We start from the raw sequence: 42281 nt of genomic DNA, 5'->3' as shown, positions 1-42281 counted from the left end.
ACGGCCCGGACCACACGGTCCGGGCCTTCGTGATTTCACGACCCGACCGAGGCATAGGCCGCCGACACCGCGGTGCGGGGCCAGGCCCAGGCGTACCGCACGATGAGGGCGAGCAGGATCAGCTCCAGGACGACGCCGAGGCCGTAGTAGTACACGTAGAACCCACCCGCCACGTTGAACACCGTGACGGGGACGTAGAGCGAGGCCACGACGAGGTTCGCGGTGCGGCTCGCCCGGGCGGGCAGCGTCGTCGACAGCACGACCATGAAGATGGGGACGGCCATCAGGGTCAGGGCCGTGATCGAGAAGGTCTGGGAGAGGTCGAACTCGAAGACCCTGCCGTCGAGGATGTCTTCGACGATCCCGGGCGTGTAGAAGCCGAGAATGTCGACGTAGGCGTACAGGAACATGAAGCTCGTCCAGGCAGCGGCGAGCTTGACGCGTACCGGGATCGGCTGGTCTTCCAGCGTGGCGGCTTGAGGTGTTCTCATCATGGACTCCGTTGTGGTGAGGATCGGTACGTCCACGATCGCCGAGCCCGGCGGCGGGCGGATCCGCCCGGAGGCCGGCGTTCGCCCGGCCGATGGAACGGCTTCGCTCTCGTACTTTCGGCCGGTACGCCGAGGCGCGCCGATCCCTAGGCTGGAGCCGTGATCACCGTCCGGCGCTCCCTCTGGCATGAGCCGCGGCCTGCTGACGCCCCGCCCGTCGGCCGTCTGGACTGGCTGCTGGTGGGTGTGTTCGCCGTCGCCGCCCTGGCCGAGGGCGTCGTTCGGCCGGACCTGGCCTGGCGCCCCGTCGTGACGGTGCTCGCCCTGGCGCTGATCCCTGCCCTGCTCTGGCGGCGGGACCGCCCCCTGGTCGCCGCGCTGATCGGGTGGGGCGTCGCCGGGGTGCTCTCGCTCCTCCAGCTGACTGCGCACGCCGGCGACCTCGGCCTCTACGCCATGTTGGCCGACCTGATCCTGCTCTACGCCCTGGTGCGGTGGGGCTCGGGGCGGGAGATGGTCCTGGGGGCGGCGTTCGTGACGGTCGTCGTCGCGCTGGGGATGTACGTCACTTCCGCGGGCTGGGCCGACGTCTTCGGCGGGAGCGTCCTGCTGCTGCTGGTCGTCGCGCTCGCTGTCGTGTTCCGCTACCGCGCGGACCTCTGGAATCGCCAGCAGCGCGAGATCCGCAACCAGGAGCGGGTGGCGCTGGCGCGCGAGCTGCACGACACCGTGGCCCACCACGTCTCGGCCATCGCGGTGCAGGCGCAGGCCGGTGGCGTGGTCGCGAGCACCCAGCCCGAGAAGGCTGCCGAGGTCCTGGCCGCGATCGAGTCCGAAGCGACGCAGACCCTGGCGGAGATGAGATCCATGGTGCGGGTGCTGCGGGAGGAGGAGGCCGTTGCCTACGCACCGCAGCCGGGTGTCGCCGACCTGTCTGCTCTGGCCCGCGCCGGCGCGACGCCCACCGTCATGATCTCGCTGCAGGGCTCGCTGGCCCGGCTGGCAGGACCCGTGGACGCCGCGCTCTACCGGCTCGCGCAGGAGTCGCTGACCAATGCCGTACGGCACGGCCGGGGCGCGACCCGCGTCGGGATCGACGTACGCCGGGAGGGCGACGTCGTCAGGCTCCGGGTCAGCGATGACGGACAGACCGAGCCGGGGTCGGCTCCGGAGCCCGGGTTCGGCCTGCTGGGCATGGCCGAGCGTGCCCAGCTCCTCGGCGGATCGCTCACCGCGGGGCCGGGCCCCGAGGGCGGCTGGGTGGTCGAGGCGGTCCTACCGGTGGAGCCACCGGCATGAGCGTCCGCGTCGTGGTGGCCGACGACCAGGACCTGGTCCGGACCGGGCTGGTGATGATCCTCGGCGCGCAGCCCGACCTCGAGGTCGTGGGGGAGGCGGCCGACGGGCTCGCAGCGCTCGACCTGGCGACCCGGCTGCGCCCCGACGTCCTCCTCGTCGACATCCGGATGCCGGGGCTCGACGGCGTCGAGGTGACCCGGCGCCTGGCCGGGCCGGAGGTGGCGGACCCGATGGCGGTCGTCGTGATCACCACGTTCGACCTCGACGAGTACGTCCTCGGCGCCCTGCGCGCCGGCGCCCGCGGCTTCCTGCTCAAGGACGCCGGGCCGGAGCTTCTCGTGCAGGCCATCCATGCCGCGGCCGACGGGGACGCGCTGATCGCCCCCAACGTCACCCGCCGGCTGCTGGCGACCTTCGCCGACCAGGCACCGTCAGTGCCGGTCCAGCCCCTCGACCCGCTCACCGAGCGCGAGGAGGAGGTGCTCGCGCTGGTGGCGCGGGGCCGGACCAACGCCGAGATCTCCACCGAGCTCTTCATCGGCCTGAGCACGGTCAAGACCCACGTCGCCTCGTTGATGACCAAGCTCGGTGCCCGCAACCGCGTCGAGATCGCGATGTGGGCCTACGACACCCGACGCGTGTGACCCCACGCGGATCCGTCCACGCCGGGTCACCGCTTGAGGGCCAACCTCTGGTCCACGAGCTCGCGCCACTTCCTGGCGAACTCTGCGGCGGACTCGTCCTGCGTACCCTGAGCCCGGAGCCCGGAGGCGGCCGACGCCGCAGGCTTCTCCGGGGTGAACAGCCAGACCTCGAAGAGCTCGTCCAGCTGCTGACCGGAGATCTCCTCCGAGAGCGCGATGAGCTCGTCGGTCGTTGCGTTGCCGCCGGACTGCTGCGCGGCCCACTGCCTCAGGATGGCGAAGAACGCCGCGTCGCCGACCTCGTTCCGCAGCGCCTGCAGCGTCATCGCACCGCGGACATAGACCGCTTCCGAGAACAGGTCGTCGCCGCCGGGGTCGCCGATGACCACGTCCCAGAACGGGTCGTCGGCGGGAATGTCGGCGTAGGTCTGCTCGAAGATCTGCTGTGGCGTCGCGAACCCCTCGTGCTCGGTCCACAGCCACTCGGCATAGCTGGCGAATCCCTCGTTGAGCCAGATGTGCTGCCAGTCGGCCAGCGCGACGTCGTCGCCGTACCACTGGTGCGCGAGCTCGTGCACCACGACGATGTCTCCGAACTCGGGCCAGAAGTACTTCGAGTAGACGGGGCGGGTCTGCGTCTCGAGCGCGAAGAACAGATCGTCCTGGTCGTCGACGATCGCTCCGAGCGTCGAGAACGGGTAGGGCCCGAAGCTATCGCTCAAGAGGTCGAGGATCTCGCCCTGACGTGCGAGCGAGGAATCGATCGCCGGACCCAGCTCCGGATCGGCGACGAGGTCGGGGTCGACGGCGTCGTACACGGGGAATCCGCTGTCCGTCGTCCACCGGCGGATGTCCCACTCGCCGACGTCGATGGTGGACAGGTAGGACGCCATCGGCTCCTCGGCGACCCAGACGAACCTCGTCCACCCGCCGTCGGTCGACTGGCGGCGCAGCACGCCGTTGGCGACAACCCCCACGTCGTCCGGAACCGTGACGTCGAAGGTGTACGCGGCCTTGTCGAGCGGGTGGTCGTTGACCGGATACCACGAGGCCGCCACCTCGGGCTGCCCCGCGACGGTGACGCCGTCGTCGGTTGCCATGAATCCGCTGGGGATGTCGAAGCCCGGAATCAGGAACACCACCGGTACGCCGCCGTACCGAACGACCACCTCGATCGGGTGACCCTGCTTCAGCTTGCGCTGCGGCGTGACGACGAGCTCATGATCGGTGCGGGTCCACCGCGCACGCTTGTCGTTGACCACGATGCTCTCGATCTCCATCCCCACGAAGTCGAGGTTGAACCGGTAGAGGTCCTCCGTGGCGGTCGCGTCGATCGTGGCGACCCCGTCCAGCCGGTCGGTGCTGGGGTCGTAGCGCAGGTCGAGCCCGTAGTGGCGTACGTCGTATCCACCGTTGCCGTACAGCGGGTAGTACTTGTCGCCGACTCCCGGCGCACCGGCGACATATCGACCGTTGGGGTCGCCCGGCGGCGCAGACCACGACGCCCCGGCCCCACTGACGACCATGACACCGCAGGCGATGAGGCCTGCCACGAGCTTGACCGGACGTGATGACAGGACGGGCATGACGATCCTCCAGGGACGCGAGACACACCGGCAAGGACGTTACAAACGCTAGGAAGCGCACCATCTCCTGGCCATACCCACTCTTTTGGATTCGTGCGAGATGCGTTCGGCCCGCTCACCCGTGCCGGTGAGCGGGCCGAAGCGTCGTACGACCTGCCGGTCAGTCCTTCAGCCAGGCGTCCACCTTGTCGGGGTTGTCGTCGACCCACTTCTTGGCGGCGTCGTCGGGGTCCATCTGGTCCTCGGCGATGTACTTCGCGACGAGGTTCTGGTCCTCGTTGGTCCAGGTGAAGTTCTTGACCAGGCCGACCGCGGGGCTCTCGGAGTCGGCGAAGTCCTTCGACACGACCTTGTTGAGGTCGTAGACCGGGTAGTCGCAGGCGACCTTGGCGGCGTCGGCGTCGCAGCCGTCGGTGTACTCGGGCAGGTCGACCTTGACCAGCTCGACCTCGCTGAGGAACCACTGCGGCTCGTAGAAGTAGCCGAGCATCGGCTTCTTGTTCTTCTCCGCGTCGCGGAACGCCTCGATCAGCGCGGTCTCGCTGCCGGCGTAGACGACCTTGTAGTCGAGCTTCAGGTTGCTCACCAGCGCCTCGTCGTTGGTGACGAAGCCCGGGTCGCCGTCGTAGAGCGTGCCCTTGTCGCCGGACTCGGTGGTCTTGAACAGGGAGGCGTACTTGTTGAGGTTCTTCCAGTCCGTGATGTCGGGGTACTTCTCCGCCATCCACGGCGGGACGTACCAGCCGATGACGCCCTCGTTGCCGGTCGACCCGAAGTCGACGGCCGAGCCGTCGCCGCCCTGGTCGGCCATGTACTTCTTCTGCAGCTCCGGGTGGCCCCAGTTCTCCACGACGACGTCGACCTCGCCGCTGCCGAAGCCCTTCCAGGAGACCTGCTCGTCGAGGTCCTTGTAGTTGACCGTGCAGCCCAGCCGGGTCTCCGCGACGTGGCCGAGCACGTGGGCATCGGCCTCGTAGCCGACCCATGGGTTGATCGCGACGTCGAAGTCGTCGCACTTGGTGTCGCCCTCGGCGGTGGCGTTCTGGATCGACCCGCCGCCACACCCGCTCAGGGTGACGGCCAGGCCGAGTCCGGCCAGGGCAGCCGCGACGGTGCGCGGGCGCTTGGGTTCCATGCTGTTGCCTCTCGGGAAAGGGATGTGGAACATCGCCGGGTCTCAGGCCCGCGAATCTGGGGATGCGGCGGACGCGCGCTGGGCGCCGTACGTCGTGATGCGGTCGAGCATGATGCCGATCAGCACGATGGTGATCCCGGCGGCCAGGCCGCGACCGACCGCACTGGACTGGCGGAAGCCGGTCACCACGTCGAAGCCCAGCGCGCCGGCGCCCGCCATGCCGCCGATGACGACCATCGACAGCACGTAGAGCAGGCCCTGGTTGGTGGCCAGCAGCACCGAGCTGCGCGCCATCGGCAGCTGGACCTTGGTGATCATCTGCCAGGCCGAGGAGCCGGCCATCTCGGCGGCCTCGATCGTGTTCGGGGAGACCGCGCGTACACCGTCGGCGACCAGCTTGATCGCGACCGGAGCGGCGTAGACGACACCGGCGAGCATCGCGGTGAAGCGGTTGGGGCCGAACAGGATCAGGATCGGGACGAGGTAGACGAACGGCGGCAGGGTCTGGCCCATGTCGAGCAGCGGGCGCAGGCCCACGTCGACGCGCTGGCTGCGGCCCATGGCCACGCCGAGGACCACCGCGAGCAGCACCACGACGACGGTCGCCACCAGGCAGGCGGTGAGGGTCTCCATGGCGTGGTTCCACAGCCCGAGGCCGAGGATCATGCCCAGGCAGAGCGCGGTCGCGACAGCGGCGCGCCGGCCACCGACCACGGCGGCGATCGCCAGGATGGCCGCCGCCGTCACGTACCACGGGGAGTCCGCGAAGAGGCTCTGGATCGGGTTGAGCGCGTAGTCGGTGAACCCCCTCTGGATGCCGTCGGTCAGGTGCGACAGGTCGCTGCGCATCCACTCGCCGAAGCGGTCGACCGCGTTGCGCAGCGGTGTGCCGAGGTCGGGCCGTGAGGGGAACTCGTTGGCCCAGATGTAGTTGTGGGACAGGTAGAGCGCGACCAGCGTGCCGAGGGCGGCCACGGCCAGCCCGATCCGGCGGAACGGGCCGCCACGCTCGCCGGCCCGGGCCGCGAGCTCGGCCCGGAAGCCGGCCGCGGTCATCGACCGGTCGAGCATGACCGCCATGATCACGATCGCGATGCCGGCGACGAACGAGGTGCCGAGCTGACCGCGCTTGAGGCCGTCGAGGACCGGCTGGCCCAGGCCGGGACTGTCGATGTACGCCGCGATGGTCGCCATCGAGAGCGCCGCCATCATGGTCTGGTTGATGCCGGCGATGATCGTGCGCTTGGCCATCGGCAGCTCGACGTTCCAGAGCCGCTGGAAGCCGGTCTGCCCGAGCGAGTCGGTCGCCTCGAGCACCGGACCGGAGACCGACCGGATGCCGTGCGCGGTGATCCGGATGACCGGCGGGGCGGCGTAGATCAGCGTCATCATCACCGCGGCCGCCGGGCCGATCCCGAACAGGATGCTCATCGGCAGCAGGTAGACGAACGGCGGCATCGTCTGCATGACGTCGAGGACCGGCGTGACCAGGGCGGACACGCGCCGGCTGTGCGCCATCAGGACACCGATCGCGATGCCGAGGAGGCACGAGACCACGACCGCGAAGAAGGTCACGATCAGGAGGTCGATGGCGTCGTTCCAGTAGCCGAGCACGCCAAAGGCGAGGAAGCACGGCACCACCAGCGCGACCGTGCGCCAGCCCGCCGCGGCGTACGCCACCAGGGCGGCCAGCGCGATGGTGCCGAGCCAGCCGATCTGCGGAAGCGGGCGGGGGAACCGGGCCACGGTGAAGATGCCCTGGAGCCACCCGAACACGCTGTCGACGAGGTCGGCGACCGCGCCCGCGAGGTTGATGAACACGTTGCTGCCGCTCGAGGCGGCCTGCTCGACCCACGCGCTGCGGTCGCCGAGCCAGTCGAAGACCGGCGTGCGGGCGGAGCCCCCGATCACCAGCGTGTGCTGGTCCTTGAGGAGCGCCCAGGCCAGCACCCACACCAGGAGTACGCCGAGCAGCGATGCCGCGCGCCAGTGGCGGCGCAGCGTCGCGAGCGCCGGTGACCCGGCCGGCTCCTGGTCGCCACGGGCGCCGTCCGTGGGGGGACGTTCGAGTGTCGAGGTGGACATGCCACTCACTCCCCAGTCTCCGGGCCGGGCTCTTCCTCGGCGACCACGACGCGCAGGATCGCCTCGTCGTCGACGATGCCGATCAGCTCGCCGTTCTCGACGACGCGGACGGGATGGTCGGAGGCCAGGGCCGCGCGGGCCGCCTTCCACACGACCGTGTCGGGATCCATGGCGGGTCCCTCGAGGGAGTCGCCGGGGCGTACCGGCTGCATGACGTACCGCAGGGTCAGCACGTGCCCCTTGGGGACCTCGCTGACGAAGTCGCGGACGTAGTCGTCGGCCGGGTGGGCAACGATCTCGGCGGCGGTGCCGAGCTGCACCATCTCGCCGTCGCGCATGATGAGGATCCGGTCACCGAGCTTGATGGCCTCCTGGAGGTCATGGGTGATGAAGACCATGGTCTTGCCGACCTCGTGGTGCAGCCGCACGATCTCGTCCTGCATGTCGCGCCGGATCAGCGGGTCGAGGGCGGAGAACGGCTCGTCGAAGAAGAGCACCTGGGGGTCGACCGCGAGCGCCCGGGCCAGGCCGACGCGCTGCTGCATGCCGCCGGAGAGCTGGTCGGGGAAGGAGTTCTCATAGCCCGAGAGGCCGACCAGGTCGACCATCTCCTGGGCCCTGCGTCGCCGCGCGGCCTTCCCCTCGCCGCGGACCTCGAGGCCGTAGGCCACGTTGTCGATCACCTTGCGGTGGGGGAGCAGGCCGAAGTGCTGGAAGACCATCGACATGTGCCGGCGCCGCATGTCGCGCAGCTTGCCGGAGGGGAGGGAGGTGATCTCCTCGCCGTTGACGACCACGCTGCCGGCGGTGGGCTCGATGAGCCGGTTCAGCAGCCGGACCAGCGTCGACTTCCCCGACCCGGACAGGCCCATGATCACGAAGACCTCCCCGGGCAGGACCTCGAAGGAGACGTCCTTGACCGCGGCGACGCAGCCGGTCTTGGCCTGCAGGTCCGTGCGGGACAGCTCCGCGTCGCCGGAGCCGATGATCTTGTCCGCCTTGGCGCCGAAGATCTTCCACAGGCCCTCGACCTCGAGGGCCGGACGGCTGTCGGCAGAGCTCTCGGGAGCTCCGGGTGCGTCGGTGCTCTCTCTGTCAGTGGTCGGTACGGTCATGCCCGCTCACCTGTCCTGACCGCCGGCTCGGGGTGGAGCGGGCTGCCCGCGCGGTAGTTGTAGAAGGGAACCTCGGACGGGGGCAGCGGCGTCTTTCCGAGGATCAGGTCGGCGGTCTTCTCGGCCACCATCATCACCGGGGCGTAGATGTTGCCGTTGGTGACGTAGGGGAAGACGCTGGCATCGCAGACCCGCAGGCCGTCGGTGCCGTGCACCTTCATCGTGAGCGGGTCGGTCACGGCCATCTCGCCGGTGCCCATCGCCGCCGTGCAGGAGGGGTGCAGCGCGGTCTCGGCGTCCTCGCGGACCCACTCGAGGATCTCCTCGTCGGTCTCCACGGACGGTCCGGGCGAGATCTCGCCGTCGTTGTACTTCGCGAACGCGGGCTGGTTGAGGATGTCGCGCGCCACCCGGATCGCCTCGACCCACTCCTTGCGGTCGGTCGGCGTCGAGAGGTAGTTGAACCGCATCGAGGGGTGCACGCGTGGGTCCTTGGACCTGATCCGCACCCAGCCGCGGGTGTCGGCGTACATCGGCCCGATGTGGACCTGATAGCCGTGGCCCTCGGTCGGGCTGGTGCCGTCGTAGCGGATCGCGATCGGCAGGAAGTGGAACATCAGGTTTGGATAGTCGACGTCCTCGTTGGAGCGACAGAAGCCGCCGCCCTCGAAGTGGTTGGTCGCACCCAGCCCCTTGCGCTGGAACAGCCACTGGAAGGCGATCTTGGGCCGCTGGTGCCAGGCGAGACCGGGTGCGATCGAGACCGGCTCCTTCGAGGCGTACTGGATGTAGACCTCGAGGTGGTCCTGGAGGTTGGCCCCGACGCCGGGCAGGTGGTGGACCAGCGGGATGTCGTGCTCGGCGAGGAGCTCACGGTCGCCGATGCCGCTGAGCTGGAGCAGCTGCGGGGTGTTGATCGCGCCGCCGCAGAGGATGACCTCACCGGCATGGACGGTGTGGCGGCGGGCGGCGCGGCCGACGCCGCGGGTGTATTCGACACCGGTCGCCCGGGGCGTGTCGCCGCTCGTGTCGAAGAGGATCCGCTCGACGAAGGCGAACGTCTGGACGGTGAGGTTGGGACGCTTGCGGGCCGGGTGGAGGTACGCCCGGGCCGCCGACCAGCGGCGCCCCCGCCTGACGTTGCGGTCGAAGGGCGCGAAGCCTTCCTGGCGGTAGCCGTTGACGTCGTCGGTCAGCGGGTAGCCGGCCTCCTGGACCGCGTCGAAGAACGCTCCGAAGAGCGGGTTCTCGCACTTTCCGCGCTCGAGGTGGAGCGGGCCGTCGCCGCCGCGCCAGTCATCGGCGCCCGAGCTGCCGTCGGCGAGGTGGCGGCTCTCCATGCGCTTGAAGTAGGGCAGGCAGTGGGCGTAGTCCCAGGTCTCCATGCCCGGGTCGCTCGCCCAGCGCTCGTAGTCCAGCGGGTTGCCGCGCTGGAAGATCATGCCGTTGATGCTGCTGGAGCCGCCGAGGACCTTGCCGCGGGCGTGGTAGACCTTGCGGCCGCCCATGTGCGGCTCCGGGTCGGTCTCGTACTTCCAGTCGTAGAACCGGCTGCCGATCGGGAACGGGAGCGCCGCCGGCATGTGCACGAACGGGTCGATCTTGTAGTCGCTGTGTCCGGCCTCGAGCACCAGGACGCGGTGAGCGGGGTCCTCGCTGAGGCGCGCGGCCAGGGCGCTGCCCGCCGAACCTCCGCCGACGATCACGTAGTCGTACTGCTTGTCCATCGAAGTAGCTCCTGCTCTCACGCGCCGAACCAGCGGCTGGGCTCTGGGGTGGTGTTGTGCCAGATGTGCTTCGCCTCGCGGTACTCGTCCAGGCCCGCCATGCCGAGCTCGCGGCCGACCCCGGACTGCTTGAACCCGCCCCACTCGGCCTGCGGCACGTACGGGTGGAAGTCGTTGATCCAGACCGTGCCGGCGCGCAGGCCCGCGGCGATCCGGCGCGCTCGCTCGGGGTCGGAGGTCCACACCCCGCCGGCCAGACCGAAGATCGTGTCGTTGGCCAGGGCCAGCACCTCCTCCTCGGTGCGGAAGGTCTCCACGGTCAGCACCGGCCCGAAGGACTCCTCACGCAGGACGGACATCCCGGCGCGACAACCGTCGAGCACCGTGGGCGGGAAGAAGTAGCCGGCGGCGTACTCGGGATCGGTGAGGCGGGCCCCGCCGCAGCGCAGCACGGCGCCCTCGGCGATGCCGGCCTCGACGTACGCCGTCACCTTCTCCAGGTGCGCCAGCGAGATGAGCGGACCGGTCTCCGCCTTGTCGTCGAAGGGGCCGCCGAGCCGGATGGCGGAGGCCCGCTCGACGAGGGCGTCGACGAACTCGTCGTGGATCGACTCCTCGACCAGGAGGCGGGCGCCCGCGGAGCAGACCTGTCCGGAGTGGAGGAAGACCGCGGTCAGCGCGTTGTCGAGGGCCGTCTCCCGATCGGCGTCGGCGAAGACGATGTTGGGGTTCTTGCCGCCGAGCTCGAGGGCGACCTTCTTGACCGTGGCGGCGGCCGTGGCCATCAGGTGCTTGCCGGTCTCGAGGCCGCCGGTGAAGGAGAGCAGGTCGACCCGGGGGTCCTCCGCGAGCGGGGCTCCCGCCACCGGGCCGGCGCCGAGGACGAGGTTGCCCACGCCCGCCGGGAGCCCGGCCTCGGCGAGCAGCCGCATCAGGTGGATGGCGGTGTGCGGCGTCAGCTCGCTGGGCTTGAGGACGAAGGTGTTGCCCGCCGCGAGAGCCGGCGCGACCTTCCAGGCCGTCTGGAGGAGCGGGTAGTTCCACGGCGTGATGAGCGCGCAGACGCCGACGGGCTCGTGGACGATCACGGACTCGACCTCGGGCCGGTCGGTGACGACCGGGCGAGTGTGGTCCTCGACGGCGAGGCGTGCGTAGTGGTCGAAGACGGCGACGATGTCATCGACGTCGAGCTCGCTCTCGACCAGGCGCTTGCCCGTGTCGAGCGACTCGGCCCGGGCCACCAGCTGCTTGTCGCGCTCGAGCAGACGGGCGACCCGCTCGAGCAGGGCACCCCGCTCGGCGGCCGGGGTCCGGGGCCAGGGACCCTCGTCGAAGGCGCGGCGTGCTGCGGCGATCGCGGAGCGGGTGTCCTCGGCTCCGGCCTCCGCAACGGTGCCGACGACCGCGCCGTCGGCGGGACAGCGGATCTCCCGCTGGTCGCCCGACTGCGCAGGCGACCAGCGCCCGTCGATGTAGATCTCGCTCATGCAACCTCCGGCGTCTGGTTGCTCACAGGCAACCGCGGGTGAATTGCAGAAGATCCTGCGCGGCTACGAAGGCCCAGGTCAAGGGCTGGAGGGACAAAATTGTTGCAGGCGGTACAAAATTGTTGCAACTGATACAAATGGCTCCGTCAGTTGTTACAGTCGCCGCATGACGAGCGTGAGCACCGCCCCGGCGAAGGACCCGCAGCGCCGTGCTGCCTGGGCCGAGCTGGCGACCGACTACGTCCACGAGCGCGGTCTGATCGGTCTGAGCCTGCGCCCGCTGGCGGCCGAGCTGGGCACCAGCAACCGGGTCCTGCTCTACCACTTCGGCACCAAGGACCAGCTGGTCGCCGACGTGCTCCGCACCTCCAACGAGCGCTCCGTCACCGAGGTCGCCGCGCTCGAGCCCTCCGAGGACCTGCACAGCGCCGTCCATGACCTCTGGTCGGTGATGGAGGGCGACCGGTGCAGCCGGATCTATGTGGAGGCGGCGGCCCTCGGCCTCTTCGGCAGAGAGCCGTACGTCTCCGCCGTCCGTGAGGCCAACGCGCTGTGGATCACCGCCCTCATCGCGCATCTGGACAAGTCCGGAGTGGCTCCCGCCGTCGCCGAACGGGCGGCCAACGTGATCGACGCCGCCTTCATGGGGTTCCAGCTCAGCGTGGGTGCCGACGGCAGCCTGCCCGAGCGTGCCCGGTCCGTCGAGGATCTCGCCGACGCCGTCGCCGCGCTGGCCTGAGCCGCCGAGAACCAGCGCCGGCTCGCGGCGGCTGGTGAGATCCTGACTGTCACGAGACCGTGACCGATGCGTCGGTCTGACACCGAGAGAGGTGCGTCATGGGAGTTCCGGCTGCCGAGCAGACGCTGGCCATCCTGCGCCACCTCGCGAGCCAGGCGAGCCCGCTCCAGGCCTCCGCGATCGCGCGGGCGCTGGAGCTGCCGCGGTCCACGACGTACCACCTCTTGAACACGCTCATCGAGTACGGCTTCGTCGTCCACTACCCCGAGCAGCGCGTCTACGGGCTGGGCGTCATGGCCCACGAGCTCGGCAGCGGCTACGCACGTCAGGAGCCGTTGCAGCGGCTGGCTCGGCGACCCATCGCCGCGCTCGCCGACCGGTGCCGCAACAGCGCCCATTTCTCGGTGCTCCTCGGCCGCGACGTCGTGTACGTGATCGAGGAGCGGGCCGCGGGCCGGCCGCTCCTGATCACCGAGGTCGGGGTGCGGCTGCCCGCGGCGACCACGGCCTCCGGCCGAGCGTTGCTCGCTTCCTTACCGCACCCCCAGGTCAGGGCGCTGTACGCCGATCGGGAGGCGTTCTCCCTCGACCTGCCCGGTGCGCCCACCTCGCTGTCCAAGCTACGGCGCATGCTCGTCGACGTGCGCGCCCAGGGGTTCGCCACCGAGGAGGGCGAGGTGACCGAAGGCCTCGCCTCGATCGCCATGCCGGTGCTCGACGGCACGGGGTATCCGGTCGCCGCGGTGGCGGTGACCTTCCCCCAGGAGGAGCAGACGCCCGAGCTCGTCGAGCGGCTGGTCGCCGAGGTGGGCGCGACGACGCGGATGCTGTCGCGCCGCCTGGGCGGCTGACCGGGCCTCAGCCGGCCGTCAGCAGCTGCGGCCGACCAGCTCGCGCACCTGCTGCGTCGCCACCACGAGCATCGACAGCTCGACGCTCGGCCTCGACCGGAGCTCTTCGCGAAGCACCGCGAGGCGGTCGAGCGCGACGGCGTTCTGCTCGGCCCACCGGGCCGTGAGCTCCCGGGGACCGAGCGGGGACAGCTCGTCGCAGCGGTGGTCCTGGTGGTCGCAGACCGCGCTCGCCGGGGTGCGCTGCCCGGCCGGTCGCCGGCCGAGGATCTCTGCGGCCAGGTCGCCCTGCAGGCTCATCAGGTCGTCGGTGAGCGCGGACCAGGCGCGCTCGCTCCAGTGGTCGCCGGGTTGGGCCGGTGCGGCGTACGAGCGCAGCCAGTCGAGGTCCAGGAGCCGTCCCGCCTCGAAGAACCCCACGGCGGCGTCGGCCGGAGGCTCCTGCGCCTGGGCGGCCGCGCGGAGGATGTCCAGCGCCGCGAGGAGCGGTCCGCACCGGGCGACCCTGAGCGCGGTGCCGGCAGGCAGCCCGCCCGCCACGAGCCCGGCCGTCGTCGCCGCGAGCGCGTCGGCATGCTCTGCGGTGAGGGCCTCGGTGAGGGCTTCGCGCACCTCGGCGACCTGAGCCGTCAGGGTGGCGATCTCGCGCGCCAGCCCGTGACGTCCGCGTCCGCGCCGGAGCAGCCAGTTCGCGGCCTGGTCCTGGAGAGCCTGGATCTGCTCGAGGGCGCCGAAGACGACCGCGACCTCCGCGGTGCCGAGGTGCTCGCACACCTCGCGCCACAGGTCGCGCAGCCCGAGCGCCTCACGCGCCACGAAGAACGCCGCGGCGGCCTCGGGCAACCGGGCGCCGTTGCGCTCCTCGAGCCGGCAGAAGAAGCCGGGGCCGGCCTGGTTGACCAGGTCGTTGGCCAGCACGGTCCCGGCGATCTCGCGGGCCAGCGGATGGCGGACGATCAGGTCGCGGTCACGCACCGGCGTCGGGAAGTAGGTCTCGACCAGCGCCTGCACGGCGGGCTCGTCGGGCAGGTCGGAGTCGAGCAGGGCTGCCCGGACGCTCGTCTTCGACCAGGCCAGGAGCGTGGCGACCTCGGGCCGGCTGAGGGCGTCGCCACGGGCACGGCGGCGGGCGAGCTCGTCGTCCTGAGGGAGGTGCTCGAGCTGCCGGACGAGACCGGCATCCCGCTCGAGCAGGGCGATCAGCCGCGCGTGGCGATCCAGTCCGGCCGCGCCGTGGTGGACGGCGAGGCTGATCGCGAGCGACTGGTCCTGGTTGTCCTGGAGCACCGCGGCGGCAACCGCCTCCTGCATGGAGGCGAGCAGGTCGCCGCGCTCGGGTGCCGTGAACCGTCCGGTCGCGATGCCGGAGTCGATCAGGACCTTGAGGTTGACCTCGTGGTCGGAGGTGTCGACGCCCGCGGAGTTGTCGACGAAGTCGGCGTTGATCCGTCCGCCGCGGCGGGCGTACTCGATGCGAGCGCGCTGGGTGAGGCCCAGGTTGCCGCCCTCACCGACGATCCGGCACCGAAGCTGCGTCGCGTCGATCCGCACGGGGTCGTTGGCCTTGTCGTCCGCATCGGCATGCGTCTCGTCACCGGCCTTCACGTACGTCCCGATGCCGCCGTTCCACAGCAGCGAGACGGGGGCGCTCAGGATCGCCGTGACCAGCTCGTCGGGCGTCATGGATGCCCGGTCGGGGTCTATGCCGAGCCGTTCCCTGACCCGCGCCGAGAGCGCGATCCGCTTGGCGCGGCGGGAGTGCACTCCACCGCCGGAGGAGATCAGCGCGGCGTCGTAGGACGACCAGTCGGAGGTGGGCAGGTCGAACACCCGGCGCCGTTCCGCGAACGATGTCTGCGGGTCGGGGTCCGGGTCGAGGAAGATGTGGCGGTGGTCGAACGCGGCGACCAGCCGGATCCGGTCCGAGAGCAGCATGCCGTTGCCGAAGACGTCCCCGGAGAGGTCGCCGATGCCGACGACGGTGAGCTCGTCGCGCGCCGGGTCGAGCCCGATCTCGCGCAGGTGCGCCTCGACCGAGACCCACGCGCCGCGTGCGGTGATCCCCATGCCCTTGTGGTCGTAGCCGGCCGAGCCTCCGGACGCGAACGCGTCGCCGAGCCAGAACCCGTACTCGGCAGCGACGGAGTTCGCGAGGTCGGAGAAGGTCGCCGTGCCCTTGTCGGCGGCGACCACCAGGTAGGCGTCGGTGTCGTCGTGGCGGCGTACGTGAGCGGGCGGGACCACGGTGCCGCCGACCAGGTTGTCGGTGACGTCGAGCAGGCCACGGACGAAGGTCGCATAGGCATGGCGTACGACGGCGCGTGCGGTGTCCGCCGACAGGCCGTCGAGCGGCCGTCGGACCACGAACGCACCCTTCGCGCCGGCGGGGACGATGACCGAGTTCTTCACGGCCTGGGCCTTCATCAGGCCCAGCACCTCGGTGCGGAAGTCCTCGGGCCGCTCCGACCAGCGCAGTCCGCCGCGGGCGACCCGGGCCGTCCGCAGGTGGAGGCCCTCGACCTCGGGGGAGTAGACCCAGGTCTCGACCAAGGGGCGTGGGGGACCGACGAAGGAGAGACGGCCGGTCTCGATCTTCATGGTGATCCGGTCCAGCGGCGCACCGGCCTCGTCCCGGCAGTGATAGCTCGTGCGCATGGTCGCCCGCACGACCTCGGCCAGGCTCCGCATGACCCGGTCCTCGTCGAGCGTGGCCACCGCGTCGAGCGCGGAGACCAGGTCGGCGTCGGCTCGCTTCTCGGCCTCGGTGGCGGCCTCGGTGGCGGCATCGCCGGCGTCGCCGGAGCCCGGGTCGAAGCGCGCCTCGAAGAGGGCGACCAGGGCCTGCACGGCTGCGGTGTTGCGCAGCAGCGTCTGCTCGACGTACTCCAGGCCGAGGGCGGTGCCGGCCTGCCGAAGGTAGCGGCACAGCGCCCGGATCACGCTCACCTGGCGCCAGTCGATCCCGGCGTGCAGCACGAGGCGATTGAGGCCGTCGCGCTCGGCGAGCCCGAGGTGGACGGCGCGGAACGCGTCGGTGAGCCGGGCGGACGCCTCGGGTGCATCGCCCACCCACCCAAGCAGGTCGAAGCAGTCACCCTCGGTGGTGTTCGCGTGGCGGGCGACACGGAGGCCGAGGCTGTGGAAGAGGGTGACCGTGTCCGCGACGAGCGGCGGCTCCCCGGGCCAGGCGACGACACATCGGACGTGGTCGGGCGCGAGGCCGCCGCGGTCGGTGAAGCGGACCTCCGGAGCGAGGTCCGTGGTGCGCTCGCCGGGGGCATCGACGGTCGGGGCGGATACTGGCTGCTGTTCGTGCGTCGTGGTCACCCCTTCATTCAGCGCGCTGCGGGGCGCTCCGTCGACAGGAGAGAGGTGGTCGGTGTCCCGGATCCCAGACGGTGCGTCCGGCGCCGCTCGTCGTCTGGTATCCCAGACCGCGATCCGGATAACTCCCTTCCTCTCGCGCCGGGCCGGGGGTGCAATGGCATTGGGCCGAGAGCCCTCGCCGATCGACGTGAAGAACCAATGAGGAGAAGCCCATGGAAGGCGCCCGCCCCGTCCGCTCACCCCGCGGCACCGAGCTGACCGCACGCAGCTGGTCGACCGAGGCCCCGCTGCGGATGCTCATGAACAACCTGGATCCGGAGAACGCCGAACGTCCCGACGACCTGGTCGTCTATGGCGGAACCGGTAAGGCAGCCCGCAGCTGGGAGGCGTACGACGCGCTCGTCCGCACCCTGAAGACCTTGGGTGACGACGAGACCATGCTGGTGCAGTCCGGCAAGCCGGTCGGCGTCATGCGCACTCACGAATGGGCACCGCGGGTGCTGATCGCCAACTCCAACCTGGTGGGCGACTGGGCCAACTGGGAGGAGTTCCGCCGGCTCGAGGACCTCGGGCTCACGATGTACGGCCAGATGACCGCCGGCTCGTGGATCTACATCGGCACCCAGGGCATCCTGCAGGGCACGTTCGAGACGTTCGCCGCCGTTGCCGACAAACGCTTCGACGGCACGCTCGCGGGCACCATCACCCTGACCGCCGGCCTCGGCGGCATGGGCGGCGCCCAGCCGCTCGCCGTCACCATGAACGACGGTGTCGCGATCTGTGTCGACGTGGACCAGAGCCGCATCACCCGCCGCATCGAGCACCGCTACCTCGACGTCCAGGCCGACGGCCTCGAGCACGCCCTCGAGCTGGCCGTCCGGGCCCGCGACGAGAAGCGCGGCCTCTCCATCGGCCTGCTCGGCAACGCCGCCGAGGTCTTCCCGCGGCTGCTCGAGATGAAGGCACCGATCGACATCGTCACCGACCAGACCTCCGCCCACGACCCGCTGTCCTACCTGCCGGTGGGCGTCGACTTCGAGGACTGGCAGGCCGCGGCCGAGCGCGACCCGGCGGGCTTCACCAAGGACGCTCAGTCCTCGATGGCCGCGCACGTGCGGGCGATGGTGGAGTTCCAGGACGCCGGCGCCGAGGTCTTCGACTACGGCAACTCGATCCGCGACGAGGCGCGCAAGGGCGGCTACGAGCGGGCCTTCGAGTTCCCGGGTTTCGTGCCGGCGTACATCCGTCCGCTCTTCTGCGAGGGCAAGGGCCCCTTCCGGTGGGCCGCGCTGTCCGGTGACCCCGAGGACATCCGCAAGACCGACGAGGCGATCCTGAAGCTCTTCCCCGAGAACGAGCGCCTGCACAAGTGGATCACCATGGCGCAGGAGCGGGTGCACTTCCAGGGTCTTCCGGCGCGCATCTGCTGGCTGGGCTACGGCGAGCGCCACCTGGCCGGCCTGAAGTTCAACGAGATGGTGGCCAGCGGCGAGCTGTCCGCGCCGATCGTGATCGGCCGCGACCATCTCGACTGTGGCTCCGTCGCCTCGCCGTATCGCGAGACCGAGGCGATGAAGGACGGCTCCGACGCGATCGCCGACTGGGCCCTGCTCAACGCCCTGATCAACACCGCCTCGGGCGCCTCCTGGGTCTCGATCCACCATGGCGGCGGCGTCGGGATGGGCCGTTCGATCCACGCCGGTCAGGTCTGCGTGGCCGACGGCACGGACCTGGCGGCGCAGAAGCTCGAGCGGGTCCTGACCAACGACCCGGGCATGGGGGTCATCCGCCACGTCGACGCCGGCTACGACGAGGCCGTCTCCGTCGCCGACGAGCGCGGGGTGCGCATCCCGATGCGGGAGCAGGCGTGACGGCGTACCTCGCCGAGCACGCCTGGCTCGGTGGGGACGAGGTCGACGTCGACGTCCTCATCGAGATGGACGGCGACCGCATCCGTGCGGTCACCCCGGGCGTACCCGGCTCGGCTTCCCCCGCAGGCGCGACGCGCCTGCGGGGGCTCACCCTTCCCGGCCTCGCGAATGCGCACTCGCACGCGTTCCACCGAGCGCTGCGCGGCCGCACCCACCGGGGCGGCGGCACCTTCTGGACCTGGCGCGAGGACATGTACGCCGTCGCCGGACGCCTCACCCCGGACTCGTACTTCGCGCTCGCCCGGGCGACGTACGCCGAGATGGCGTTGGCCGGGATCACCGCGGTGGGGGAGTTCCACTACCTCCACCACGACCCCGACGGCCGCCCGTACGCCGAGGCGAATGCCATGGGCGAGGCCATGATCGCGGCGGCCGCCGACGCCGGCATCCGGATCACGCTGCTCGACGCCTGCTACCTGACCGGTGCTCCGGGCCAGCCCCTCGAGGGCACTCAGCTGCGATTCGGGGACGGCGATGCGGCGGCCTGGGCCGACCGTGTCTCGGCGCTGTCCGGCTCGGGTCACGCCCGGATCGGTGCGGCCATCCACTCCGTCCGCGCCGTGCCCGCCGACCAGCTCGCCACGGTGGCCGGCTGGGCCGCCGAGCAGGGTGCGCCGCTCCACTTCCACCTCTCCGAGCAGCGTGCCGAGAACCAGGCCTGCCAGGAGCGTCACGGCTGTACGCCCACCGAGCTGCTCGCCCGCCACGGAGCGCTCGGCCGGCTGTCGTCGGCGGTGCACGCGACGCACCTGACCGACGGGGACATCGCCGCGCTCGGTGGCTCCGCCACGACGATCTGCATGACCCCGACCACCGAGCGCGACCTCGCGGACGGCATCGGACCCGCCCGTGACCTCGCCGACGCCGGCTCGCCGGTCTCGCTCGGCAGCGACAGCAACGCGGTCATCGACCTGCTGGAGGAGGCTCGGGCGCTCGAGCTTGACGAGCGGCTGCGTACCGAACGACGCGGCCACTGGTCCGCGGCCGGGCTCTTGCGTGCGGCGACCGCCGACGGGCACGCCAGCCTCGGCTGGGCGGACTCCGGCCGGATCGCGCCGGGGGGCCTGGCCGACCTGACCACGATCTCCCTCGACTCCGTGCGCCTTGCGGGGTGGGAGACCGGGACGCTCCTCGAGTCGACGGTCTTCGCCGGTTCGGCGCAGGACGTCACCGACGTCATCGTGGGTGGCAAGGAGGTCGTCCGCGATCGCCGGCACCTCGCTGTCGGTGATGTGGCCGGAGCGCTCCACCGCGCGATCACCGGGATCTGAGGATGGCGTTCGACCTTCGCCGCGCGGAGGAGCACGTCCGACGCCCGTGGCGCAACGGCGGGGGGATGACCGCCGAGGTCGCGGCGTGGCCCCCGGGCGCGGAGGCAGGCTCCGACTTCGCCTGGCGGGTCAGCTTCGCCGATGTCGCCGCGTCGGGTGACTTCTCGACGTTCCCCGGCGTGGACCGGGTGATCACGCTGATCGACGGCCCACCGATGACGCTCGAGCTGCCGGGGGAGACGACGGTGCTGCGGCCATTCGTGCCGTACGCCTTCGACGGAGGGGTGCCGGTGCGGTGCTCGGTGACGGCGCCCACCCGTGACCTCAACGTGATGACCCGGCGCGGGCGGGCGAGGGCCACGGTCGAGATCCTGGACCTGGTCGGAGGCGACGCGTCTCTGCGCCCGGAGCCGTCGTCCCCGTTGCTCGTGGTGGGCCTGACGGGTGTGGTGAGCGCCCGGTCGGCCGACGGCTCGGCCACGCTCGGGCCCGGTGACGTGCTCGTCACCGACGAGTCCGTGACCGTCGAGGGTGGTGGGCTGGTCGTGATCGTCCGCATCGAGCCGATGCCACCGTCTGAGATCCGAGACTGAATCGGCCGGACGACGAGTGCGCCGCGGGATGCCCGAAGCGTTGAATTGAGCCCACGAAACCCCAAGGAGCTCACCATGTCGCGCGGCAATTCTCACGTACTCATCGACGGCACCTCACTCGGCCGTGACGAGATCCTTCGGGTCGCTCGCGGCGGCGCGTCGGTCCAGCTCGATCCCGCCGCTCGAGAACGGGCGCAGAGGTCATGGGAGACAGCGGAGGCCGTCGCCCGCAGGCGCCAGGTCTACGGGCGCACCACGGGCGTGGGGGCCAACCGGCAGGAGGAGGTCGGCGGCGACGCGGCGCTGGGGCACGGGCTCCGGTTGCTCCGCAGCCATGCGGGCGGGGTCGGCTTCGAGCTCGCCCCCGACGTGGTCCGCGCGACCATGGTGATCCGGCTCAACCAGCTGGCCGCCGGCGGGTCCGGGGTTCATGTGCGCGTCCTGGACGCTCTCGAGCAGGCTCTCGACCGCGACGCTCTGCCGAGGGTGCACCGGCTCGGCGCGATCGGCACCGGCGACCTGACCGTGCTCGCGGAGATCGCGCTCACCCTGGCCGGCGAGCGTCCGTGGGCGGTCGGCGAGGCGCCGCCGGTACCGCTCGACACCGGGGACGCGCTCGCGTTCATGAGCAGCAACGCCGCGACGCTGGCCGAGGCGGTCATCGCCTGCGCCGACCTGCAGACCCTCCTGCGCGCCAGCCACACCGTCGCCGCGCTCTCCTTCCTGGCACTGGGCGGCTCGGCCGAGGCCTATGCCGCGGTCGTGCACGAGGCTCGACCGCACCCTGGCCAGGAGCGCTGTGCCGCCGAGATGCGTCGGTTGCTCGGGGTGGCCGGGCATCCGGTGCCGGGCCGCCGGATCCAGGACCCGTTCGGCCTGCGGGCGTTCCCGCAGGTGCAGGGACCCGCGCTGGACAGCCTTGCCCAGCTCGAGCAGGTCCTCTCCGTCGAGGTCAACGCGCGAGCCGAGAACCCCCTCATCTCGGTGGAGGCCGACGACGTGTTCCACCACGCGCACTTCCACACGGCGTACGTCGCGGTGGCACTGGACCAGGCGCGCGCGTCCGTCCACCAGGTGGCGGAGCTGTCCGCCGCCCGTCTCGGCGACCTGGTCGAGCCGACCATGACCGGTCTGACCCCGTTCCTCGCCGCCGGGCCGGCAGGCAGCTCGGGGGTGATGATCCTCGAGTACGTCGCCCACGACGCCCTCGCCCAGATGCGGCACGCGGCGCTGCCGGTGACGATGGGCACCGCGGTCGTCTCCCGCGGGCTCGAGGATCACGCGAGCTTCTCGACGCAGGCGGCACGACAGGCGATCGTGGTGGTCGAGGCGTACCGCCATGTGCTCGCCTGCGAGCTCGTGGCCGCGGTGCGAGCGCTTCGCGTCCAGCAGCCGGAGCTGGGCGACATCCCCGCGCGGGCCGCGCTGGAGCGGGCCGCCCAGGTCCTGGACCCGAGCCTCGAGGACCGATCGCTCGGCGGCGACCTCGATCGCGCCGCCGATCTGCTCGACGAGCTGGCCGCGCTCTGAGCCGGTTGGTCAAGTCTCGGATCCCAGACAGTACCCCGCCGCGGCCCGTATCCGTGGCCCACGCCCGAGAGGTGCACTGGGACCCGCATCACATTCGATGACCCAGCAGTGGAGGTGAGTGCCGGATGATCCGGTTCGACTCAGTGAGCAAGGAATACCCCGACGGGACCGTCGCGGTGGGTGGCCTCGAGATGACCGCGCCGACCGGAAAGATCACGGTGCTCGTCGGGCCCTCGGGCTGCGGCAAGACGACGTCGCTGCGGATGATCAACCGGATGATCGAGCCGACGAGCGGGCGGATCTGGATCGACGACCGCGACACCACCACGATGGACGCGGCCGAGCTGCGGCGGGGGATCGGCTACGTGATCCAGCAGGCGGGCCTGTTCCCGCACCGCACGGTCGCCGCGAACATCGCGACGGTCCCGATGCTGCTCGGCTGGGACCGGAAGAAGGCGCGTGGTCGCGCGCTGGAGCTGTTGGAACGCGTCGGCCTGCCGGCCTCGTTCGCCGACCGCTACCCGAACCAGCTCTCCGGCGGTCAGCAGCAGCGCGTCGGGGTCGCCCGAGCGCTGGCCGCCGACCCGCCCGTCATGTTGATGGACGAGCCGTTCAGTGCGGTCGACCCCGTCGTACGCGACCAGCTGCAGGACGAGTTCCTCCGGCTCCAGGGCGACCTGGGGAAGACCATCGTGTTCGTCACCCACGACATCGACGAGGCGGTCAAGCTGGGTGACCAGGTCGCCGTGCTCCGGGTCGGCGGCAAGCTCGCCCAGATCGCGGAGCCCGCGCGGCTCCTGGCGCACCCCGTCGACGACTTCGTCGCCGACTTCGTGGGGCGCGACCGCGGCTACCGCGGACTCGGCTTCCAGAAGACCCCCGAGCTGCCGCTCACCTCGGAGACGACGGCGAGCCTCGGTGACAGCGCCGAGCAGGTGCGAGCCGCCGCGGGCGGCGAGCCGTGGACCCTGGTCGTCGACGACGGCAGGTGCCCCCTGGGCTGGGTCAACGCCGAACAGATCGCCGGCACGGTCTCCGTCGAGGTGCTGCACCGCGGAGGCACCCTGGCCGCCACGAACGGGACGCTGCGCAACCTGCTCGACGCGGCCCTGTCCTCGCCGTCGCGACGCGGCGTGGTCGTCGACGAGCAGGGAGCGTTCCTCGGCACCGTCCTCGCCCACCAGGTGCTCGACGTCATCGAGAGCACCGAGCGTGCCGCGGCGGTCGACACCGAGCCTGCCGGGAGTGCGACCCGATGAGCTGGTTCATCGACCACCTGCCTGCGGTGCTCGCCCTCACCTGGAGGCACGTCTACCTGGCCGGCGTCCCGCTCCTGCTCGGGCTGCTCGTCGCGGTCCCCCTGGGGTGGCTGGCGCGGCGATTCCGGGTCCTGTACCCGCTGCTGATCGCCGGGACCGGTCTCCTCTACACGATTCCGTCGCTCGCCCTGTTCATCCTGATGCCGCTGTTCATCGGCACCAAGATCCTCGACCCGGTCAACGTGGTCATCGCGATGACGATCTACACCGTGGCCCTGCTCGTGCGTACGGTGGCCGACGGTCTGGGCGCCGTGCCCGACTCGGTCAACCAGGCAGCGACGGCGATGGGCTTCGGGCGGGTTCGACGGCTGTTCCTGGTCGAGCTCCCGCTGGCGGTCCCCGTCATCTCGGCCGGCCTCCGGGTCGCCGCGGTGAGCAACGTCAGCATCGTCAGCGTCGCGGCGATCATCGGCGTACCCCAGCTGGGCTCCCTGTTCACCGACGGCTTCCGCCGCAACTTCATGGAGCCGATCCTCGTGGGCGTGGTCGCGTGCGTCCTGCTGGCGCTCGTCTTCGACCTCGTGATCATCGCCGGCACCCGGCTGGTCACCCCCTGGCAGCGAATGAGGAGGGCCGCCTGATGAACCTCGTCCTCACCTGGTTGACAGACCCCGCCCACTGGTCCGGCGACGACGGCGTCCCGCACCGCATCCTCGAGCACCTGGCCTACTCGGCCGTCGCCCTGGTGATCGCCGCCATCATCGCGATCCCGCTCGGCCTGTACGTCGGCCACACGGGCCGCGGGAAGTTCCTGGTGGTCAACCTCGCCGGCGCCGCCCGCGCCATCCCGAGCCTCGGTCTGCTGTTCATCATGGTCCTGGCCCTCGGTCCCCGGCTCTCCGGCGACGCGGCCTTCGTGGTCCCGTGCCTGGTCGTCCTGGCCGTGCTGGCCGTCCCCCCGATCCTGGCCGGTGCGTACGCCGGTGTCGAAGAGGTCGACGCGGGCGCTCGGGATGCCGCGAAAGGCATGGGGATGCGAGACATCCAGGTGCTCGCCAAGGTCGAGCTGCCGTGCGCGCTGCCGCTCATCTTCTCGGGGCTGCGCTCGGCCACGCTCCAGGTCGTCGCGACCGCGACCATCGCCGCGACGGCCGGACTCGGCGGGCTGGGGCGTCTGCTGATCGACGGCCTCGCGGTACGCGACTTCGGCCAGATGGCCGCAGGAGCCGTGCTGGTCGCAGCACTCGCCCTCGTCGTCGACCTCGTCTTCGCGCTGGTCCAGCGCTACGCGGTGTCCTCGGGCCTGACGGGCCGACGAGCTGCTTCCCGACGATCGCGGCCGAAGGCGTCCGCGGATTCCACCCCGATCACCATCAGCTGACCCGAGAGGAAACAACCCGATGCACAGCATGAAGATCTACCTCGCCGTAGCGGCCTCGGCCGCGCTGCTCGCCGGATGCGGCAGCGGCGACCCGTTGGCGACCGAACCCGCCGGAGGAGAGGAGAACGGCGCCATCACCGTCGGTTCCGCCGACTTCCCCGAGAGCGCCCTGATCGCCGAGATCTACGCGGGAGCGCTGGAGGCGAAGGGCGTCGAGGTCGACAAGACGCTCAACATCGGCAGCCGTGAGGCGTACGTCCCGGCGCTGCAGGACGGCTCCATCGACCTGATCCCGGAGTACACCGGTGCGCTCCTGCACTACTTCGACGAGGACGCCACCGCCACCGAGTCCGAGGCGGTCTACGAGGCTCTGACGGCCGCTGCGCCGAAGGGGCTCTCGCTCCTGACGATGTCGTCGGCGGAGGACAAGGATGTCGTCGCGGTCACCCAGGCGACGGCGGACAAGTACTCGCTGTCCTCCATCAGCGACCTCGCCGAGGTGTCGGACGAGCTGACCCTCGGTGGGCCTCCGGAGTGGAAGACGCGGCGCCAGGGTGTGAAGGGCCTGGCCGAGGTCTACGGGGTCGAGTTCGGTACCTTCCGCGCGCTCGACGCGGGCGGTCCGTTGACCGTCCAGGCCCTCAAGAACGGCCAAGTGGACGCGGCGGACCTCTTCACCACCGACCCGTCGATCCAGGAGAACGGGTTCGTCATGCTCGACGACCCGGAGAGCCTCTTCCCGGCGGAGAACGTCGTTCCCCTGATCGCCACGTCGAAGGTCGATGACAAGGTCTCCGGGGCGCTCGACGCGGTCTCTGCCGAGCTCGACACCGAGACGCTGGCAACCCTGGTGAAACAGGTCATCGTGGACAAGAAGGACGCCGAGGACGTGGCGAGCGAGTTCCTGTCCGAGCAGGGTCTGGCCTAGTTCCGGCACGCCTCACAGCAGCGGCATCGCGGGTCATCGGGCCTGCGATGCCGCTGTCTGTGTCGGCCACTCCCGCGGGATGTCTGGGATACCGGACAGTTCACCCGGTCGGAACCCTTGCCTCGAACCCCGGATCCCGATGGACTCGGGTCATGACGTTCGAGCGTATGTGGGCCGACATCGCCCCGGTGGGCAGATCCGCCTCCTCCCAGGGTTACTTCCGTCAGCCGTACACCTCGGCCGAGATGGAGCTGCGCTCCTGGTTCGCCGAGGAGTGCGCCCGGCGAGGGCTCGATCTCGAGCGTGACGGCAACGGCAACCTGGTCGCCTGGTGGGGGAGCGGCGACGATGCCGTGCTCACCGGGTCGCATCTGGACAGCGTCCTCGACGGCGGGGCGTACGACGGACCGCTCGGGGTGGCTTCCTCTCTCGCGGCCGTCGACGTCCTGAGGGACCGGGGCTTCACTCCACGCCGCCCGATCGCGATCGGCGTCTTCGCCGACGAGGAGGGGTCGCGCTACGGGCTCGGCTGCCTCGGCTCCCAGCTCGCGACCGGACTGACGACGCCGGACCAGGCGCGGGCCCTGCGTGATCGCAACGGCCTCCCTCTCGAGGAGGTCATGGCCGACGCGGGCCTCGAGCCGGCGCTCGGCCGCTCGGCCTGGCTGGACCGCGTCGGCTGCTACGTCGAGCTCCACGTCGAGCAGGGCCGCAACCTCGTCGACCGCGACGCCGCGGTGGGCGTCGCCAGCGGGATCTGGCCGCACGGTCGCTGGCGCTTCGACTTCGACGGGGAGGCCAACCACGCGGGCGCCACCCGCATGGAGGACCGGCGCGACCCGATGCTGACGTTCGCGATGACCGCCCTCGTGGCCGACGAGGAGGCCCGCCGCAGCGGGCAGCGCGCCACCTTCGGCCGGATCGAGGCAACCCCCAACGGCACCAACGCGGTGCCCTCCAGGGTCGCCGCGTGGCTCGACGCCCGCTGCGAGAACGACACCATGCTCAGCGACCTCGTCGCCACCCTGGAGAAGCGGGCCGGCGAGCGGGCCGGTCTCGACCGGACCCGCGTCACCGTGACCGCCGAGTCGCTGTCGGCCGCGGTCGAGTTCGACCCCGACCTGGCGTCCCGGATCGCCGCTCCGGGCGACTGGCCGATCATCCCGACCCAGGCCGGACACGACGCCGGCATCCTGTCCACCGCCGGCATCCCGACCGCGATGCTCTTCGTCCGCAACCCCACCGGCATCTCGCACTCACCCGAGGAGCACGCCGAGATGGCCGACTGCGTCGCCGGCGTCGAGGCCCTCGCCGACACCCTCGCGGAGCTGGCCCGATGAGCACGTTGGTCACCGGCATCGGTGAGCTGTTCGTCGGTGACGCCGCCGGATCGGTGATCGAGCGGGCCGCCTTCGTCGTCGACGATGGCCGGGTCGCGTGGGTGGGGCCCGCCGCCGAGGCGCCGGCTGCCGACGCGGCGTACGACGTGGGCGGGCGGGCCGTCATTCCCGGGTTCGTCGACTCCCACAGCCATCTCGTCTTCGCCGGCGACCGCTCGGCCGAGTTCGCCGCACGGATGGCGGGGCAGAGCTATGCCGCCGGTGGCATCCGGACGACCGTGCGCGCGACCCGCGAGGCCAGCGATGCGCAGCTCACCGACCACGTCGCGCGGCTCGTGGCCGAGATGCAGCGGCAGGGCACCACGACCCTCGAGATCAAGAGCGGCTACGGGCTGAGCGTGGCCGACGAGTCCCGCTCGTTGGCGGTGGCGCGGCAGTTCACCGACGAGACGACGTTCCTCGGCGCTCACGTCGTGCCGGAGGGGATCAGCGCGGAGGACTACGTCGCGCTGGTCACCGGCCCCATGCTCGAGGCCGCGCGGCCGCACGCCCGCTGGATCGACGCCTTCTGCGAGCGCGGTGCCTTCGACGCCGACCAGGCCCGGGCGGTGCTGGCCGCGGGTGCGGCAGTCGGTCTGCAGGGCCGGCTGCACGCCAACCAGCTCACCTACGGCGCCGGCGTCCAGCTGGCCTGTGAGCTCGGCCTGGTGGCGGTCGACCACTGCACCTATCTCAGTGACGCCGACGTGGACGCGCTCGCGCAGTCGGGCACCGTCGCCACCCTGCTGCCCGGCGTGGAGTTCTCGACCCGGCATCCGTACGTCGATGCCCGTCGCCTGATCGATGCCGGTGTCCGGGTCGCGCTCGCGTCGGACTGCAACCCGGGCTCCTGCTTCACCAGCTCGCTGCCGTTCTGCATCGCGCTCGCCGTCCGTGACATGGGCATGACGCCGAGCGAGGCCGTGTGGGCCGCGACCGCGGGCGGTGCCGCCGCCCTCGGCCGGACCGACGTCGGGCACCTGAGCGCCGGAGCGGCCGCCGACTTCGCCGTTCTCGATGCGCCCTCCCATGTGCACCTGGCCTACCGGCCGGGGGTGCCCCTGGTCGCCGAGACCTGGCGGGGCGGTCAGCGGGTCGACGGGCGCTGACCGCTCGGCCGGGCGATGCTCGACAGTCCGGGGGCAACTCATCCCCCGGAGGTCGCCGGCCACATCCTTCACCCGCTGCTCCGAGACGACGGCCGTCGTCTCGGAGCAGCGGCAGGTGGTTCTAGGCGCGGAAGGGCCCGCTGATCTCGTAGGTGATGCCGCCGCTGGACGAGCCGGTCGTGCCCCGCTGGGAGGAGAAGTACATGCGGTTGCCGGCCGGGTTGAACGCGACGCCGCACAGCTCCGACGAACTCTGCCCGGTGACCCGGAGGAACGGAGCCACGACGTCGTCGGGGGTGATGATGCAGATCTCCATGTTGCCGCCATCCTCGGCGACGTAGAGGTCTCCTGCCGAGGCTCCGGTGATGTTGTCGACGCCGGTGAGCGGAGGGTTGCCGGTCAGGTTGTCGTCATAGACCGTGTCGAGGGAGCCGGCGGCGGCGTCGAAGGCCCACACCTTGTTGTCGCCCTTGGTGGTGAAGTAGCAGATGTCGTTGCGGTAGTAGGCGCCTTCACCGCCGTTGAACACCTTCATGTTCGACACCTGGTCGCGTGTCGGCGTGGGGGAACCGTCGGGGTCGGGGACGTCGGCCCAGGTCAGGTTCGTGGTGAGCACCTGCAGCTTCCCGGCGGAGAGGTCTCCCCAGGTGGTCGGGACGAACCGGTAGAAGCCGCCGTCGCTCTTGTCCTCGGTCTGGTAGACGACCTTGCGGACGGGGTCGCAGGCCGCGGCCTCGTGCGTGAACCGGCCCATCGCGGCCCGGCGTACGGCAGGCTTCACGCCCCACGGGTCGGTCTCCCAGCTGTAGCCCGTGTCGTGCTCCTCGCAGGAGATCCAGGTGTTCCACGGCGTCGGTCCGCCCGCGCAGTTCCGGGTGGTGCTGCCGAGGATGCGGTAGGCGCTGGTGATGGTGGCGTTGCTGTCGAACCTGATGGCGCTCACGCCGCCGGCGCCGCTGCTCATCTCCGAGTTGGAGACGTAGATCCAGCCGGAGCCGTCGGCGAAGCAGACTCCGCCGTCCGGGGCGCTGTGCCAGGTGTATCCGGTGTTCGCGACGGCCCTCGTCGAGCGGGCGATCACCCGGCTGGTGAACCCCTGGGGCAACAGGATGCCGTTGGCGTCGACGGCCTGGAGAGCGCCATAGGGGCTCGGGCCGGTCTTGGCGGGGTAGGCGATGGCGGGTCGAGTGACGCTGAATCCGAGGGTGACGGTGCCAGCGCCGACAACGGCGGCACGGAGGAAGTTGCGACGATCCATGGGGAGTCCTTCTGGAGTCTCGGCAGATGGAAATGTGCCCGACTCACGCTAGGGATCGGCGCCTCCGTCGAGGCGTCTTCGGAACGAACAGTGCCCGACGCACAGGCGCCGCCGGCGGCCGCCGGCAACGACAGCACCGACCGCCTGGTCGATCGCGCCTGGTTCACCCTGTCCGGGGGAGTCGGACCGGCGAGTGGTCCTGGATCCTGCCGCCATGAGCGAGCCCGTCAACGTCGACAACTTCACCCGTGCCGAGACCCAGAGGATGTTTCGGGCCGTCCTGACCGACGCCGGGGGTCTGAACCGATGGAAGCACAACCGTGTGCCCACTCCGCTCGACCACCAGCCCGTGATCCGGCAGAACCGCGACACGCTCTACAGCGCCGGCGTCTTCGACATCAGCGGCGGCGCGACCGTCACCGTCCCGGAGACCTCGGGTCGCTACCTCGCGGTCATGCCGATCAACCAGGACGGCTACGTCAACGACGTCATCTACGAGCCCGGCACACACGAGCTCACCGTGGACGAGTACGACACCCCGTACGTCATGCTTCCCGTCCGAATCCTCGCCGACCCCGCCGACCCGAACGACCTCGTCGCCGCGCACGCGCTGCAGGACCAGGTCATCGTCGAGACTGCCGCGGACACGCAGCGCCCCTTCCCGGTCGTGGACTACGACACGACGAGCTTCGATGCGACCCGCGCCGCACTTCTCGAGCTCGCCACAGGGCTACCCGACATGCAGCGCGCGTTCGGTGCCCGCGATCAGGTCGACCCGGTCAGGTTCCTCATCGCCTCCGCTGCCGCGTGGGGCGGGCTGCCGGACGCCGCCGCGCAGTATCTCAACGTTCATCCCGGTCTGCCGCCCGGCGAATACACGCTGACGGTACGTGACGTGCCGGTCGACGGCTTCTGGTCGGTCTCCCTCTACGACGCGGCCGGCTACTTCCCGGCCGATGCCGGCGAACGCGTCAGCATCAACAACCTCACCGCTGAGCGCGACGCCGACGGTTCGGTGACGATCCGCTTCGGTGGCCCGCACGATGCCCCGAACCGGTTGCCGTCGGTCGAGGGCTGGAACTACCTGGTCCGCCTCTACCGACCGCGTCCGGAGATCCTCGACGGAAGCTGGACCTTCCCCGGCATCCAGCCGGCGTGAGCCCGCCTCGAGGAGATCGCCGAACATCGCGGGCAACCGAGACGCCAGACTCCCGCGCAAGGAACAACGCCTAGCCCAGCGGAGGGTCAGGGTCGTGTCTGACCGCGATTCGCCGCATGTGGTGACAGGGTTGGTGACCAGCGAGGGGTCGCGTGCGGCGGGTCTCCTGCGATGTCGAGGAAGGGAAGCCTGCGATGAGCGAAGACGCGGTCGACGAGGAGACGACGACGCTGCGAGCCGTCGGTGTACGCGTCCGGCAGGGGGTTCGGGATCTGCTTCCGACCACGTCGTTGACGCTGCGCGGGGGAGAGGTCGCGGTGGCCGTCGGCCCGCCGGGAGGTGGGCACACGTCGCTGGCTCTGGCGCTGGCCGGACGGCTGCGGCTGGACGCCGGCAGGGTGGCGCTGGACGGCGACGCCTCGCCTCGGGTCCTGCAGGCGGCGGTCGCGCTGGTCGATGTGCCAGGGGTCTCCGAGCCGGACGAGATGGTGCCGTTCCGCACCATCCTGGGTGAGGAGCTCGCCATGGCGAAGCACCGGCCGAGCGCGGCGGCGATCGACGGCTGGCTGGGGGAGTACGACCTCGCGACCGGTATCACCACGGAGGCGGTCCCGCCGGCGCCGCGCCTGGAGATCCTGGCGCGGCTGGCACTGCTGCGGCCGGGCACCCGCTACCTCGTCCTCACCTACCCCGAGCGTCTCGGGCTGCCCGTCGGGGAGTGGCTGGACATCGCGAACGATCTCGCCGGGTCCGGGAGCCGGCCCGGGGTCCTGGTCACCGCGAGTCCCGCGGTCTCGATCCCCGCCGGAGTGCGTACGTTCACCATCGGTCCGACGGAGGAAGCATGAACTCGCTGCGTATCGCCCTGACCGAGCTGCGCCGGATCACGGCCGGACGCCTGGCGAAGCTCGTCATCGTGGCGCTCGTCCTCGTCCCCACGCTCTACGCCGGGCTCTACCTCTACGCCAACCACGATCCGTACGCCCACTTCGATGAGCTCCCGGCGGCGCTCATCGTCGAGGACACCGGGGCGACCACGACCGACGGCACGAAGATCAACGCCGGCCGCGATGTCGCCGACAAGCTCCTGAAGTCGGGCGACTTCGACTGGTCGGAGGTCTCCGCGGCCACCGCGGAGAAGGACATCCGGGAGGGCGACTACTACTTCGCCCTGCGGATCCCGGAGGGGTTCTCGCGGACGCTGACCGGGGCGGAGCGGCTCGACCCGGAGCAGGCGCAGATCCAGGTCATCACCAACGACGCCAACTCCTACCTGTCCACCACGATCGCGACCAACGTCACCGACAAGGTCCGCGACGCCATCGCCAGCGAGGTCTCCGAGCAGGCCGCGGCCAGCTTCCTGCTCGGCATCTCCGACCTCCGCTCGGGGCTGGTCAAGGCCGCCGACGGTGCCGCGAAGCTGGAGAAGGGCGCGGGCACGCTGCGCGACGGTGCCGGCGAGCTGGCCACCGGAGCCGGTGAGCTGGAGGACGGCCTGAACACCATCGAGGGCAAGGTCACCGACCTGCCCACCAAGACGCGCGAGCTCGCCACCGGTGCCCGGAAGGTCGCCGACGCGAACGGCGAGATCGCCGCCACCGGGCAGCGCGCCGCGACCGCCGTCGACGACGCGGTCGCCGCCTACGACGCGACCCGGTCGGACCTCGACGCCCGGCTCGAGGCCGAGGGTCTCGACGAGCAGCAGCGCGCCGAGGTGCTGGCCGTCTACGACCGTGGATCCGCCCCGCTCGACCGGGTCGACCAGCGCGTCGGGGATGTCTCCGGGCAGCTGAACGACCTCGCCGCCGGGGCCGACCAGGTCGCCGACGGCAACGAGCAGCTCGCCTCGGCGATGCCCGATCTGGTCGCCGGGATCACCCAGGCGGCGGACGGCGCCGGCGAGCTCAGCACCGGCGCGACCCGGCTCCGTGACGGTGCCGCCAAGCTCGCCACGGGTGCCGGCGACCTGAAGAAGGGGCTGCAGGACGGCGCCGCGCAGGCGCCCGCCACCAACGAGGAGCTGCGCGACCGGATCGCCTCGACGATCGCCGACCCGGTCGCCATCGACTCGGTCTCCGAGGCGAAGGCGTCCTCCTACGGAGCCGGGCTGGCGCCGTTCTTCCTCGCCCTGGGCGCCTGGATCGGTGGGTACGTCCTCTTCCTGCTCGTCCGGCCGATCTCGACCCGCGCGCTGGCCGCCAACCAGACCCCGCTACGGATCGCCCTGGGTGGCTGGCTCACGCCGGCGCTGATCGGTGCCGCGCAGATGGTCGTCGTGCTCGTGGTCGTCGGCACCGCCGTCGAGATCACCCCGGTGAACTGGCTCGGCACGTTCGGGTTCCTGCTGCTCACCTCCGCGACCTTCATCGCGATCGTGCACATGCTCAACGCGCTCCTCGGTGCGCCGGGCCAGTTCCTCGGCCTGGTCCTGATGGTCGTCCAGCTCGTCACCGCCGGCGGCACCTTCCCCTGGCAGACCATTCCCGGGCCGCTGCACCCGCTCCACCACGTACTGCCGATGAGCTATGCCGTCGACGGGCTGCGCCAGCTGATGTACGGCGGGCTCTCGGGACGGGTCGTCTCCGACGCCCTCGTCCTGGCCGCCTTCCTCGTCGGCGCACTGCTGCTGACCAGCTTCGGCGCCCGCCGGCAGCGCGTCTGGACGCCCAAACGAGTGCGCCCGGAGATCGCCATCTAGCTCGCGTTCAGCTCACTCGGCCCTGCGCTCACGCCGCGCCGGAGGCCGTGATCAACCGTGCTCCCGTGGAGCCCGGTGCGTTGTCCTGTGCAGACAGCATACAGTTGACAACAGACAAATGATGTCTGATGATTCACAGACTCCATGAAAGAGTTAAGGGGCCGCCGAAACATGCACATCACGGGCTATCGCACGCTGACGACGGTGCACGACTGGGGACGTCCCATCGGTGACGTCAACGGCGCCGTCGGGTCGGGCAAGACGGCGGTGCCGATCGTCGTGCTCACCACCGACTCGGGTCTCGAGGGCATCGGCCTGGGACATCACCAGGGTCTCGACGTCGTCTTCCCGGCTCTGGAGGGCGAGGACCCGCGCGCCGTACAGGCGCTCTACGACCGGATGCTGTCGTGGGTCTTCAAGTCCGGGCACGGCGGCGCGGTGTTCGGGGCGATCGGCGCGCTCGACATGGCCCTGTGGGACCTCAAGGCCAAGGCGGCCGGTCAACCGCTGTGGCGACTCCTCGGCGGGCGCGACCGGGTCGTCCCGGCGTACGCCTCCGGCCTGGACGGGCCGCTGACCGACGAGGAGCTGGCTGCGCTGCAGACCCGGTTCGCCGAGCGTGGCTTCAGCGCCGTCAAGATCAAGGGCGGCCTCGACGTCGAGGCCGACCTGCGGCGTCTCCACCTCGTGAGCGACGTCTTCCACGACCGGACGGGCGCCGCGCCCGCGCTGATGCTCGACGCCAACGAGTCCTGGTCACGCAAGGAGGCGGTACGCCACATCGGTCGCCTCGAGGAGTCGGTCGACCTCGCGTGGGTCGAGGAGCCGGTCCGCCGGTGGGACGTCGACGGCCTGACGCGGGTCTCCCAGTCGGTGCGGGCGGCCGTCGCGACCGGGGAGAACCTCACCGGGCTCGAGCAGTTCCGGCCGCTGCTGCAGGCCAATGCGGTCGATGTCGTGCAGACGGGCAGCGTCTGGGGGATCAGCCACTTCCTGCGGGTGGCCGCCCTGGCGCTGGCCTTCGACCTGCCGGTGAGCCCGGTGGGCTACAACGCCAACCCGGTCGCCCATGCGGCGACGGTCGTTCCCAACCACCTCTCGCTGGAGGTGCAGGACCTGCACCTGCCCTTCGGCATCGAGTCCGACCAGGAGATCGAGGACGGTCACCTCGTGCTCGGCGACCTCCCCGGGCTGGGTCTGGTCGTCGACGAGGGGGCGATCGGACACATGAACGAGGCCGCCGACTGGGGACGCCACGGCGGCCCCCATGTACGTCCGGAGCGGGCCGGACGCAGGCTCGTGCGCAAGCCGTCCCTCCACCCGCGCTCCCAAGGCCCCGCTCCACACTGACCTGCTTCCCCCACCGAAAGGACCAGCCAGATGACGTCCCCGACCACGCAGCCCCGCGGTTGTGCCGTGGTGACCGGAGCGGGCGGCTCGCTCGGCCGCGCCAGTGCCGTACGCCTCGGGCGGGAGGGCTTCTCGCTAGCCCTGCTCGACCTGCCAGGTGAGGCACTGGCCACCACGGCCGCCGAGGTCGAGGCGGCGGGAGCCCGGCAGGCCACCCTTCCGGTGGACGTCCGCGACGCTGCCGCCGTCGTCGCCGCCCTGGAGGAGGCCGAGCGCGACCTGGGTCCCCTCGAGGTGCTGCTCAACAACGCCGCGATCTATCCCGCCACCCCCTTTCTCGACATCCCGGTCAGCGAGTACGACGACGTGGTGGCGGTCAACCAGCGGGCCTACTTCGTCGCGGCCCAGGCAGCGGCCCGACTGATGGCGCCGCGGGGGAGCGGCTCGATCGTCAACGTCGGTTCGATCACCTTCTCCGGTGGCTGGGACAAGCTCGCCAGCTATGTCTCGACCAAGGGAGCGGCGGTGGCGCTGACCCGTGCGCTCGCCCGCGAGCTCGGCCCGCAGGGGATCCGGGTGAACGCGGTCGCCCCGGGTGCCTTCCCGACCAAGGCCGAGGAGATCCACGAGGACCCGGAGGCCTACACGACCCACGTGCTGGACCACCAGGCCCTCAAACGGCGCGGCCGTCCCGACGAGCTGGCGGCGGTGGTCGCCTTCCTGGTCGGGCCCGACGCGTCCTTCATGACCGGACAGACCCTGAACGTCGACGGCGGATGGAACATGCAATGAGCGACCCCGACACCGAGCTCGACATCTTCGGGCACCGACTCACCCCGCGCGGGCTGCGCGAGCGTACCGGCGACACCGAGTCCGTCGCAGGAGTGCGCCAGGTCGTCCTCGACAACGGCTCCGAGCGCGGCGTACGCGCGGTGCAGCTGCGCACCTCGGCCGGGCTCGAGCTCGAGGTGCTGGTCGACCGGGCGCTCGATCTCGGCGCCGCCCGGCTGCGGGGCGTCCCCTTCGGATGGCGAAGCGGCAACGGCTTCCGTCATCCGGGCCTGCACGAGCACCACGACGAGGGCGGTCTGTCCTGGCTGCGCGCCCTCGACGGCCTGCTGGTCTCCGGCGGCCTCGACCACACGCTCTTCGGCGGCGACGTCGACGCGACGGCCTACAACTATCCGCCGAAGCAGACGGTCAACCACGGACTCCACGGCCGGCTCACCGCGATCCCCGGCCGGCTGCTCGAGGCCGGCGAGGTGTGGGACGGTGACCGGTGCGTGCTGCGGGTGCGGGGCGAGGTCGTCCAGGCGACCTCCTTCGGTGAGCACCTGCGGCTGACCCGCACGATCGAGGTCGACTTCGACGGGCTCGAGATCCGCCTCGATGACGTCGTCGACAACCTCGGCTTCGACCCGACGCCGCACATGTTCCTCTATCACCTCAACTTCGGCTGGCCGCTGGTCGACGAGGGCACCGAGCTCGTCGCGGCGATCAGCCGGACCCCGTGGCGCTCCGACTCGGTCGCCGAGCAGGGCGTCTCCTACCGCACTCTCCCCGAGCCGCAGCCGCGGTTCGTCGAGCAGGTCCACGAGCACGCGCTGGTCGCCGACGGCGATGGGCGGCACCGGGTCGCGCTGGTCCGCGGCGACGAGACCCTCGGCGTGGAGGTGTCGTGGGACTCCGCCACGATGCCGCACTTCTTCGAGTGGCAGAACCTCCGCAGCGGTCAGTACGCCGTCGGGTTGGAGCCGTCGACGCATGCGGTCGCGGGTGACGCCGCCGCCCGTGAGGACGGGTCGATGACCTGGCTCGAGCACGGTGACGCGCGCAGCTACTCCACCACGATCCGCGTGCTCGACGGTGCGGAGGCGATCCGGGCCTCCCGGGCCGCGATCCGCGCGCTCGGCGACCAGCCCGACTGACCTGCCACCCCACCGACGCAAGGAAGAACCGATGACCACCACTCCCCGCATCCTCGAGGGATACCGCGTCCTCGACTGCTCGATCGCCATGGCCGGCCCGTTCGCCGCTCAGCGGCTGGGCGACCTGGGCGCCGACGTCGTCAAGGTCGAGCCGGTCACCGGTGAGTGGCAGCGCCACGCCGCGGCCGGTGGCGCGCAGGGCAACCAGATCAACGTCTCGTTCCTCTCGCTCAACCGCAACAAGCGCTCGCTGGCCGTCGATCTCAAGAACGTTGCCGGCAAGAACGTTCTGTTGCGGATGGTTGAGAACGCAGATGTTTTTCTGCAGAACTATCGCCCCGGAGTGGCCGAGCGGCTCGGCGTCGACTACGCGACCCTCTCGGCGATCAACCCGCGCCTGGTCTACGTCTCGATGTCCGGCTACGGCGAGGACGGCCCTGACGTGGACCAGCCCGGGCAGGACCTGCTGCTGCAGGCCCGCAGCGGCGCGATGCTCTCGACCGGTCGCCACGGCGAGCCGCCGCAGCCGGCGGGGCAGTACCTCGTCGACGCGGTCACCGCGTCCACCGCGTTCGAGGCTGTCCTGGCGGCGCTGCTCCACCGCGAGCGTACGGGCGAGGGGCAGCTGGTGAAGGTGAACATGCTGGACGCGATCACCACCTTGCAGATGCAGGAGCTGTCGGTGTTCGTGGCCGGCAAGGTGCCCCAGCAGCGCAGCGCGGAGCCGCATGCGCACGTCTACATCCGGGCGCCCTACGGCACGTTCAGGACGGCAGACGGCTTCCTCGCCCTCGCCATGCCCGACCTGCCGACGCTGGGCAGGGTCATCGACGAGCCCGCGTTCGCCGAGATGAGCTCGGAGGTGCACGGCTGGACCCACCGGGACGAGGTCCACCGCCGCACCGCGGACAGGCTCGTGCTGCGTACAACCGCAGAGTGGCTCGCAGATCTTGGTGCCGCCGGCATCTGGTGCGGCCCGGTCCAGGACTACGCGGCCCTGGTCGAGGATCCGCAGATCAAGCACAACGGGACCTTCGTCGAGTACGACCATCCCACCGAGGGCCTGGTCACGACCCCCGGATTCCCGTACGCCTTCTCCCGCACGCCGGCCTCGATCGAGCGGGGCGCACCCCTGGTCGGGCAGCACACCGGGGAGCTGCTCGCAGAGGCCGGGTTCACCGGCGAGGAGATCGCGGCGCTGACCGCCGACGGCGTGGTCGCCGAGACCCGGCCCGAGCAGCCGGTCTGATGACTGCGCCGACCTTCCGCGGCCTGACCTGGGACCACCCGCGCGGCCGCGACGCTCTGGTCGCGGCGGCCGGGGCGAGCGACCTGGACCTGGTCTGGGACGTCCACCCGCTCAGCGGCTTCGAATCCACCCCGATCGAGGAGATCGCGGCCGAGTACGACCTCGTCGTCCTCGACCACCCCCACCTCGGCGACGCGGTCGCACACGGCGGCCTGCAGCCGTTCGACGACCTCGTCGGTCGCGAGCAAGTGGAGGCGTGGTCGGATGCGGCCGTCGGGCCCAGCCTCGCGTCGTACGTCATGGACGGACGGCTGTGGGCGGTGCCTCTCGACGCCGCGACGCAGGTCGCCGCGACGCGCCCGGACCTCGTCGACGTCGTGCCGCGGCTGTGGGCGGACGTCGTCGCGCTGTCCCGGCGGGCACCGGTCGCGCTGTCGGTCGCGGGCCCGCACGCGCTCCTGACCTTCTCCTCGGTCTGCGTCGCGCTGGGGGAGGAGCCAGGAGGCGAGGAGCGCTTCGTCTCCGGCGACGTCGGACGGCAGGCCCTCGAGCTGATGGCCGACCTGGCCGCGCGGGCCCCGCGCCACACCCTGGTCCTCGACCCGATCGGGCTGCTCGCGGAGATGACCGAGGGCGACACGATCGCGCACGTACCGCTCGTCTACGGCTACGCCACCTACGCAGACACCACGCTCCAACGCCCTGTCCGCTTCACCGACGCGCCCACGCTCGCTCCCGGTACGCGGCCCGGCTCCACCCTCGGCGGGACCGGCCTGGCCCTCACGGCGCGGTGCGAGGTCACGCCCGAGCTGCTCGATCACGTACGCCACCTCATGTCAGGGCCGGTGCAGGAGGCCTTCATCCCGGCACATGCCGGTCAGCCGTCGGCCCGCGCCGCGTGGACGTCGCCGGCGGTGAACGAGCCGGTGGGCGACTTCTACCTCGGCACCCTGGAGACGGTCGAGCGGGCGTGGGTGCGGCCCCGTCATCCGGGCTACGTGAGGTTCCAGACCGAGGCCGCCGAGGCCGTCCGCGAGGCCGTGGCCGGCTCGATCAGCACCGCCGCCGCCCTCGACCGGATCGGCGAACGCCACCTGGCCCTCGTGCCGGACCAACCGGAAGGAGCTGCCCGATGACCGCACCTGAGTCGCCCTGCCCGGAGGTGCTGTTCGAGCAGCACGGCCACGTCGGCGTGATCACCCTCAACCGGCCCGCCAAGCTCAACGCCGTCACCCAGGAGATGTCGGACGCGCTCGTCGCGCTGGCGCGCTGGTGCAACGAGAGCGACGACGTACGGGTCGTGGTGCTCACCGGTGCCGGGGACCGCGCGTTCTGCGCAGGCTCGGACATCGCTGAGCTCGACAAGTACGCCACCCCGTGGGACTTCCGCAACCGGGAGGACTACTGCGACTCGCTCAAGGTGCTGCGCAAGCCGATCATCGCCGCCGTCAACGGGTACGCCCTCGGCGGCGGGCTGGAGACGGCGCTGATCTGCGACATCCGGCTGGCATCGACCACGGCGAAGCTCGCCGCGGCCGAGGTGAAGCTCGGCTGGATCGGCGGTGGTGGCATGTCGGCCCTGCTGGACCGCTCGATCGGCCCCAGCAACGCCGCGGTGATGCTGATGACCGGCGATCCGATCGACGCCCAGCAGGCGCTCGCGTGGGGCCTGGTCAGCGAGCTGCTCCCGCCCGAGGCGCTCCTGCCGCGGGCCCTCGAGCTCGCCGAGACGATCGCGAGCCGGGCCCCCATCGCGGTCGAGACCGCCAAGGCCAACCTCACCGCCGCCGCCAACATGCCGCTGGAGCAGGCGGTCGCCTACGAGCGCGACATCCAGACCGTGTGCTTCGCGACCGCCGATGCCGCCGAGGGGCGCGCGGCGTTCGCCGAGAAGCGCGCACCCCGATTCGTCCGAGCCTGACCACAGGAGCACCGATGACCGTCACCACCGACTGGGGGCCCGATCTGGCCGCCACCCTGCCCACCGATGGCGCCGTCCCGACGCTGGTGGGGCGCGTCTGGGACCCGGAGGCGCGGGGCCCGAGCGTCGTCGTGGTGCGGGAAGGCATGGCGTACGACGTGAGTGGGTCGTTCCCGACGGTGCGGGACCTCTGCGAGCGTGCCGACCCCACCGTCGCGCTCGCCGAGGCACCCGGCGAGCCGCTGGCCACGGTGGTCGACCTGCTCGCCAACACGCCGCCCGAGGGCCGCGATCCCGACCGTCCCTGGCTGCTCGCGCCGGTCGACCTGCAGGCGGTCAAGGCCGCCGGGGTGACCTTCGCGGTGTCGATGCTGGAGCGGCTCATCGAGGAGCGCGCTCGAGGCGAGGCCGGCGCGGCCGCCGAGGTACGCGCCGAGATCACCGCGGCCATCGGCGGCGGGCTCGAGGAGCTGACACCCGGCTCGCCGCAGGCGCAGCGGCTCAAGGAGCTGCTGCGCGAGCGTGGCATGTGGAGTCAGTACCTCGAGGTCGGCATCGGCCCTGACGCGGAGATCTTCACCAAGGCCCAGCCGCTGGCCGCGGTCGGCACCGCCACCGAGGTCGGGGTGCTGGCCTCCTCACGGTGGAACAACCCGGAGCCCGAGGTCGCGCTGATCATCGCCTCCGACGGCCGCATCGTCGGCGCCACCCTCGGCAACGACGTGAACCTGCGTGACGTCGAGGGGCGTTCGGCGCTCCTCCTGCCCAAGGCCAAGGACAACAACGCCGCCTGCGCCCTCGGCCCGTTCGTACGGCTCTTCGACGGCGGCTTCACCCTCGACCACGTGCGCGCGACGACGGTCTCGCTCGAGGTGCGCGGGGAGGACGGCTTCGAGATGGCCGGGACCTCGTCGATGCGCGCGATCAGCCGCGACCCCGAGGACCTGGTCGGCCAGCTGATCGGCCCGCACCACCAGTATCCGGACGGGGCCGTGCTGCTGCTCGGCACCATGTTCGCGCCCTCCGACGACCGCGACGAACCCGGCATGGGGTTCACCCACCACTGCGGCGACATCGTCCGGATCTCCGCGCCCGAGCTCGGCACCCTCGTCAACCTCGTCAGGGCGAGCGAGGAGTGCGCGCCGTGGGACTTCGGCGTCGCCGACCTGATGCGCAACCTCGCTGGAAGGAACCTGCTGTGACCGTCCTGCCCTCCCGGAACCCCGCCACCGGCGAGGAGACCCCGACCGGGCTCCGGTCCACCACGACCGAGGAGGTCGAACGGGTCGTCGCGCAGGCGCACGCCGCCGTGTCGGCGCTGGCGGCACTGGGTCGCGAGGGGCGCGCCCGGCTGCTCGAGGCGATGGCTGACCGGCTCGAAGAAGGCCGCGTCCGCCTCGTCGAGACCGCGATGTCGGAGACCGGGCTGACCCGGCCCCGCCTGGAGGGAGAGGTGGGCCGCACCACCTTCCAGCTGCGTCTCTTCGCCGAGGCGGTCAGGGAGGGCAGCTTCCTCGAGGCCGCGATCGACCACGCCGGACAGACGCCGCTCGGACCAGCTCCCGACGTACGCCGCATGCTGGTGCCGCTCGGCCCGGTCGCCGTCTTCGGGGCGAGCAACTTCCCGCTCGCCTTCTCCGTGCCGGGCGGTGACACCGCGTCCGCGATCGCGGCCGGCTGCTCGGTCGTGGTCAAGGCACACGAGTCGCACCCGCTGACCTCCCAGCTCGCCTTCGACGCGCTGCGCGCCGCGGTCGACGATCTCGGGCTGCCGCCAGGGACCGTCGGCCTGGTCCACGGTCGCCAGGCCGGGGCCGACCTGGTCGTCGCCCCGCTCATCAAGGCGGTCGGCTTCACGGGCTCGCCCGCCGGGGGTCGGGCGCTGCTCGATCTGGTCAACGCCCGCTCCGAGCCGATCCCGTTCTACGGCGAGCTCGGGAGCCTCAACCCGCTCGTGATCACCCCCGGAGCTGCGGCGGCCCGCGGGGCGGCCGTCGCCGAGGGCCTCGCCGCATCGATCACCGGGTCGGCCGGGCAGCTGTGCACCAAGCCCGGACTGGCATTCGTGCCGGCCGGCGAGGCCGGCGACGCGCTGGTCGCCGCGCTCGCCGCGACCCTGGCCGCGTCGGCCGCGCAGCCGCTGCTCAACCTCGGCATCGCCAACTCCTACCGGGAGATCCTCGGTCGGCTCGCGTCGACGCCCGCCGTCAGCGTCGCCGTGGCGGCGGAGGAACAGGGCGAGCCCGCCTGGGCCGGTTCAGGCCTTATGGTGACGGGCACGACGGGCCTCCCGGAGGTCCTCGAGGAGTGCTTCGGTCCCGCCGCCGTCGTGGTGAGATACGCCGACGAGGCCGATCTCGTCGCCGCGCTGCGCCAGGTACCCGGATCGCTCACCGCCTCCCTCCACTCCCAGCCCGACGAGTCCGCGCTGACCCGGCGGCTCGTCGAGGTCGTCACCCCGCTCGCCGGCCGCCTCGTCTTCAACGGCTTCCCCACCGGCGTACGCGTCTCGTGGGCGCAGCACCACGGCGGACCCTGGCCCTCCACCAACACCCTGCACACCTCGGTCGGCGTCACTGCCATGCGCCGGTTCCTGCGCCCGCTGGTCTGGCAGGACGCGCCCCAGGAGCTGTTGCCCGAGGAACTGCGCGACGGCCACACCGCCACACCGCGCCGCATCAACGGCACCCTGCACGTCTGAGCAAAGCCGAGGCGTCGGCCGAGAGGTCAGCCGCGTCGGCCGAGAGGTCAGCTGCGTCGGCCGAGAGGTCAGCTGCGTCGGCCGAGAGGTCAGCTGCGTCGGCCGAGAGGTCAGCTGCGTCGGCCGAGAGGTCAGCTGCGTCGGCCGAGA

Annotated in this window: 34 protein-coding genes; 25 read left to right on the top strand and 9 right to left on the bottom strand. The window is 71.2% G+C overall.

What is annotated here, in order from left to right:
* Nucleotides 1-35: 35 nt before the first annotated feature.
* Entirely contained in the window at nt 36-491 is a 456-nt protein-coding gene (locus ACZ6WN_RS06995; protein WP_465863625.1) for a DUF6326 family protein, read from the bottom strand.
* Between the two features lie 159 nt (nt 492-650).
* Between ACZ6WN_RS06995 and ACZ6WN_RS06990 the strand changes: the two genes are divergently transcribed.
* Together ACZ6WN_RS06990 and ACZ6WN_RS06985 are read left to right on the top strand one after the other, a co-directional pair.
* Nucleotides 651-1790: a sensor histidine kinase gene (locus ACZ6WN_RS06990; RefSeq protein WP_465863624.1), complete on the top strand. Its 1140-nt coding sequence runs from the start codon at nt 651-653 to the stop codon at nt 1788-1790.
* Nucleotides 1787-2434 (top strand): response regulator, encoded by a 648-nt coding sequence (locus ACZ6WN_RS06985; protein WP_465863622.1) that lies wholly within the window; start codon nt 1787-1789, stop codon nt 2432-2434. The genes ACZ6WN_RS06990 and ACZ6WN_RS06985 overlap by 4 nt, the downstream gene beginning before the upstream one ends.
* Before the next feature lie 26 nt (nt 2435-2460).
* Here ACZ6WN_RS06985 and ACZ6WN_RS06980 read toward each other — a convergent pair whose 3' ends face one another.
* From ACZ6WN_RS06980 to ACZ6WN_RS06955, 6 genes are all read right to left on the bottom strand, one after another.
* The gene (locus ACZ6WN_RS06980) at nt 2461-4020 is read right to left on the bottom strand and encodes a M1 family metallopeptidase (protein WP_465863620.1); all 1560 of its coding nucleotides are present in this window, start codon (nt 4018-4020) and stop codon (nt 2461-2463) included.
* A gap of 160 nt (nt 4021-4180) precedes the next feature.
* Nucleotides 4181-5155, bottom strand: a complete 975-nt coding sequence (locus ACZ6WN_RS06975) for an ABC transporter substrate-binding protein (protein ID WP_465863619.1) — start codon at nt 5153-5155, stop codon at nt 4181-4183.
* 42 nt (nt 5156-5197) lie between these two features.
* Nucleotides 5198-7240 (bottom strand): ABC transporter permease, encoded by a 2043-nt coding sequence (locus ACZ6WN_RS06970; RefSeq protein WP_465863618.1) that lies wholly within the window; start codon nt 7238-7240, stop codon nt 5198-5200.
* Nucleotides 7241-7245: 5 nt separating this feature from the next.
* On the bottom strand, nt 7246-8355 hold the full coding sequence (locus ACZ6WN_RS06965; RefSeq protein WP_465863617.1) for a quaternary amine ABC transporter ATP-binding protein: 1110 nt from the start codon (nt 8353-8355) through the stop codon (nt 7246-7248).
* Nucleotides 8352-10082, bottom strand: a complete 1731-nt coding sequence (gene betA / locus ACZ6WN_RS06960) for a choline dehydrogenase (RefSeq protein ID WP_465863616.1) — start codon at nt 10080-10082, stop codon at nt 8352-8354. The genes ACZ6WN_RS06965 and betA overlap by 4 nt, the downstream gene beginning before the upstream one ends.
* A 17-nt stretch (nt 10083-10099) precedes the next feature.
* Entirely contained in the window at nt 10100-11569 is a 1470-nt protein-coding gene (locus tag ACZ6WN_RS06955) for an aldehyde dehydrogenase family protein (RefSeq protein ID WP_465863615.1), read from the bottom strand.
* A 166-nt stretch (nt 11570-11735) separates the two neighbouring features.
* Between ACZ6WN_RS06955 and ACZ6WN_RS06950 the strand changes: the two genes are divergently transcribed.
* Entirely contained in the window at nt 11736-12308 is a 573-nt protein-coding gene (locus ACZ6WN_RS06950; protein ID WP_465863613.1) for a TetR/AcrR family transcriptional regulator, read from the top strand.
* Nucleotides 12309-12406: 98 nt separating this feature from the next.
* Nucleotides 12407-13159 carry an IclR family transcriptional regulator gene (locus tag ACZ6WN_RS06945; protein ID WP_465863611.1) on the top strand — a complete coding sequence of 251 codons (753 nt, stop codon included), beginning with the start codon at nt 12407-12409 and terminating at the stop codon, nt 13157-13159.
* An 18-nt stretch (nt 13160-13177) separates the two neighbouring features.
* Here the strand turns inward: ACZ6WN_RS06945 and ACZ6WN_RS06940 are convergent, their stop codons facing one another.
* Entirely contained in the window at nt 13178-16486 is a 3309-nt protein-coding gene (locus tag ACZ6WN_RS06940; RefSeq protein WP_465863609.1) for an NAD-glutamate dehydrogenase domain-containing protein, read from the bottom strand.
* Between the two features lie 212 nt (nt 16487-16698).
* On the opposite strand from ACZ6WN_RS06940, the gene hutU reads away from it, so the two are divergent.
* From hutU to hutI, 10 genes are all read left to right on the top strand, one after another.
* Nucleotides 16699-18357, top strand: coding sequence for a urocanate hydratase (hutU, locus tag ACZ6WN_RS06935; RefSeq protein ID WP_465863608.1), 1659 nt, complete (start codon nt 16699-16701; stop codon nt 18355-18357).
* Complete coding sequence (locus tag ACZ6WN_RS06930) at nt 18354-19688, top strand: formimidoylglutamate deiminase (RefSeq protein WP_465863606.1); 1335 nt, start codon at nt 18354-18356, stop codon at nt 19686-19688. The genes hutU and ACZ6WN_RS06930 overlap by 4 nt, the downstream gene beginning before the upstream one ends.
* 2 nt (nt 19689-19690) lie before the next feature.
* The gene (locus ACZ6WN_RS06925; RefSeq protein ID WP_465863604.1) at nt 19691-20281 is read left to right on the top strand and encodes a HutD/Ves family protein; all 591 of its coding nucleotides are present in this window, start codon (nt 19691-19693) and stop codon (nt 20279-20281) included.
* A gap of 75 nt (nt 20282-20356) precedes the next feature.
* Nucleotides 20357-21811, top strand: a complete 1455-nt coding sequence (locus tag ACZ6WN_RS06920) for an aromatic amino acid ammonia-lyase (RefSeq protein WP_465863602.1) — start codon at nt 20357-20359, stop codon at nt 21809-21811.
* 125 nt (nt 21812-21936) lie between these two features.
* Nucleotides 21937-23070: an ABC transporter ATP-binding protein gene (locus ACZ6WN_RS06915; protein ID WP_465863601.1), complete on the top strand. Its 1134-nt coding sequence runs from the start codon at nt 21937-21939 to the stop codon at nt 23068-23070.
* Nucleotides 23067-23711, top strand: coding sequence for an ABC transporter permease (locus tag ACZ6WN_RS06910; RefSeq protein ID WP_465863600.1), 645 nt, complete (start codon nt 23067-23069; stop codon nt 23709-23711). The genes ACZ6WN_RS06915 and ACZ6WN_RS06910 overlap by 4 nt, the downstream gene beginning before the upstream one ends.
* Nucleotides 23711-24451, top strand: a complete 741-nt coding sequence (locus ACZ6WN_RS06905) for an ABC transporter permease (RefSeq protein WP_465863599.1) — start codon at nt 23711-23713, stop codon at nt 24449-24451. Before ACZ6WN_RS06910 ends, ACZ6WN_RS06905 begins: the two co-directional genes overlap by 1 nt.
* Nucleotides 24452-24470: 19 nt before the next feature.
* Complete coding sequence (locus ACZ6WN_RS06900) at nt 24471-25379, top strand: ABC transporter substrate-binding protein (RefSeq protein WP_465863598.1); 909 nt, start codon at nt 24471-24473, stop codon at nt 25377-25379.
* Between the two features lie 152 nt (nt 25380-25531).
* Nucleotides 25532-26719 carry an allantoate amidohydrolase gene (locus ACZ6WN_RS06895; RefSeq protein ID WP_465863597.1) on the top strand — a complete coding sequence of 396 codons (1188 nt, stop codon included), beginning with the start codon at nt 25532-25534 and terminating at the stop codon, nt 26717-26719.
* On the top strand, nt 26716-27867 hold the full coding sequence (hutI, locus tag ACZ6WN_RS06890) for an imidazolonepropionase (protein ID WP_465863595.1): 1152 nt from the start codon (nt 26716-26718) through the stop codon (nt 27865-27867). Before ACZ6WN_RS06895 ends, hutI begins: the two co-directional genes overlap by 4 nt.
* A 121-nt stretch (nt 27868-27988) precedes the next feature.
* Here hutI and ACZ6WN_RS06885 read toward each other — a convergent pair whose 3' ends face one another.
* Nucleotides 27989-29125, bottom strand: coding sequence for an alkaline phosphatase PhoX (locus ACZ6WN_RS06885; protein ID WP_465863594.1), 1137 nt, complete (start codon nt 29123-29125; stop codon nt 27989-27991).
* Between the two features lie 214 nt (nt 29126-29339).
* On the opposite strand from ACZ6WN_RS06885, the gene ACZ6WN_RS06880 reads away from it, so the two are divergent.
* The 11 genes from ACZ6WN_RS06880 (at nt 29340) to ACZ6WN_RS06830 (ending at nt 42131) form a co-directional block, all read left to right on the top strand.
* On the top strand, nt 29340-30284 hold the full coding sequence (locus tag ACZ6WN_RS06880; protein WP_465863593.1) for a DUF1214 domain-containing protein: 945 nt from the start codon (nt 29340-29342) through the stop codon (nt 30282-30284).
* Nucleotides 30285-30478: 194 nt separating this feature from the next.
* Nucleotides 30479-31132, top strand: coding sequence for a hypothetical protein (locus ACZ6WN_RS06875; RefSeq protein WP_465863592.1), 654 nt, complete (start codon nt 30479-30481; stop codon nt 31130-31132).
* Nucleotides 31129-32982 carry a YhgE/Pip domain-containing protein gene (locus tag ACZ6WN_RS06870; protein WP_465863591.1) on the top strand — a complete coding sequence of 618 codons (1854 nt, stop codon included), beginning with the start codon at nt 31129-31131 and terminating at the stop codon, nt 32980-32982. The genes ACZ6WN_RS06875 and ACZ6WN_RS06870 overlap by 4 nt, the downstream gene beginning before the upstream one ends.
* Before the next feature lie 171 nt (nt 32983-33153).
* A complete protein-coding gene (locus ACZ6WN_RS06865) occupies nt 33154-34332 on the top strand; it encodes a mandelate racemase/muconate lactonizing enzyme family protein (protein ID WP_465863590.1) in 1179 nt (392 codons plus the stop codon).
* 30 nt (nt 34333-34362) lie between these two features.
* The gene (locus ACZ6WN_RS06860; RefSeq protein WP_465863589.1) at nt 34363-35124 is read left to right on the top strand and encodes an SDR family NAD(P)-dependent oxidoreductase; all 762 of its coding nucleotides are present in this window, start codon (nt 34363-34365) and stop codon (nt 35122-35124) included.
* The gene (locus ACZ6WN_RS06855) at nt 35121-36260 is read left to right on the top strand and encodes an aldose 1-epimerase family protein (protein WP_465863587.1); all 1140 of its coding nucleotides are present in this window, start codon (nt 35121-35123) and stop codon (nt 36258-36260) included. Before ACZ6WN_RS06860 ends, ACZ6WN_RS06855 begins: the two co-directional genes overlap by 4 nt.
* Nucleotides 36261-36291: 31 nt before the next feature.
* The gene (locus ACZ6WN_RS06850; RefSeq protein WP_465863586.1) at nt 36292-37509 is read left to right on the top strand and encodes a CaiB/BaiF CoA transferase family protein; all 1218 of its coding nucleotides are present in this window, start codon (nt 36292-36294) and stop codon (nt 37507-37509) included.
* On the top strand, nt 37509-38645 hold the full coding sequence (locus tag ACZ6WN_RS06845) for a hypothetical protein (RefSeq protein WP_465863584.1): 1137 nt from the start codon (nt 37509-37511) through the stop codon (nt 38643-38645). Before ACZ6WN_RS06850 ends, ACZ6WN_RS06845 begins: the two co-directional genes overlap by 1 nt.
* On the top strand, nt 38642-39430 hold the full coding sequence (locus ACZ6WN_RS06840; RefSeq protein WP_465863582.1) for an enoyl-CoA hydratase/isomerase family protein: 789 nt from the start codon (nt 38642-38644) through the stop codon (nt 39428-39430). Before ACZ6WN_RS06845 ends, ACZ6WN_RS06840 begins: the two co-directional genes overlap by 4 nt.
* Nucleotides 39431-39444: 14 nt before the next feature.
* Nucleotides 39445-40632 (top strand): fumarylacetoacetate hydrolase family protein, encoded by a 1188-nt coding sequence (locus tag ACZ6WN_RS06835; protein ID WP_465863580.1) that lies wholly within the window; start codon nt 39445-39447, stop codon nt 40630-40632.
* Nucleotides 40629-42131 (top strand): aldehyde dehydrogenase (NADP(+)), encoded by a 1503-nt coding sequence (locus tag ACZ6WN_RS06830; RefSeq protein ID WP_465863579.1) that lies wholly within the window; start codon nt 40629-40631, stop codon nt 42129-42131. The genes ACZ6WN_RS06835 and ACZ6WN_RS06830 overlap by 4 nt, the downstream gene beginning before the upstream one ends.
* The last annotated feature ends 150 nt before the right edge of the window (nt 42132-42281 follow it).

The organism is Nocardioides sp. NPDC054178 (genome assembly GCF_055585005.1).
Note: the sequence above shows the minus strand (reverse complement) of the source record. Positions and strands in the feature narration are given on the sequence as shown.

Coding starts and splice junctions, on each gene's coding strand:
- ACZ6WN_RS06995 (WP_465863625.1), bottom strand. CDS start 491: ATGAGAACACCTCAAGCCGCCACGCTGGAAGACCAGCCGATCCCGGTA.
- ACZ6WN_RS06985 (WP_465863622.1), top strand. CDS start 1,787: ATGAGCGTCCGCGTCGTGGTGGCCGACGACCAGGACCTGGTCCGGACC.
- ACZ6WN_RS06980 (WP_465863620.1), bottom strand. CDS start 4,020: ATGCCCGTCCTGTCATCACGTCCGGTCAAGCTCGTGGCAGGCCTCATC.
- ACZ6WN_RS06975 (WP_465863619.1), bottom strand. CDS start 5,155: ATGGAACCCAAGCGCCCGCGCACCGTCGCGGCTGCCCTGGCCGGACTC.
- ACZ6WN_RS06970 (WP_465863618.1), bottom strand. CDS start 7,240: ATGTCCACCTCGACACTCGAACGTCCCCCCACGGACGGCGCCCGTGGC.
- ACZ6WN_RS06965 (WP_465863617.1), bottom strand. CDS start 8,355: ATGACCGTACCGACCACTGACAGAGAGAGCACCGACGCACCCGGAGCT.
- betA (WP_465863616.1), bottom strand. CDS start 10,082: ATGGACAAGCAGTACGACTACGTGATCGTCGGCGGAGGTTCGGCGGGC.
- ACZ6WN_RS06955 (WP_465863615.1), bottom strand. CDS start 11,569: ATGAGCGAGATCTACATCGACGGGCGCTGGTCGCCTGCGCAGTCGGGC.
- ACZ6WN_RS06950 (WP_465863613.1), top strand. CDS start 11,736: ATGACGAGCGTGAGCACCGCCCCGGCGAAGGACCCGCAGCGCCGTGCT.
- ACZ6WN_RS06945 (WP_465863611.1), top strand. CDS start 12,407: ATGGGAGTTCCGGCTGCCGAGCAGACGCTGGCCATCCTGCGCCACCTC.
- hutU (WP_465863608.1), top strand. CDS start 16,699: ATGGAAGGCGCCCGCCCCGTCCGCTCACCCCGCGGCACCGAGCTGACC.
- ACZ6WN_RS06925 (WP_465863604.1), top strand. CDS start 19,691: ATGGCGTTCGACCTTCGCCGCGCGGAGGAGCACGTCCGACGCCCGTGG.
- ACZ6WN_RS06920 (WP_465863602.1), top strand. CDS start 20,357: ATGTCGCGCGGCAATTCTCACGTACTCATCGACGGCACCTCACTCGGC.
- ACZ6WN_RS06915 (WP_465863601.1), top strand. CDS start 21,937: ATGATCCGGTTCGACTCAGTGAGCAAGGAATACCCCGACGGGACCGTC.
- ACZ6WN_RS06910 (WP_465863600.1), top strand. CDS start 23,067: ATGAGCTGGTTCATCGACCACCTGCCTGCGGTGCTCGCCCTCACCTGG.
- ACZ6WN_RS06905 (WP_465863599.1), top strand. CDS start 23,711: ATGAACCTCGTCCTCACCTGGTTGACAGACCCCGCCCACTGGTCCGGC.
- ACZ6WN_RS06900 (WP_465863598.1), top strand. CDS start 24,471: ATGCACAGCATGAAGATCTACCTCGCCGTAGCGGCCTCGGCCGCGCTG.
- ACZ6WN_RS06895 (WP_465863597.1), top strand. CDS start 25,532: ATGACGTTCGAGCGTATGTGGGCCGACATCGCCCCGGTGGGCAGATCC.
- hutI (WP_465863595.1), top strand. CDS start 26,716: ATGAGCACGTTGGTCACCGGCATCGGTGAGCTGTTCGTCGGTGACGCC.
- ACZ6WN_RS06885 (WP_465863594.1), bottom strand. CDS start 29,125: ATGGATCGTCGCAACTTCCTCCGTGCCGCCGTTGTCGGCGCTGGCACC.
- ACZ6WN_RS06880 (WP_465863593.1), top strand. CDS start 29,340: ATGAGCGAGCCCGTCAACGTCGACAACTTCACCCGTGCCGAGACCCAG.
- ACZ6WN_RS06875 (WP_465863592.1), top strand. CDS start 30,479: ATGAGCGAAGACGCGGTCGACGAGGAGACGACGACGCTGCGAGCCGTC.
- ACZ6WN_RS06870 (WP_465863591.1), top strand. CDS start 31,129: ATGAACTCGCTGCGTATCGCCCTGACCGAGCTGCGCCGGATCACGGCC.
- ACZ6WN_RS06865 (WP_465863590.1), top strand. CDS start 33,154: ATGCACATCACGGGCTATCGCACGCTGACGACGGTGCACGACTGGGGA.
- ACZ6WN_RS06860 (WP_465863589.1), top strand. CDS start 34,363: ATGACGTCCCCGACCACGCAGCCCCGCGGTTGTGCCGTGGTGACCGGA.
- ACZ6WN_RS06855 (WP_465863587.1), top strand. CDS start 35,121: ATGAGCGACCCCGACACCGAGCTCGACATCTTCGGGCACCGACTCACC.
- ACZ6WN_RS06850 (WP_465863586.1), top strand. CDS start 36,292: ATGACCACCACTCCCCGCATCCTCGAGGGATACCGCGTCCTCGACTGC.
- ACZ6WN_RS06845 (WP_465863584.1), top strand. CDS start 37,509: ATGACTGCGCCGACCTTCCGCGGCCTGACCTGGGACCACCCGCGCGGC.
- ACZ6WN_RS06840 (WP_465863582.1), top strand. CDS start 38,642: ATGACCGCACCTGAGTCGCCCTGCCCGGAGGTGCTGTTCGAGCAGCAC.
- ACZ6WN_RS06835 (WP_465863580.1), top strand. CDS start 39,445: ATGACCGTCACCACCGACTGGGGGCCCGATCTGGCCGCCACCCTGCCC.